This is a genomic window from Methylomarinovum tepidoasis, assembly GCF_030294985.1.
Taxonomy (GTDB): domain Bacteria; phylum Pseudomonadota; class Gammaproteobacteria; order Methylococcales; family Methylothermaceae; genus Methylohalobius; species Methylohalobius tepidoasis.
In genome coordinates, this window is the sequence record NZ_AP024718.1 from 1,502,402 (window position 1) to 1,560,072 (window position 57,671).

The window sequence follows — 57,671 nt, forward strand, 5'->3', positions numbered from 1 at the left end:
CGAGGCGGAAGAAGCCGAAGCCGCGCGACCCGTCAAGGCAGAGGAGCCCAAGGCTTCGGCCGCCGTGTCGGAGGTCCAGGCCCCCATTGCCGAACCGGCACCGTCAGAACCCGAACCTGCGCTTGCACCGCCGCTTGCCGAAGCCCCAGCCGCCGAACTGCCCTATGCCAGCCCGTCGGTGCGGCGCTTCGCCCGCAGCCTGGGCGTGGATCTGTCCCAGGTGCGCGGCAGCGGGCCCAAGGGCCGGATTCTGCGCGAGGACGTGGAAAAATACGTCAAGTCCCGCCTGCAGGGGGCGCCGGCGGCAGGAGCGGCGCCGGGAATCCCGCCGGTGCCAGAGGTGGATTTCGCCAAATTCGGGCCGGTGGAAAGACAGCCATTGTCGCGGATCAAACGCCGCAGCGGTCCCCACTTGCAGCGGGCCTGGCTCAACGCCCCCCAGGTGACTCAGCACCACGACGTGGACATCACCGAGCTGGAAAATTTCCGCCAGTCCCTCAAGCGGGAGGCGGAAAAGCGTAGCATCAAACTGACGCCGCTGGCCTTCGTTCTGCGGGCGCTGCCGGTGGTGCTGAAGGAATTCCCCCAGTTCAACGCTTCCCTGGCGCCGGACGGCGAAACCCTGATTCTCAAACGTTACTGTCACATCGGCGTCGCCGTGGCCACGCCGGACGGGCTGGTGGTGCCGGTGATCCGCGACGTGGACCGCAAGGGCGTATGGGAACTGGCCGCAGAGCTGGCCGAGGTCAGCGCCCGTGCCCGGGCCGGCAAGCTCGGGCCCAACGATCTTCAGGGAGGTTGCTTCTCCGTGTCCAGCCTCGGCGGCATCGGCGGGGGGCACTTCACCCCCATCGTCAACGTGCCGGAGGTGGCCATTCTGGGGTTGTCACGGGCGCGGATGCAGCCGGTGTGGAACGGCAGCGAATTCGAACCGCGGCTGATGCTGCCGATTTCCCTGTCTTACGACCACCGGGTGATCGACGGCGCCGAGGGGGCGCAGTTCGTGGTCCGCTTCGGCCAGTTGCTCTGCGATTTGCGCCAGTTGGTGCTGTGAGGGAGAGGGAGGAAGAAACATGACGATCGAAACCGAAGTCCTGGTCATCGGCGCCGGCCCCGGCGGTTACACGGCGGCCTTCCGCGCCGCCGACCTGGGCAGGAAAGTGACTCTGGTGGAACGCTTTCCGGTGCTGGGGGGCGTGTGCCTCAACGTCGGCTGCATTCCCTCCAAGGCCCTGCTGCACCTGGCGGAGCTGATCTATCAGGCCGGGGACGCGGCCGCCAAAGGCATCGATTTCGGCACCCCGAAGATCGACCTCGACAAGGTACGGGCCTGGAAGGAACGGGTGGTCAAGACCCTCAACACCGGCCTGGCCGGACTGGCCAAACAGCGCCAGGTCCAGGTGGTGCAGGGAGTGGCCCGATTCACCTCCCCCCACGAGGTCGAGGTGGAAGGGCCTGAAGGCAGCGAAACCGTCCGTTTCCAGAACGCCATCATCGCCGCCGGCTCCCGACCGGTGCAGCTGCCCGGCTTTCCTGACGATCCGCGGATCATGGATTCCACCGGCGCGCTGGCGCTGGAGGAGATTCCCGGTCATTTGCTGGTGGTGGGGGCAGGTGTCATCGGTCTGGAAATGGCCTGTGTCTATCATGCCCTGGGGGCGAAGATCTCGGTGGTGGAACTGGCGGACCAGATCCTACCGGGGACCGATCCGGAGCTGATCCGGCCGCTGCTGCAGACCATCACCAAGCGCTACGAGAACATCTGGCTGCGCGCTAAAGTGACTGGGGTCGAGGCCGGCGCGGACGGCCTGACGGTCCGTTTCGAGGGCGAGGGGGTGCCGGATCAGGCCCGCTTCGACCGTATCCTGGTGGCGGTGGGCCGCCGTCCCAACAGCGACCGTCTGAACCTGGCCGCTGCCGGCATCGACACCGACGAACGCGGTCTCATCCCGGTGGACGAGCAGATGCGCACCCAGGTGCCGCACATTTTCGCCATCGGCGATCTCGTGCCGGGGCCGATGCTGGCCCACAAGGCCAGCCACGAAGGCAAGATCGCCGCCGAGGTCATCGCCGGGGAGAAGGTGGCCTTCCAGGCCCTGACCATCCCGGCGGTGGCCTATACCGATCCGGAAGTGGCCTGGATGGGCAGGAGCGAGGCCGACCTGAAGGAAGCCGGCATCGAATACGACAAGGCGGTATTTCCCTGGGCCGCCAGCGGCCGCGCCCTGGCGATGGGGCGGCGCGAGGGGCTGACCAAGCTGCTGTGCGACAGGAAGACCCGCCGGATTCTGGGTGCCGGCATCACCGGGCCCCACGCCGGCGAGCTGATTTCCGAAGCCGTGCTGGCGCTGGAGATGGGGGCTGATGCCGAGGATCTGGCCCTGACCATCCATCCCCATCCGACCCTGTCGGAGACGCTGATGTTCGCCGCCGAGATGCTCGAAGGCAGCATCACCGATCTGTATCTGGGCGGAAAGAAAAAATGAACCTGGCGGAATTGTCCACGGTCGCGCTGCGCTGCCAGCATTTCGGCGAGGCCGGTCCGCCGTTGATGATCCTCCACGGCCTGTTCGGCGCCGGCCGCAATTGGTATTCCCTGGCCCGCAAGCTGGCGGATGAATGCCAGCTCCACGTCCCCGATCTGCGGGGACACGGGGAATCGCCTCAGGTGAGGCCCATCGACTATCCCCATATGGCCGCCGACGTTCTCGCCTTGCTCGATCGTGAAGGTTTGGACTCGGTCGGCCTGCTGGGTCACAGCATGGGCGGCAAGGTGGCTATGACCCTGGCGCTGCATGCGCCCGAGCGGGTGGAGCGGCTGATCGTGGTGGACATCGCCCCGGTGCAGTACAGCCACAACTTCGATCACGTCATCGCCGCCCTGCGGGCCCTGCCCCTGGAGAGAATCCACAGCCGTCGCGAGGCGGAGGCGTGGCTCAATCAGCACCTGGACAATCCGCTGGTGTGCCAGTTTCTGCTCCAGAATCTGGTAGCCGATGATCACCGCTACCGCTGGCGTATCGACCTCGATCTCATCGCCGAGGCGCTGCCGGGCATCGTCGGTTTCCCCCTCGACGACCAGGTCAGGCCGTTCGCGGGGCCGACCCTGTTCATCGCCGGCGGCCGCTCGGAATACCTCAAGCCCCAGTACCACCAGGCCATCCGCACCCTGTTCCCCAACGCCCGCATCCAGACCGTCGCCAACGCCGGTCACTGGGTCCACATCGACGAGCCCGACGCCTTCCTCGATGTGGTGCGTTGCTTCCTGCGGGGGACATGAGCCGACGCCATTAAAGCCGCGTCCCTTCCCGCCGCTAACTTCGGTGGGAATGCGGAAAGCGGCGACATGCGTATTTGGATCTGGCTCGGTTTGTTGTGGAGCGGTTGGGTGGCGGCGGAGGTGTATCAGCCGTCGCCGCTGACCGCCGGCTGGCGTCTGGAACAGGGAAAGCTGTCCTGCCGCCTGAGTCAGACGGTCGAAGATCTGGGAACGGTGGCCTTCGAGCACCGGGCCGGCAAGCCGCTGCGTTTCTGGTTGCAATTGGCGCACGAACCCCGGGTGGTGGACGCCGGCATCCAGATCCGTCCCGCGCCCTGGCAGCACCGTTACCTGCCCGGCCGGCGTTACGCCGTCGACCGCATCGAGGCGGCGGGAACTCTGGGCCGGCGCCTGGTGGTGGAAGGGCCGGTCGCCGAGCAGATGCTGGCGGCGGTGCACGCAGGTCGTTTTCCCCGCTTCGATTACCGCCGCCCCTGGGGAAACGTGCTCAGCGAGGCCCAGGTCAGCGTGTCGGCGGTGCGGTTCTGGGAACGGTATCCCGATTTCCAGGACTGCCGCGCCAAGCTGCCGCCCTACGGTCTGGATGACTTCACAGATCTGCGGTATTACTTCCGCGAGCGACAGGTCGAGCTGCCGCAGGCGGCCCGTACCCGCCTGTCCCAGCTGGCGGACCTGCTCCGACGTCTGGGCAAGGGCCAGGTGGCGGTCAGGAACGTCACCGCCGGGACCGGCAAGGCGGCTGAAAGCTGGTTCCGGAAGCGGTTTCTCCGGGTGCGGCGTTGGCTTCGGTCCCAGGGGCTGGCGGCCAATCGGATCACCGCCGGCCGGGCCCGCGGCAAGCCGGTGGTGGAGATCCGCCTGTTCGGCCCCGAGGGGCTGCGCCTGTACCACTACGGCCGCCGCCAGAGCCGGCTCACCGCCGCCCAGCGTCGCCGGCTCGATCTGCTGGCCCGCTACGTCAACGAATTCTTCCCCGGCCGGCTCGTCATCCACGGTTACAGCGACGGCGCCCGCTGGCGCAGCGAGCGCACCAATCTGGCGCTGTCGCGCCGCTGGGCCGAGCGCATCCGCGATTATCTGGCCGGACGCGGGGTGGCGCCGCAGCGGATGACGGTCAAGGCCTGGGGATCGCGCCACCGGGTCGCCAGCAACCTGACCAAAGCCGGGCAGGCCAGGAACCGGCGGGTGCGGATCGATTTCGACGAGAGGCCGTTACCGGGCGCCGGGCACTGATCCGGCTTCGAGCCAGGATCTGGCCAGGGCCAGATCTTCGGGGGTATCGATGTCCACCGCCGCCTCCGGGTGTTCCAGGATCACGAAACGGACCCGGATGCCGAGCTTCCTTTCCACCTGCCGGGCCACCTCTGCGGTGGTCAGCCGGCCCAGCAGATAACGCCCCAGTGTGACCGCCCCCAGTTCCCGGATGAGGCGCCAGGGCCGTTTGCGCTGTCGTTCCAAACGGCGCCAGAAGTGGACGAATTCCCGTCCTTTGGGGGTGAGGAAGGCGAACAGGTTGCAGGTGCAGAAGGGGCCGTCGGCGAAGCGCAGGGCGGTGCGCCGCACGCCCGGAAAGCGCCGGACCACCAGCCGATGCGGGACCAGACCGACGGCCAGATCGACGCCGCTGTCCTGGGCACGGCGGCAGAATTCCGTGAACACCGCGGAATCGGGAAAGGCCAGGTCCGAGGTGGTCAGCAGCACCGGCCGCTGGGGCGGGACGGTTTCCATGCCGCGCCAGGCGCTGAGGGAGGGGGAGGCGGCGGGCGGCAGCCAGTGCAGGGGTTTGACGCTGTTTAAAGGGTGGCGGCGCCAGATGGCTTCGGTCGGCCCGACGAGGACGATGGCCTCGATGAGCGGGCAGCCTTCCAGGGCCGCCAACACCCGCGCCAGTAACGGCTTGCCTGCCAAGGGGACCAAGCTTTTGCAGGGGACGCCGGCGGCCGCGGCGACCGGGTTGTCCCGTTCACGGTCGGCGGCGAGAACGACGGCGTGCCAGTTTGTGACGCTCACCGGGACGGGTTCCCGTTTTTCGGGGACGTCGTGAACCTGTCCCTGGGGACTTGGACACGGCCGTCCAGGCCGTGTACACCCCGAAAAACGGGAACCCGTCCCGGTGCTGTAATGCGTGGAACATTCATGCCAGCGCTTTCTGATAGATCCGGTAACGTTTGTCGATCCTGGCCCCCAGGCTTTCGATGATGCCGCGGATGCGCCGGTTGTCCTCCAGAATCCACGACAGTTCCATGAAGCGCATCCCGTGGCGAAGCACGGGCTCGCGCAGGGCGTCCACCAGTAGATAGGCGATGGCGGCGCCCATCAGGCTTTGGCGCTGGGATTTGCGGATACCCATCAGGATCACCCGGCCGCTGTCGGGTGGCTGGAATTTCCAGCGCCACAGCAGCCTGAGCCAGTTGAACGGCAGCAGGCGGCCGTCGAGCCCGGCCAGCAGCTGATTCAGATTGGGAATGGCGACGATCATTCCCACCGCCTCGCCCCGATATTCGGCGATCTGGACGAAGTCGTCGGCGACGATGTGTTTGAGCGTCCCGGCCATTTCCGCGAATTCTTCCCGGGTGAAGGGCACGAAGCCCCAGTTGTCGGACCAGGCGTCGTTGAAGATGTCGCGCAGCAGCTCGAATTCCTCCAGCAGGTGCCGGCGTCTAAGGGGGCGGACCCGGATTTCCCCGGTCGCCTTGGCCGCCAGCCGCCGGACCGGGGCGGGAAATTCGACATCGGTCTCGAGACGGTAGGCGAGCAGATCTTTGGCCTTGGCATAACCGAGGGCTTCGATCCGGTCGGCGTAATAGGGCGGGTTGTAGGGCATCATCACCATCGGCGGCCGGTCGAAGCCCTCGATCAGGAGGCCGCAGTCGTGGTTGATGGAGAGGTTGAACGGTCCCCGCACCGCCGTCATTCCCGCCTCCCGCAGCCAGGTTTCCGCCTGTCCCAGCAGGGCCTCGAACACCGCCGGATCGTCGATGGCCTCGAGCAGGCCGAAAAAGCCGGTCCGGTCGTCGTGCCGCTCCAGATAGAGCCGGTCGATCTGGGCGCTGATGCGGCCCACCGGCTCCCCATCGCGCAGCGCCAGCCAGCCCTGCCAGCGGGCGTGGCGGAAATAGGGGTTCTTCGGGGAAAGATGCTGGCGGCGTTCCAGCGCCAGGGGGGCGATCCAGTGGGGATTGCCGCGGTGGAGGCGGTGGGGGAGGCGGAGGAACCGTGTCAGATCCTTGGGATGGGTGACGGGAAGTAATCGCAGGGTGGTCACGGAGACAGGTGTTGTATCGTTGCCTTAATGAGACGGTTGATTGTTTATTAGCAACAGGCTATCCTTGAGGCCAAGTATTTCGGTGACCTTCGCGGGGTGCTCAGTGCTTTCCCCCGTGCTTGTTTCCGAATTGACGTCGATGCTATGATGTTTTTTACCCATAGGTTACCTGGCTTTCGCGTGAAAGCAACTGAAAACGACAGATAACTAAGGACACCTGCCTTCGCTGTTGTTGCGAAACGCCAACCGGTTTTTGTGAATTGAAAAAGGGGAGAGGCTCTTGGGTGCTCAAGCTACGCCTACCGAGAATACGTTGCCGCTGCGGCGGGCGGATTTTCCGACTTTAGCCGCAGCGCTGGATTACGCCGCGCAGGGGCGGACCGGCTGCAACTTCTACAACGGCCGTGGGGAGCTGTACGAGGTTCTGCCGTATTCCAAACTGCGAGAGCAATCCCTCGAGCTGGCCCGGCGTCTGGCCGGACTGGGGCTGCCGCGGGAGTCGCGCCTCGCCCTGGTGGCGGAGACCACCCCGGATTTCCTCCGCTTCTTCTTCGCCTGTCAATACGCCGGTCTGGTGCCGGTGCCGCTGCCCATCCCCTTCAGCCTCGGCAGCCACGAGGCTTATGTGCGCCAACTGCGGGCGATGTTGCAAAGCTGCCGTCCGGCGCTGGCGATGGCGCCGGTCAGTTTCATCTCCTTCCTCACCGAGGCGGCGGCAGGGCTCGATCTCGAATTTTTCGGCGCCCCGGAGGATTTCTACCGCCTGCCTTACGGCAGCGCCGAACCACAGCCGCTCGAGCCCGACGAACTGGCCTACCTCCAGTACACTTCCGGCAGCACCCGTTTCCCGCGCGGGGTTATGATCCGCCAAGCGGCGGTGATGGACAACCTGGCGGGGATCGCCCAGCACGGCGTCGATCTGCGTCCCGGGGACCGGGCGGTGTCCTGGCTGCCGTTCTACCACGACATGGGGCTGGTGGGGCTGATGCTGACGCCGGTGGCGTCCCAGGTGTCGGTCGATTACCTGGGAACCCGCGAGTTCGCCATGCGGCCGCGTCAGTGGCTGGCGCTGATGTCCAGGAACAAGGCGACGATTTCCTTCGGACCCCCGTTCGGTTACGAGCTGTGCGCCCGCCGCCTGCGTCCCGGTGAGGCGGCCAAGTTCGATCTGAGCGCCTGGCGGGTGGCCGGTGTGGGGGCGGAGATGATCCGCACCGAAACCTTACGCAATTTCGTCGAGGCATTGGCGCCGGCGGGTTTCCGCGAAGAAGCTTTCCTGCCCTGCTACGGCATGGCCGAATGCTCCCTGGCCGTCTCCTTCGCGCCGTTGACCCAGGGGATCAAGGTCGATCGGGTCGACGGCGAGCTCCTGGCCTTGGAAGGACGGGCGGTTCCGACGGAGGAGGGCGAACGGGTCAACGAATTCGTCGACTGCGGCGTGCTGCTGCCCAGTTTCGAGATGCGGATTCTCGATGCCGACGGCAACGAGGTGGGCGAGCGCCAGATCGGCACCATCCACCTGCGCGGTCCGAGCGTGATGTCCGGCTATTTCGAGGATCCGGAAACCACCGAAGCGGTGCTGTCCAAGGACGGCTGGCTCAATACCGGCGACCTCGGCTACGTGGCCGACGGCCGCTTGTACCTGACCGGGCGGGCCAAGGATCTCATCATCGTCAACGGCCGCAACATCTGGCCGCAGGATCTGGAATATCTCGCCCACCGCCAGCCCGAGGTGCGTCCTGGTGACGCCCTGGCCTTCGGGGTGCCGGATGCGGATGGCGACCGGGTCATTCTGGTAGTGCAGTGCCGCGAGACCGACGAGGCCAAACGCGCCGATCTGGTGCAGCGCATCCGCTCCCAGGTGCAGGCGGAGATCGGTGTCGACTGCGCCGTGGAGCTGGTGCCATTGCATACTTTGCCGCGGACTTCCTCCGGCAAGCTGTCGCGTTCCAAGGCCCGGGAAAATTACATCACCCAGCACGGTCTGGTCCAGTCCAAGGGGCAGCGTGCCGCCGTTCTCTGAAGCGTGACGGACCCGGCGCCTTTGATCGCGCTGACCGGTGCCAGCGGCTTCATCGGCCGCTGGATCGCCCGCCACCTGGTTGCCGCCGGGTGGCGGGTTCGCGTTTTGGTGCGGCCCGGCTCCGAGTCCAGGTTGCCTGCCGATCTTCCGCTGCTGCGGCATCGGGGCACGTTGACCGTGCCGGAGGATCTGGCGGCCTTCGTCGCCGGCACGCAGGCGGTGGTTCATTGCGCCGGGCAGGTGCGCGGCATCACGCCAGCGGATTTCGAGGCCGTCAACGTCGCCGGAACCCGCCATCTGGCCGCTGCCGCCGCCAAGGCGCAGGTGAACCGTTTCGTGCTGATTTCATCCCTGGCGGCTCGGGAGCCCCATTTGTCTCCTTATGCGGCCAGCAAGCGCGCGGGGGAGGAAGCGCTGTCGGCGTTCGGGCAGGCGTTCTCGTCTTTGGCGCTACGGCCGCCGGCGGTGTACGGGCCCGGTGACCGGGAGATGCGCCCGTTGCTGAAAGCGATGGCGCGGGGTTGGATTCCCGTCCTCAGCGACTTGAGCGCCCGTTTTTCCCTGCTCTACGTCGAGGATCTGGCCCGGGCGGTGACGGCGGCGGTGCGGAGCGACGCCGAAGGGGTGTTCGAACTGGACGATGGCCATCCCCAAGGTTACGGCTGGCATGAGGTGCGGACCATCGCCGCCGCCTACCGTCAGGGGAAGGCGCGTCTGCTGCCGGTGCCCGAAGCACTGTTGCGGACCTTGGCCGGGATCAACCTGGGTCTTGCCAGGCTGAGCGGGCGCTTGCCGATGCTGACCCCGGCCAAGGTCAACGAGTTACGCCACCTGGACTGGGTGTGCGACAATACCCGAATCTGTCAGGTCCTCGACTGGCGTCCCCAGGTGGATTTCGCCACCGGGTTGGTCCGGACCCTGGCGTCACCGGTTTGAACCAATCAACGACCAACATGCCATGAAGACCTATCAACAAGTACTCGAAGAATTGCTGCAGACCTTCCGCACTCTGGTTCCTCAGGCGACGGAGATCGACGAGGACACCGAACTGGTGGGGAGCCTCGGCCTCGATTCCATGAAGGTGATGAACCTGCTCCAGGAAGTCGAGGATCATTTCGACGTTTCGATTCCCCTGAACGTGCTCCCGGACGTGCGCACCGTCGGCGATCTGGCCCAGAAGATCCACAAGCAGCTACAGGATTGATGACTCTCCTCGACAAATTCAGGCCGCTCCAGGAGGCCCGCGACCAGCTCAAGGCCCTCGGTGCCGATCCTTTCAACGTGGTGGTGGAGAAGATCCTCTCGCCCACCGAGGCGATCGTCAACGGTCGCCAGGTAATCCTGGCCGGCACCAACAATTATCTGGGGCTGACCTTCCATCCCGAGTGCATCGAAGCGGCGGTCCGGGCGCTCCGCGAGGAAGGCTGCGGCACCACCGGTTCGCGCATGGCCAACGGCAACTACGTCGATCACCAGGCGCTGGAGCGGGAGTTCGCAGAATTTTACGGGCTTCCCTACAGCGTGGTGTTCTCCGCCGGTTACCTGGCCAACCTGGCGCTGCTCTCCACCCTGCCGGGGGCGGACGATGTCATCCTGATCGACGCCGACTGTCACGCCAGCATCTACGACGGCTGCAAGATGAGCGCCGCCGAAGTGATCCGCTTCCGCCACAACGATGTCGCCGACCTGGACAAGCGCCTGCGCCGTCTCAAGGACCGCGCCCGCTGCACCCTGGTGGTGGTGGAAGGGATCTACAGCATGTTCGGTGACCGCGCCCCCCTGCGGGAGATCGTCGAGGTCAAGGACCGTTACGGCGCCTTCCTCATGGTGGACGAGGCCCATTCCCTCGGGGTGCTGGGCGAGCAGGGCCGGGGACTGGTGGAGGCGGAAGGAGTGACCGAACGGGCCGATTTCATCGTCGGCACCTTCAGCAAGAGCCTGGGCGCCATCGGCGGCTACTGCGTCAGCTCCCACCAAGCCCTCGACACCCTGCGTTACGCCGCCCGGCCCTACATCTTCACCGCTTCCTCCTCGCCGGCCCAGATCGCCTCCACCCGGGTCGCCCTGCGCTTGCTGCGCGACGGCCGGGAACTGCGCCGGCGTCTGTGGGACAACGCCGAGCGTTTCTACAACGGCCTCAAGGCGCTGGGCTGTACCCTGGGCCCGCAGCTCAGCCCGGTGGTGCCGGTGATTCTGAGCGAGGACCGGGCCGATTCGCTGGCGGTGTGGAAGGAGCTGCTCGAACGCGGCGTGTACGTCAATCTGGTGATGCCGCCGGCCACCCCCGACCACCGCTGCCTGCTGCGCTGCAGCATGAGCGCCGCCCACACACCGGCGCAGATCGACCGTCTGCTCGACACCTTCGCCCAGGTGTTCGCCGCCCACGGCCTGTCCGCCTGATGCGCCTGCTGTTCCGTTTCCTGCGCGCCTATCCCCGTCAGAGCCTGATCGTCCTAGTCGCTCTGGTGCTGGCCGGTCTGGTGGAGGGCGTGAGCATGACCGCGCTGCTGCCGATGTTGAGTTCGGTGGTGGAAAGTGGTGGCGCGCTGGAAATGAAGACCGATGGCAAAGCGGCTTATCTGCTCAAGGCACTGGAATGGGCCGGACTGCCCCTGACCCTGGGAGTGCTGATCGTCGTCCTGGTGGTAGGCACGGTGTTGCGCAGCGGACTGGTGCTGGTGGCCAAGAAATACGTCGGTTACACCATCGCCCAGGTGGCGACGGATCTGCGTCTGCAGCTGCTCGACGCCCTGCTCAAGGCCAAGTGGAATTTCTACCTTGGATTGCCGTTGGGGACGCTGGCCAACGCCATGTCCACGGAGCCCAACCGGGCGTCGATGGCGTATTTTCACGGTACCAACATGCTGGCCGCCGCCATTCAGGCGTTCGCCTACGTGGCAGTGGCGATGACGGTTTCCTGGACGGCGACGCTGGCTTATCTGGGCGGGGCGGTGGCGGTCCTGGCCATCCTGCAGTTCTTCGTGCGCATGGCCAAAAAGGCCGGCAAACGCCAGACCCGGGTGCTCAAAGCCCTGCTGCGCCAGTTGACCGATTGCCTGCAGTCGGTCAAGCCGCTCAAGGCCATGGGCCGGGAGGAACTGGCCGACCGCGTGATCGCCACCGAAACCAGGCGCCTCAACAAGGCACTGCAGAAGGACGTGTTGAGCAAGGAAGCTTTGAAAGCGGTGCAGGGTCCGGCGTTCCTGGGGTTGGTCAGCGGCGGTTTCTACGTCGGCTACGTGCTGTGGCACATGCCGACGGCCGAGGTGATGGTGTTGCTGATCCTGCTCAGCCGGGTGCTGTCGGCCATGGGGCGGATGCAGCGCATGCACCAGAATATGGTCAGTTGTGAAAGCGCCTACTGGTCCCTGCTCGGCACCATCGAGGAGGCACGGCGTGCGGTCGAGCCGACCGGGGGCGAGCGCCGGCCGACTTTGTCCCGGGGCATCGCGCTGGAGGAGGTCCATTTCGCTTACGAGCACCGCCCGGTGCTCCAGGGCTTGTCCCTGTCCATTCCCGCCGGGGAGCTGACGGCCCTGATCGGGTTTTCCGGCGCCGGCAAGACCACGGTGGTGGATCTGGTCACCGGTCTGCTCCGTCCCCAAAGCGGGCGGATTCTCATCGACGGCGTCGATCTGCTCGAAATCGATCTCCATGCCTGGCGGCGCCTGATCGGCTACGTGCCCCAGGAGAACCTGCTGCTGCACGACACCATTCTCACCAACGTCACTTTCGGTGATCCGGGTCTCACCGCAGCCGATGCCGAGTGGGCCCTGAAGGCGGCGGGCGCCTGGGAATTCGTCAGCCGCCTGCCGGAAGGGATGCAGACGGTCGTGGGCGAGCGCGGCGCGCGGCTGTCCGGCGGCCAGCGCCAGCGCATCATGATCGCCCGCGCCCTGGCGCACCGGCCCAAACTGCTGATTCTCGACGAGGCCACCAGCGCCCTCGATCCCGAAACCCAGCGCGCCATCTGCCGCACCCTGCAGGATCTGAAGCAGGCGTACGCGCTGACCATTCTGGCCATTTCCCACCAGCCCAGCATCGTCGAAATCGCCGACCGTATCTATCAGCTGGAGAAGGGGAAGGCGCGTCTGCTGGAGGCCCCCAAGGCGGTCGCCGCCCTCGGTTAGGCGATCAGTTTCAGGCCCGGCGGCAGGGCTTCGCCGAACAGGCGCTGTTCGTCCTCCGCCGACAGCTCCGCTACCTCGCTCACCATCGCGATCCACGAAGCCGGCGCCTTGGCCTGTTTGAGCTGGGCGATGACGGCCTCGCGCAGCTGAGGGTCCACGTCGCGGCTGCGGTCGCCGCAGCGCCGCGCCAGCAGGGCGGCGGCGAACCCCAACAGCGGCCGTTTCCTAAAATCCATCGTCAGCAGTTGCCGCAGCCAGTCCTCCGCTTCCTCGCGGGGGACGCAGTTGTGGGCGCTGCCGTAGAAGGGTACCCGGCTTCCCACTCGCCCCAAAGCCCAGGCGGTCTGTTCCGGTTCCTTAGGACTCTGCAGGCGCTTGAGCAGCCAGCGGCCCAGTTCGGTCTTGGTGCTTGGGGGCAGGTGCTCCAGCACCGCCGCCAGGCGGACGATGTTTTCGTAGCTACGCTGCCGGCTCAGGGTGGCGAGCTTGCCTTTGCGGGATTTGACCGGATCGAGGTAGTCGCGGATGTCGGCATAGAGGCTCTCCTGGGCATGGGCGTCCAGACCGCCGGCGAGGCGGCGCCAGAAGGTCCACCACTCGGCCCAGTTCTGGATCACGTTGACGAACTGGAGCCCCGCGGCGTACAGGGGCCAGAGCTGATCGATGCGCCAGTCGTCCAGGGGATAACCGAAGCCGGGACGCAGGCAGAAACCGGTCAGGCCCAGCCAGGCGCGCTCGTGTTCGGCGCTGCGGCGGCGGAACCGGCGTCCTTCCAGCAGCGCATCGGCCAGTTCCCGCAGCAGGGGCATGTCCCAGCGCTGTCGCGGTCCCAGGCGCTTTTCCAGTTCCGCGCGCAGGCTTTTGACCAGCTTGGGGGAAACGTCCCGGGATTTCCTGCCGAAGACCTGGCGGATCAGTCCCAGGGCCTCGTCCAGATGGGGATGGGAGGCGTCCTGGATCTTGTGGCTGAGGGGTTGGCGGCGTAGTTCGAAGGTCAGTTGCCAGCGCTTTTCCGGATCGTCCACGGCGACGCAGTCCAGTTCCAGGGTGCCCACTTCGGTGAGGCGGGCGGCGAGGCGGACCTGGATCTCGCCCTGGTCTTCACCGGCCAGCGCCAGCACCAGCGGCGGCAGGGGGGCGAAGCGCTCGCTGTCCAGGGGCAGGACCTCGCCGGGGACAGGGGTGATGTCGTCGCTGGTGGCGACTAGGTGAAAACGCACCGGACGGCCCAGACGCAGCGCAAACCGGCGGTCCCGGAGGAGAACCTCCCGTTCCTCTTCGGCGCCACGGGGCAGCAGGCACACCCCCTGGGGCTGACCGGTTTCGTTTTCCACCACCAGAAAGTAACTGCGGGGCGAGCCGCCGCCGATTCTGGGTTGCAGCCCGCGGCGGGCCAGGCCGTAGGCGACCGCTCCGGCGGCGACGGCAAAATCCGGATGGGGATTGTCGAGCCGGCGGATGGAGGTCCGTCCCCAGCGGGAAACCACCGCCAGCAGGCGTTCGGTGATGACCGGGCTCAAAAACACCCCGCCGTTGAGCAGGATGGCGTCGGGGACCGGTTCGGCTTGCGCGTTTCCCAAAGCCTGGGCGGCGGCCCGGCGGTGGTGGCTGAGGAAGGCGGCGATGTGGCGGGTGACCGCCGGATCGGCCACATAGGGCAGGCCGAATTCCACCAAGCCGCTGCGGACCCCTTCCGGGTGATCCTGGAGCGAGACTTCGGGGAAGAAGCCGTCGAGGACGATGCGGCGCACCTCCTCGCGGGTGAAAGTGACCGCGCGGGCCGCGCCGATCAGCCTGCGACCGCCGCCGAGGATGGTGACCGTGGCGCTCTCGGGGTCACCTTCGGCCAGCAGGCGCTCCTTGGCCAGGCGGCACTGTTCCACCAGCTGGGCGAAGTCGGCCGGGGACAGTTTGTGGCCCTGGTCGAGCAGGCGTTCCTCGGCCAGATGCGCCAGCATGAGGTCGATGTTGTCGCCTCCCAGGAGCAGATGGTCGCCGATGCCGATGCGGGTCAGTTCGGGCTGACCGTCGCCGGGAGCGATGGCGATCAGGGTCAGATCGGTGGTGCCGCCGCCCAGATCCACCACCAGCAGCAGGCGGCGGTCGGCGATGGGGGACAGGTCGCCGCGGTGGCGGTGGAGCCAGTCGTAACACACCGCCTGGGGTTCCTCCAGCAGGCGGATACGGGAAAGGCCGGCCCTGCGGGCTGCCTCCACGGTCAGGGTGCGGGCGGCCTCGTCGAAGGAGGCCGGCACCGTGACGATGACTTCCTGGGTCTCCAGCGGGTGGTCGGGGAAGCGGTAATTCCAGGCGCCGCGCACGTGGGCCAGGTAACTGGCGCTGGCAGTCAGGGGCGAAACCTTGGGCACCTCCGGCGGCGAACCCCAGGGCAGGATGTCGGCCAGACGGTCGACGCCGTCGTTGCACAGCCAGCTCTTGGCGCTGGTGACCAGACGGCCGAGGGATTTGGCCCCCAGGCGGCGGGCCAGCTCGCCGATCACCGGGTGCGGCACCGGGTCGCCGATGTCCACCGGCGGCCAGGGCAGGCGGATTTCCTCCGGGTTCAGTTCACCTTCCGCCGGATGATAGCGCACCGAGGGCAGCAGGGGCCGCTCCGCCAGTTCCCCGGGGGCGATGAGCTGAGGAATGGCGAAGCGCTCCACCGGCGCCTCGGGGCCGCGGGACAGGTCGGTGTAGGCGACCAGGGTGTGGGTGGTCCCCAGGTCGATGCCGACCAGATACCGGGGCTTGGCCATGGGTTACTTTTTGAACGGCCAGAAACCGCCCTTGCGCTCCCGCTCTTCCCGTTCCTCGGCGGTTTCCTCCTGGGGCGGTGCTGCTTCGGCGGATGTCTCTGCTGCCTCTGCTTCGGCAGGCGCCTCTTCCGCCGGCGTCTCTGTCTCTTCTGCTGCGGCTTCCGCTTCGGCCGGCGGGTTTTCCTCCACCGCTTCGGCGATCACCGCCTCCGGCACCGGCGATTCCGGGGCCTGGGGCTGGGCCGGCAGTTCCTGGCCGCGGACGTCGAATTCGATCTTCCAGCGTTCGCCGGTATCCTTGGCCACCGCCTCCAGGCGCAGGGTGCCGACTTCGGTATAGGTGGCGACCAGGTTCACCGGCACCACCTCGCCGGGCTTGCGGTTTTCCGGCGGCAGGGCGATCTCGATTTCCGCCAGCTCCTGGATTTCCTCCTCGGACCACTGGTCGATCAGGGCGCCGACCGGGTCATCGCGGCGCACGGTGGAGGCGAAGAAGCGGAACCGCACCGGCTCACCCACCACCAGGCCGAATTCGTAGGGGGGCAGGGGGGCTTCGGTGCCTTCCTCCATGCCGAAGGGAGCGACGCACAGCAGCCGGATCGGCGGCGGGAAGCCGGGAACCGCCGGCATGGCGCTCTCGACGCCCACGTAGTAGGTGGCCGCGGTGCCGCCGCGGATCCTGACCCCGCCGCCCAGGCGCACGTAGCTGTAATAGGCCGCGCCACGGGCCACCGCCAGGTCCAGGTCGGCTCCTTCCAGCAGCCGGGCTTCCGGGGCGCCGTCGGTCCGCAGCCAGTGATTGACCGCCTCCAGCACCCGCTGGGCGAGCATGTCGGCCTTGAACACTCCACCGTTGAGCAGGATGGCCGAGGGATGGATGAAACGGGCCCCCTCGGGGACGCTGACGTCCTTCAATTCGTCCACCGCGCCCACCTGGCGGGTGAGGAAGTGGGCCAGATGGACGGTGATGCGGGCGTCCTGGGCGTAGGGTAGCCCCAGGGTGGTCAGGCCGGTGCGCGGCCGCGAGACCGGTTTTTCGTCGATGGAAACGATGGGAAAGAAGCCGTCGATCAGAGTGCGCTGGACTTCCTCGCGGGTCAGTTCCGTGCGCAGGGTACCGCCGATGAGCTTGGAGCCGCGGCTGGGCACTACCACCGGCATCGCCTGCAGCTCGGGGTCGGCCAGCAGCTTCTCCTTGGCCTCGCGGCAGCTATGCGTCAGGGCGTGGATCTGCCAGGGATCGAGGCGTTTGCCCTCCTGTTCCAGCTTCATCTTCACCACGTAGGCCAGGGCCAGGTCCATGTTGTCGCCGCCCAGGAGGATGTGATCGCCGACGGCCACGCGCTCCAGCTGCAGGTTGCCGTCCTCCTCGGTGACGGCGATGAGCGACAGGTCGGTGGTGCCGCCGCCCACGTCCACCACCAGGATGATGTCGCCCACGTGGACCTGCTCGCGCCACTGCCCCTCGCTGAGCTGGATCCAGCTGTACAGGGCCGCCTGGGGTTCCTCCAGTAGCACCGCCTGTTCCAGGCCGGCTTCGCGGGCGGCTTCGGCGGTCAGTTCGCGGGCGGCCGGGTCGAAGGAAGCGGGGACGGTGAGGACCAGATGTTGTTCCTCCAGGGGGGCGTCCGGGTGGAGGTAGTTCCAGGCGTCGCGCATGTGCTGGAGGTATTCCAGGGAAGCCTGATAGGGCGACACCCGCGGGATTTCCTCCGGGGCCTCGATGGGCAGGAAGGCCTCCTTGGGATTGACCCCGGCGTGGCACAGCCAGCTCTTGGCGCTCGAAACCAGGCGGATCGGGGTTTTGCTGCCCAGCTCGCGGGCGAGGACCCCGACGATGTGTTCGACGTCCTCGCGCCAGGGCAGCACCCTGTCCTCCGGCCGCAGCTCGTCCGGATGGGGCAGATACAGGAAGGAAGGCAGCTGGCGCCGTTCCTCCACCTCGCCCGGGGCGATCAGCTGGGGGATGCCCATGGGTTCGACCGGCGCCAGATCGCGGTCGCACTTTTCCAGGTCGGTCCAGGCGACCACGCTGTTGGTGGTGCCCAGGTCGATGCCGACGGCGTAGCGTTTGTCGTTCTGATCGCTCATAGCTCCACCTCCGCCGGGGCGAGGATGTCAACCCGATGGCCTTCCGACAGCTGCGGCAGCTTCACCCTGACGGCGTGCCAGCCGCGGTGGACGAGCACGCCCTGGAACGGGGGCTCGCCGACGATGTTGCCGGTGAGGCGGATCTCCGCCGGGTCGAAGCCTTTGGGAATGGTGATGCGGGTGCCTTCCTCCTCGGGGCGCACCGGCTCGATGTCGAAGTGTTCGTGGAGCACCTTGCGGCAGCCCTCGTGGACGATGCGGGCGGCCGCCCCCACGTCGGCATCGGAATAGGCGCTGATGTCCTCTTCGAGGAAATCGAGCAGGCGGGCCTCGCTCTGGAACAGTCCCAGAAGCTGCAGGGCGGCGTCCGGGGTGGGTTCGCGCAGGATGACCGGTTTGGGGGGCGGGGCCGATCTTTCCGCCTTTTTCTCCTCGCGGACCGCCGTGGGCGGCGGGGTTGGGGCGGGCGCGGGTTTTTCCACCACCTTTTCGATCACCTGGGGCTGGGCCGGGGCGGCGCTGCGACGCAGCAGCACCAGCACGGCGACGGTCAGCACCAGAACCAACAGAAACAGCGTCACGATGAACGCGATCCCCAGGATCAGATGGAGCGCGTCCAGGGTCTGGGGCAGCTGGGAAATGTCGATGTTCATGCCTCTTCAATCCTGTCGTTATGGTTGGGGAGCCTCACTGAGGCGGAATTGTATCATTCCCCCGTCTGCCGGGCTGCCCGAGCCTGGGCTTCCACCGCCATGAGATTGCGCAGCACGAAACGCGCCGCCTGGGTGCGCTTGCGTTTGAGATAGCGGCGGGTGATGCGGGGATCGACGCCCTCGGCGTCGAAGGCGGTGCGGATCGGCTGCAGGCGTTTCTCACAGCGGCGCAGCAGCGCCTGGGTTTCGTAGCGGGAGTCACCGCCCTGGTAGCGGTAATGCATCAGCTCGTCCTGAATGCAGCCGAAGTAATCCCGGCTGGCGGCCATCGCCGTCTGTTTGGTCTCCTCTTTAAGCGTGCTGGGGTTCCATCGCTTCGCCGGTTCCGCCTTCGCTTGCGCGGGCGGTTGGCTCTCGGGCGTGCCGGCGCAGGCGGCCAGCAGTGTCATCAGGGTGAACAGAACGCACCGTGTCATCGGATATACCTCCTTGCTGAGGGACGCTTGGCAGGCGTGGGGGGATGGCGCCCCGACCAGGATTCGAACCTGGGGCCTTCCCCTTAGGAGGGGGACGCTCTATCCAGCTGAGCTATCGGGGCGAAGTTGGATCGAAAATTCTAACGCTTTAGGGTGGTGGGTGCCAGTGGCAGGTTTCCTGCCCTTTCCCCGGTAGGCCGAGTTGCTATAATGCGACGAAACCATGTAGCACAGGGAGCGCCGATGGCCAAGATGACCGAACCGGGAATGTGGGTGGAAGTGCCCAGCCCCTTCTGTGGAATCGCCGCCGACGATCTGACCCTGCGGATCGGGGACGACGGCCGGGTCGAGGTGGTGGAGAACGGCGACGCCGTCACTCGGGCCGGTTTCGAGCAGCCCTTGGGGGACACCTGCCCCCGGGTCCGGGGAAAGCCGGTGGATCTGGAAACCGCCGTCGCCGAGGCGGCGGGGATTCTCGGCAAGGCCGAGGCGCCGCTGTTTGCCGGCATGGCCGCCGACGTCAACGGTATCCGTGCCGCCCTGTCCCTGGCCGACCGGCTGGGGGCGGTGGTCGATACCGTCAATGCTGAAGCCAGCCTGCGCAACCTCCTGGTGCTGCAGGATTCCGGCTGGATGACCTGTACCCTGGCGGAGGTGAAGAACCGCGCCGATTTGATCGTGGTGGTCGGCTGCGACATCGATGCCGCCTTTCCCCGCTTCTTCGAACGCCACGTGTGGCAGGATGGCATGTTCGTCACCGCCGGCGAGCGCCGGGTGACATTCCTGGGCAAGGCGCCTTCGGGTACCAGCGCCACCGCGCCGGATGGAACGCCGCCCCGGGTGCTGGCCTGTAGGGATGGCGACCTGCCTCAGGTGGTGGCGGCCTTGCGGGCCCTGGCCAAGGACGCCCCGGTGGCGGCCGAGCGCGTCGGCGGCATCCATGTCGCCGAGCTGCGGAATCTGGCCGAAGCGCTCAAGGCGGCCCGCTACGGAGTGGTGGTCTGGGCCGCCGGGGCGCTGGCCTGGGATCACGCCGAGCTGACGGTGCAGAATCTGTGCGAGCTGGTCAAGGAAATCAACCGGGCCACCCGCTGCAGCGGCCTGCCTTTGGGCGGCAAGAATGGGGATCAGACCGTCGCCCAGGTGTGCGGTTGGCAGACCGGCTTCCCGCTGCGGGTGGATTTCCGCCGCGGCACGCCCAACTACGATCCCTGGCTCAACGCCGCCGACCGGCTGCTGGCCGGCGGCGAGGCCGATGCGTTGCTGTGGCTGGCGCCCTTCGACGCCAGCCAGACGCCGCCGGCGGCCGACGTTTCTCAGGTGGTCGTCGGCCGCTGCGGCATGACCTTGGGCCGGGAGCCGGAGGTGTTCATTCCGGTGGGTTGTCCCGGCATCGACCATGCCGGCCACACTTACCGCACCGACAACGTGGTGGCGGTGCGGCTGTACCGGCTGCGGGAGACGGCATTGCCCAGCGCCGCCGAGGTGCTGCAGGCCATCGAGGCCAAGCTGCGGCGATGACGAGCCAGTTGCTCGCCACCCTGATCGCCGGCGTTTTGGTCGTCGGCATCGCCGTCGCCCTGGCGATCTACGTGATCCGCCACTACGTGGTGCGTTCGGCCACCTGGCGCAAGGCGCCGGGGCGGATCGTCGCCACCCGGTTGGATGCTGCCGAACATCCCCGCACGGGCGCCAGGCTGTTCGGCGCCCACGTCAGTTACGAATACCAGGTCGGCGGGCGCACCTATCACGGCCACCGCATCAATCCCGACTACATCTACACCAACCGCGAAGCCTTCCACCGCGAGATCTTGAAACGCTATCAGGAAGGCAAGCAGGTGACCGTCTATTACAATCCCAAAAACCCCACCGAAGCTTATCTGGAGTTGGGCATCCCCAAGGTGCTGCTGGCGTTGATGGCGCTGGCGGTGGTCTTCATGCTGACGGTGTTCGCAGTGCTGGTGGAGATGGTGGCGGAATACGCGGGAGCCGGGCAATGATCTTCAACCCAACGAACAGGGAACCGATATGCTGATCAAACTCAAGGGAGGCACCGTCTACGATCCAGCTCATGGCATCGACGGTCAGGTGCGCGACCTCTACGTCCAGGACGGCCGTATCGTCGAGCCGCCGCCCGGCGCACGGGTCGATCGGGAATACGACCTGTCCGGAAAGATCGTCATGGCAGGCGCCATCGACATGCACACCCACATCGGCGGCGGTAAGGTCAACATCGCCCGCACGATGCTACCGGAGGACCACCGTGCCGATCCCCAGTACCACACCGAGCGGCTGCGTTCCGGTTGTGGCCATGCCGCCCCCAGTACCCTGACCACCGGCTACCGCTACGCCGAGATGGGCTTTACCACCGCCTTCGAGCCGGCGGTGCTGCCGGTCAACGCTCGCCAGGCCCACATGGAGATGGGCGACATTCCCATCCTCGACAAGGGCGGTTACGCCATGCTCGGCAGCGACGATTTCCTGCTGCGGCTGCTGCGCGACGGCGCTGACCAGCAGGCCATCAACGATTACGTCGCCTGGACCCTGAACGCCACCCAGTGCATCGGCATCAAGGTGGTCAACCCCGGTGGCATCAGCGCCTTCAAGTTCAACCAGCGGGCCCTGGATCTGGACGAGCGGCACGCCTACTACGGCGTCACGCCGCGCCAGGTGCTCAAGACCCTGGCCACCGCAGTGCATGAACTGGGCGTTCCCCATCCGCTCCACGTCCACGGCTGCAACCTGGGGGTGCCGGGCAATGTGGAAACCACCCTCAAGACCATCGCCGGCATCGAGGGGTTGCCTCTGCATCTGACCCACATCCAGTTCCACAGCTACGGCACCGAGGGGGATTTCAAGTTTTCCTCCGGGGCGGCGCGGATCGCCGAGGCGGTCAACGCCAACCCCAACATCACCGTGGACGTGGGCCAGATCCTGTTCGGGCAGACGGTCACCGCCTCGGGCGACAACATGCGCCAGCACGCCAACGCCGGCCACGCCCATCCGAAGAAGTGGGTGTGCATGGACATCGAATGCGACGCCGGCTGCGGGGTGGTGCCGTTCAAGTATCGGGACCAGAACTTCGTCAACGCCCTGCAGTGGGCCATCGGCCTGGAGATCTTCCTGCTGGTGGACGACCCGTGGCGGGTGTTTCTCACCACCGACCATCCCAACGGCGCCCCCTTCACCAGCTATCCCCACCTGATCCGCCTGCTCATGGACCGGACCTTCCGCAACGAGCAGCTCTCGCGCCTGCACCCGGAGGCGCAGAAGATGACCACCCTGGCGGCCATCGAGCGCGAATACAGCCTCTACGAGATCGCCATCATGACCCGCGCCGGGGCCGCCAGGCTGGTGGGCCTGGACGACCGCGGCCATCTGGGGGCGGGAGCGGCGGCCGACATCACCGTCTATACCCCCAACGAGGACGTGGAGGCCATGTTCGCCAGGCCGGCCTACGTGTTCAAGGACGGCGAGCTGGTGGTCCGGGACGGCCAGGTGGTCGGCGTCACCTGGGGCACCACCCACACCGTCAAGCCGGATTACGATGCCGGCATCGAGAAGCAACTGGCCGATTACTTCGACCGCTACATGACCATGAAACTGGACAACTTCATCATCCGTGACGAGGAGATCGCCGAGGACGGCCGTGGCAGCATCACCGTGCATCCGTGCGGAGGGCAGGGCTGATGGTCATCAACGGCATCCACATCGACGACACCTTCGCCGAGGCCTTCCCCATGAAGGCCACCCGCGCCATCATCACCGCCCAGAACCTGGAGTGGGCCTACCACAGCGCCCGCGCCATGACGGGTTTCGCCACCTCGGTGATCGCCTGCGGCTGCGAGGCCGGCATCGAGCGCGAGCTCAGCCCGGAGGAGACGCCGGACGGCCGCCCCGGGGTTGCGGTGCTGATCTTCGCCATGGGCGGCAAGGGGCTGGCCAAACAGCTGGAAACCCGCGCCGGCCAGTGCGTGCTGACCTCGCCCACCTCGGCCCTGTTCGCCGGCATCGAGGGAGGCAAGCCCATTCCCCTGGGCAAGAACCTGCGTTTCTTCGGCGACGGTTTCCAGATGTCGAAGAAGATCGGCGGCAGGCGCTACTGGCGCATCCCGGTGATGGACGGCGAATTTTTGGCCGAGGAAACCACCGGCATGGTAGATGCGGTCGGCGGCGGCAATTTCCTGATCCTGGCCGAATCCCAGCCCCAAGCCCTGGCGGCCTGTGAGGCGGCGGTGGCGGCGATGAAAGAGATCCCCAACGTCATCATGCCGTTTCCCGGCGGGGTGGTGCGCTCCGGTTCCAAGGTCGGCTCCAAGTACAAGGCCCTCAATGCCTCCACCAACGACGCCTTTTGTCCGACCCTGAAAGGGGTGACGAACACCCAGCTGTCACCGGAGATCGAATCGGTGATGGAGATCGTCATCGACGGTCTGACCAAGGAGGACATCGACAAGGCCATGCGCGCCGGCATCGAGGCGGTGTGTCAGCTGGGGGCCGGGGCCGGCATCCGCCGCATCAGCGCCGGCAACTACGGCGGCAAGCTGGGGCCGTTCCACTTTCACCTGCGGGAGATCATGGCATGAGCGCGTTGACTTTGACCCTGAAGGCCGAACCCCGCCAGCGGGTGGACATGCGTCCACTGTCGGCGGCCAGGGAACTGACCCCGGCGGAAATCGCCGCCCTCAAGCTCTGGCTCGGAAAGCGCCGCCGGCGCGTGGACGAGCTGTTCACCCTGGAAGGCGATGACACCGCCCGCCTGGTGCTGCGCGGCGACTGCCGCAAGCTCGATTACATCGGCCGCGACGCCCGCGATCTCGACATCACCGTGGAAGGAAATGCGGGGGCCTATGCCGGCATGGGGATGCGTTCGGGCCGGCTGCACGTCAAGGGCGATGCCGATCTTTTCGCCGCCTGCGAACTGCGCGGCGGTCTGGTGCAGATCGACGGCAATGCCGGAAACTTCCTGGGCGCCGCCCTGCCCGGGGACAAACGCGGCATGCGCGGCGGCATCGTGCTGGTGAAGGGAGATGCCGGCGACCGTTGCGGTGACCAGTTGCGCCGCGGCATCATCCTGGTGGAAGGCAACGCTGGTGACTACTGCGGTTCGCGCCTGATCGCCGGCACCATCGCGGTGATGGGGCAGGTGGGGAAAAATCCCGGCTACGGCCTGCGCCGCGGCACCCTGCTGTTGTGGCGGGAACCGGCAGTCATCCCGGCCACCTACGGCGACTGCGGCACCCACACCCTGGGATTCCTGCCGCTGTGGTTCGCCGGCCTGCGCCATCTCGACAGCCGCTTCGCCGATCCAGCCAACGCCTTCAACCGGGTCCACCGCTACGGGGGGGATCTGGCCTCGGTGGGACGGGGAGAGATTCTGGTCCGTGCCGCTTAGAATAACGATACCAGGGGAGGAAAACACATGTTCGAACTGTTAGTCGCTTTGACCGTATTGTTTGTGGCCTACACGCTGTACATCTTCATCAGCGTGGCCATCAAGGGCTGTCCCCACGAGGAAGGACCTGAAACCGCTGCCCCGCCACCGCCGCAGGCTCCGGTGTCGCCTGAAGCGCCGAAGCCGGCCGCCGAGGCCGCGCCCGCCACGGCCGAACCCGAACCCAGCGACGAGGAAGTCGCCCAGCTCAAGCAGTTCAAAAATCCGGAAACCGGCGAACTGGCCGCCGTGCCCACCAACTACCGCTTCGCCAAGCGCTGGATCAAGGAAGCCCTGGTCAAGGAGGGCCTGCTCGACCGCATCTACCGCAACAACGAATTGCAGGATCCGGAAACCGCCGCCAGGGTCAAGGAAGCGTTGGAACGCTTCAAGCGGCTGCGCAAGTACTGGGCCTGAAGCTCACCAATACCGTCCGGCCCCGATGAAATGCCGCCACCAGTAGCGGTTAAGCCGGGTGGTTCGGACGCGCTTGCCGCGCGAAGGGGCGTGGACGAAATTGCCGTCGCCCACGTGCCAGCCCTTGCGCGCGGGACGGAAGAACAGCAGGTCTCCCGGTTGCAGTGCCCCGGCCGGGATCTTGCGGGCGTGGCGCCATTGTTGCCTGGCGGCGCGGGGAACGTCAAGGCCGAAGCGGCGGTGGGTGAATTGGACTAGGCCGCTGCAATCGAAGCCGCTGGGATCGTTGCCGCCGTAACGGTAAGGCACGCCCTGATACCGCAGCGCGATGGCGGCGATCCTCGCTCCCAGATGCGTGGCCGAAGCGGCGGGTCGGGAAGGATGAGCCGCGCATCCGCCCAGCACCGAGGCCAGAATCCCCAGTCCCATGAGATGTGCTTGAATCCGTTGGCGCATGGCGGGTATGCTTTGCCGTTTCCATCGACAACCATAACAGGGATATCGCAATGAGTGAACTGGCGCGCGTCATCGAGGACGCCTTCGAAAAGCGGACCGAACTGAGCCCCCAAAGCGCCCCGGCGGAAATCCGCGAGGCGGTGGAGGCGGCTCTGTGCCTGCTCGATTCCGGTCAGGCGCGGGTGGCGGAGAAAAAGGACGGCCAGTGGGTGGTGAACCAGTGGCTCAAGAAGGCGGTGCTGCTGTCGTTCCGCCTCAATGACAACCGCATGATGGATGGGGCGCCGACCAATTTCTACGACAAGGTGGAGCTGAAGTATGCCGGCTACCGCCCCGAGGACTTCCGCCGCGACGGGGTGCGGGTGGTGCCTTTCGCCAACGTCCGCCGCGGGGCCTACGTGGCGCCGGGCGCGGTGCTGATGCCGTCCTACGTCAACATCGGCGCTTACGTGGATTCCGGCACCATGGTGGACACCTGGGCCACGGTGGGTTCCTGTGCCCAGATCGGCAAGAACGTGCATCTGTCCGGCGGCGTTGGTATCGGCGGGGTGCTGGAGCCGCTGCAAGCCAATCCCACCATCATCGAGGACAATTGCTTCATCGGCGCCCGCTCCGAGATCGTCGAGGGGGTGATCGTCGAGGAAGGTTCGGTGATCTCCATGGGGGTCTACATCGGCCAGTCCACCAAGATCTACAACCGCCAAACCGGCGAAATCAGCTACGGCCGCGTGCCTGCCGGCTCGGTGGTGGTGCCCGGCAGCCTGCCGGCCAAGGACGGCAGCCACAGCCTCTACTGCGCCGTCATCATCAAACAGGTGGACGAGCGTACCCGCAGCAAGGTGGGGATCAACGAGCTGCTTAGGGACTGACCGTGAGCGAAACCCTGGAGCTGGCCAAGGCCCTGATCGCTAAGCCCTCAGTGACGCCGGAGGACGCCGGCTGCATGGAGCTGATCGTGGAGAAGCTGGAGCCTTCGGGTTTCGAGGCGGAATTCCTCGACTTCGGCGACACCCGCAATCTGTGGCTGCGCCGCGGCAGCGCCCGGCCGCTGTTCGTGTTTCTCGGTCACACCGACGTGGTGCCGCCCGGCGACCCGGCCGCCTGGATCTTTCCGCCCTTCGAGCCCCACGTCCACGAGGGCAAGCTCTACGGCCGCGGCGCCGCCGACATGAAGGGGGCGGTGGCGGCCTTCACCGTCGCCTGCCGCCGTTTCGTGGAGAAGCACCCGGATCACGCCGGTTCCATCGCCGTGCTGCTGACTTCCGACGAGGAAGGACTCGCCGTCGACGGCGTGGCGAAGGTGGTGGAGGTGCTCCAGGCCCGCGACGAAACCATCGACTGGTGCCTGGTGGGGGAGCCGTCGAGCGAGACGAAGCTGGGTGACGTGGTCAAGGTCGGACGCCGCGGCTCCCTCACCGGCATGTTGCGGGTCTTCGGCGTTCAGGGGCACGTGGCCTATCCCCACAAGGCCAGAAATCCCATCCACCAGTTCGCCCCGGCCTTGAACCACCTGGTCAACGAAGTCTGGGACGAGGGCAACGACCACTTTCCCTCCACCACTTTTCAAATCGCCAATATCGAGGCTGGCACCGGGGCCGAGAACGTCATCCCCGGCCATCTCGACGTCCAGTTCAACTTCCGCTTCTCCACCGAGCTGACCGCCGAGGCCATCCAGCGCCGGGTGGCCGAGATCCTCGACCACTACGGTCTCGACTACGAACTGGACTGGCGCCTGTCCGGCAACCCCTTCCTGACCGCCAGTGACGAGATCATCGGCGCGGTGCAGCAGGCCCTCAGGGAGGTGCTGGGACGGGAGGCCGAACTGTCCACCGCCGGCGGCACCTCCGATGGCCGTTTCATCGCCCCCACCGGCGCCCAGGTGCTGGAGCTGGGACCTATCAACGCCACCATCCACCAGGTCAACGAGCACGTGGCGGTGGCCGATCTCGACGCCCTGACCGAGGTGTACGAGCAGGTGCTGGGGAATCTGTTGCTGCGAGGGTGAAAAACCATGCAAAGCCACGAAGTCGACTACCGCATCGTCGGTGAGGACCTGCAGCTGGTGGAGATCGTTCTCGATCCCGGCGAGACCGTGGTGGCCGAGGCGGGGATGATGCTCTACCTGGAGGAGGACATCGCCTTCGAGACCCGCCTCGGTGACGGCTCCGAGGCCGGGGTCATGGGCAAGCTGTGGTCTCTGGGAAAGCGCATGCTCACCGGCGAGTCCGTGTTCCTGACCCATTTCACCAACGAAGGACAGCGCCCGCGCACCGTCGCCTTCGCCGCTCCCTATCCCGGCTCCATCATTCCTGTCGATCTGGCCCAATTGGGTGGGGAGATCACCTGCCAGAAGGACGCCTTCCTCGCCGCCGCCAAGGGGACGAAGATCGACGTGGTGTTTCAGAAGCGCCTGGGCACCGGCTTCTTCGGCGGCGAGGGCTTCATCCTCGAGCGCCTGGAGGGGGACGGCATGGCCTTCCTCCACGCCGGCGGCAAGGTGGTGAAGAAGGATTTGGTAGGGGAGACGATCCGGATCGATACCGGCTGCCTGGTGGCCTTCGGGCCGGGGATCGACTACGGCATCGGCCTGGCCGGCGGGCTCAGGAGCATGTTCTTCGGCGGCGAGGGATTGTTTCTGGCCACGCTTTCGGGCACCGGCAGCGTGTGGATTCAGAGCCTGCCGTTCTCGCGCCTGGCCGAGCGGGTCATCGACGCCGCCGTCGGAATGGGCCGGCTGCGCCTCGGGGACGAAGGCTAGCCAAAAAAAATGCCCGCCGGGAAGGGCGGGCCAAGGCATGGGAGCAATACCCATGAGGAGGATCCTAAAAAGGAGGTAAGTGATGAACACTTGTTTCCATAGACCGTACAAATAGAGATTTGTTCCCATCATTGTTTCTTTTTCGTTGTGATTGCGGTGGCGCTATCGAGCCTGGCGTAGAATCGGCCTTTTCCTCTCCTTCGAGGTCAGCGCCCTGTACCTGCCCCTTCCCCACGCCGAGGGTGCCACCTGCCCGGCCGAGCTGCAGCGCAAACTGCAAGCCAAAGGGCCCGATTACGGTCCCCGTATCCGCCACCGCCGGGATAGCCGGCTGCTGCGCGCCTCTCTGAACGGCCGCGCCGGCAGCGAGGGGCTGCAGGAGGACTACGCCTTTCTCGGCGAGGGTCTGCTGGCTCTTTACGATATGACCACCGATCCGCTCTGGCTCGACCGCGCCCGGGTGCTGGCCCGCCTCCAGCGTCGCGCCCCCCAGTCCGAATACGAAGCCCGTCTGCGTCGGCTGGCCGCCGCCCCAGGAGCTGCGGTCCGCCGCGCAGCCCCGTCGGCTTCTTCGGGCTGCTGTTGGCCCTGCGCGAGTTCGAACAGGGCGAGGTGGGACCGGTGTGGTGGGCCGCTCGCGCCCAAGTCCGTGTCAGCGGCTTTTTGTGGGGAGGGGAATGCGTGGTCTGGTTCAGGATCGCCGACGGCTGGTACCTCAACGGTCCGGAAGTGGGCCAAGACCTCCTTCCCACCCGCCTGGCCCTGGACTTGCCTACTCGCGGCTGGCGCCTCGGGCCGATCGCTTATCCCCACCCCATCGCTTATCCCCGCCCCAAAGTGTCAGAATTTTTTACAGCCGCCGGCCGTTGCCCGTGTGTCAGGCCCGGGTCGAGCTGCGTTTCCCGATCGAAACCGTCGGTCGGGGCCCTGTGCCCTTGAAGCTACAGCTGCAGGCGTGTGCCGAAAGACTTGGTGTTACAGATACCACCGTCATGAGTGTCGATATTTTTTACAGTCTCTGGGCCTTGTGTCTCAAAAAACCATAAATTTCTTGTATATGGTATTGATTTTATAAAAAATAATTTTATCTGGCGCAGATTTTGCGAATATTTAAGGTGCAAGTTGATCTGTTTAAAAGGTAGGAGGTCATAGATGAAAACAAGATGGCACCACTTGGCATTGATGGTGGGACTGATGTGGGGTAGTGCGGCTTCGGCCACGCTTGTAAATGGCGATTTTTCTTCAGGATTCACTGGTTGGTCCGGGCAGGAAGATTACATCACGGATTTCGATGCGGCAGATATGGATGCATCCACATCGCCGGATCCTTTCACCATCGTCAACGAGGCGGGTTTTACAAACGCAGCCAAACTAAGTACTCATTATGATCAAACTGGCACTGGTTGGGCTTTATCGCTGTATCAACAATTCACCATGCCCACGCTCTCTGCATCAGGCAGTACTTTGTGGCTGGATTTCGACTACAGCGTCTCGCTTGACGATGTGGCGGGGGGTGATAATTGGTACGCCCAGTTGACTGATAAATCCGGATCGGGACTGCCCCCGTTGGACCTGGATGTGTCTCCAGGGCCTTTCGATGTGACGGCGTTTGCAGGTAAAGCGGTTGAAATCCTCTTCGCGCTGGAGAATATTGCTGGTGGCGATGACACGCTCTTGATCGACAACGTTACGATAACCGAAAGACTGGCGGCCGTGCCTGAACCAAGCATTCTTGGATTGTTGGGGCTGGGCATGCTGCTGCTGCGGCGTAAAACTTTCTGACAGATTGGGAGGAGAACGATGACAAACAGAAAAACATCGTGGAACCGGAGCGCCATTGCCGGCCTTTTCAGTTTCTTCCTTGCGCTTGTCTTTAGTCATGGAGCTATTGCGGCGGGTGCCATTGCAGGGGAATGGCAACCTGCCGCAGGGGTGACTGTGGAGAAAGGCAGCCGTTTCTACGATACTGGAGAGCGGGTTTACTACACGATCAACACCCTTACCAACACGTCGGGTAAAGCGATCACCGGCCCGCTTCGTTTGCTGGTGACGAGTGCCTCCCACACGGTGACCAACGATGATGGGGAGGAGAATGGGCAGCCATATTTCGATGTACTTGTTGCGGAAGAAGTCCTTGAGCCCGGTGCTCAGCGCCAAGTGACCATCAAGTTCCAGCCACGTCGGGCGCGTTTCGCTTACGAGGTGGAGGCGCAGGTATTCGTGGCGCCTGCCGACAGCGACGGAGATGGTATTCCTGATGGGGAAGATCTGTGTCCCAATGACCCCCAGAACGCTTGTTTCAGCGTCAGTGGTGAGGTCTATGGTGGTGGCGCCGCTCTGACCGGTGCCAGTGTGGTCATCGGGCTCAATTCGGTTCAGGTCGCCACGGATGCGGCAGGTCGCTTCACGGCAACAGGTGTGAGCGTGAACGAATTGGCTACCGATGGTCTCAATCGGTTCTTTCCCGTCCGTGTATCGGCATCTGGATATTCCAGCGGCTATGCCAAGGCGGTTCTGGTCCCTGGAACTACGAATTACGAAGTAATCGTGCGCCTTGATCCTGTCTCCGATCAGATCACGGAAGACGATGATGTTTCTCAAGGCGTTCCCATTCAGGAAGATGGGCAAACCGTCGGTTCGCTCAAGATCCCGACCGACGCTCTGCCGGTCGGTGTGACCAAGGTGACGGGGACGGTGACTTATCTCGATCCGGAGACTGAGCTGGATGCCGCACCGGGCGGTGATCTGCTTGCGTTGCCGCCAGGTTCCGACCCCAATGCTGCGCCAGTGCCATTGGAAAGCTTCGGTATGATGGAATTTGATTTGCGTGACCAGGATGGTAATCCTATCCATCAGTTGGGAGGCACCGCCGAGGTTTGCATGAAGGCAACTTCAGGGTTGCAGGTCGGTGATACCGTGCCATTGTGGTATTACGATGAGAGTCGTGGATTATGGATAGAAGAAGGACAGGGAACGGTGGAAGACCGCAACGGTCAGCTGATGATCTGTGGTCAGGTCAGCCATTTTACCTGGTGGAACTACGATCAACCGGTCGATACCCATTCCTGCTTCAAATATAAATTCGTGGATGAAAACAGTGGCGCTGATCTGGACTTTATGGATTGGTATGCTGAAGGCGTAACTTACAATGGAACCTCGCCAGAACGGGCTTGTAACCGTGATGCCGACGATCCTGAAACCGGTGGCGACACCATTTCTTCCCTCACGGTCAAGAAAAGCAGTGCGACTCAGACCGAGCAAATCCGGGTATACACCTACCTCTCGGGAGTCAAGTATTACTTGGTGCGTGATGGTGATGGGACTTACAGCCTGAGCCAGAATATAGCCGATGCGGCCGTGTTCGACGATCCTCAAGATCAGGGCAGCTGCCTGACCAATCAGAATGTGGAGAACTGTCGTTATCTGGATTATCAGGATGTAGGCGCCGACGGTGTTTTGCCTCTGTCTTCCGATATCAACTATCCGCCGGTGATTACGGATTTCTTCATTGACAATCAGTCCCTGCTGATCGGTCAATCCACTGATGTGCATGTCACCGTGACAGATCCGGAAGATGTCGATCCCGTGACGGTAGAATGGAGTTACAACTGCTGGGATGGAACCGGCGGCAGTTTGGTTCCAAATTCCGATAGTGGTCCCTCACCGAGCACTTTCACCGCTACCTTCACGTCGCCGAGCACTGTATCGGGATATGGTTTGTGGTGCCAGATCACGGTAACGGCCAGCGATGCAGCTGGCAACACCAGCACTGCAGAAAACTGGGTCACCGTCCATCCGAGTCAATACTGGATCATCATTGACGGAACGCTTTACGGCACGGATGGAAATCCCATGCCCAACGCTCCGATGACATTCTATGGCTGCAGTGAATCGCAGTGGCTGTCAACGGATGACAACGGTGCTTACCACATTGAAGCGGACATGACGGATTGTTTCACCGGCTACTATGGGGAGGGATTCGCTTATGGTGAAGTTACAATCGAGGTTCCCTATGAGCATGAGGCTCAATCCTGGAGCAGGAGTGAACATCTGTACCCAGATATATATTCTGGCTGTTCCGAATTGTCAGATGGGATTCATTGCCAGCACGATATTCATTTGCCGGTTGTCTGGGGTGCATTGCAAGGTGCTTTGCTTGGTTCCTATGATTCCATTGACCTGTGGCGCTATAGCTATGATGGTGACTATTTTGGTTATGATTGGACCCAGATTTCCATCCCTGAAGGCTCCGGCTCATATGGGCCGGTATCCGTTCCCCTCGGAGAGATTTCTATGATGGGGTATGAAACTGGGACAGGCAGCGGCTACTGGCTCTATACGGTAATGCCCAGCACGGACGGCGCCCGGCAGGATTTCGGTCCTGCAGGTAGTGCCTCGGTGGTGGTAACGGTCTTTGATGGTGATGGGAATCCACTTGCGAATGTAGGGGTCAGTCTCTGGAGTGATAATGGAAACAGCTCAAGTGCAACCACGGACGGCAATGGCCAGGTGACTTTTACAGGGATTCCTCTGGGGCTGGTTTATGTCTCTTCAGATTCCCCTTATTATTCAGGTGGGGCCTTGATCACTGAAAATAACGAAACGGTTTATATCGACCTTGGCGGTTCCGATACTTGCCAGGTGACGGGTACCGCCTATGGCTGGGACGGACAACCTGTGGCAGGTGTTGAGGTGGATTTGTGGAATGAGTGGACGACTGGCGAATTTAACAGCCTGGTTGTGACCACTGATCCCATGGGAGGCTTCTCGTTTGACGGAATTTACCCGGGTTGGATAGGCTGGAGTGATTACTATGGTTATTATTATGCTTTGGCAATGCCGATCAGTCATTGCCGTCCTGAATCAGGCAGTCCCCGGGTCATCCGTTTTGACCGGCCGCCGTTGCCCGAGGTGATGTTCATGGATTAAATAAACTTTCGCAGAGGAGGGGGCACCCCCCCCTCCTCATGCTCTACATTGATGAGGGTAATGACCAATGAAAAAAAGGATACTGAGCTTCCTGATCTTGTCTTTAAGTGGTAGTGTGACGGCCTTTGAACAAAACCAGCCTCCTGCCGAGAGGGATCTGGTGCGACAGAAAATGTTGGAAGTGCGTAAGCGACAAGAGGTTGTCCGTGCCCGGTATCGGGCCGAACAGGTGGCAAGAAAACTCAAGAAAGAGGTGGATCGTAAAGCAGCGATGAGGCGTGGTGAAACGCTTGGTAAGTGAATATTTAATCTGACAAGAAACCCGGCCTTCAATGGCCGGGTTTTTCCTGGGCGGCATTTAATTTGGCAATATCCAACCGCAGACGGAGTAGTGAGGCGGCTCCTTGGCGCAAGATCATCCGTCCAGAAGTGTGATGGACCAGAATGTTTGCCGGGGTTCCGATCAACCCCAGCCGTTTTGCCTCTTCAGCATCCTGCTCGACCTTGGTACGGAAACGACCTTCTGAAACACAGGAGGATAGGTCGTCAAATGATATGCCTGCGGCCTTTGCAGCCTGGCGAATGGCGGCCTGCCGGTCCTGCTTTCCCCGCTTGGGTTGTAGAAACAGCTTTTCGGAAAAAATCCAAAAGCTCTCGTTGCCTGCCAAGTAAGCTGCGCATTCAGCGGCTTCTGCTTCCATTTTTGCGTTTGGATTGTGGAAATCTGCCGGCATATGGCGAAAAACCCAATTTATCGTGCCCCGGGAATCGTGCACCAGTTTTTTTAGGGTTGGATGTATTTTTCGGCAATAGGGGCATTCAAAGTCAGAGAATTCGATCACGCTGACCGGGGCATTTGGGTTTCCATAAATATGGTCGCGTTTTGGGTCAATGGGGCGTAAATGTTTTTTCAGGCGCTCAATTTGAGCTTTCTGTCTTTCCATCTTATTTTGTATTCTCGCCAGTGCCCGGCGCTTTTCCTGTGCGCGAATTTCCTCGCGAATCACTTGCCGCAGTCGAGGATCTGATAGCAGTTCCGTGATAATTTCGTGTTTAAATTGGTCGAGTGACTGAAGAGGTTCAGCTGCGAGCAACGGGGCTGAGCAAAGAAGTGCTATGGCAAGTGGTGGATTTGCGCGCATGGAAGGCTCTCCTGACTTTGCGTTATAATATACATATCTTTACGGAATTATATACTGCTTTTTAAGGCTCCCGGTCACTTTTTCTGCCTCCTCTAGGGCACCCCACCACCCTCGAAGCCGCCGGATTTGGGCACGATCGTCCGTCTCGTAGCTGGCTTTGGCGGCTGGCTGGGACGCAAGAACGATCCCCCGCCCGGCCCCAAAGCCTTGTGGCAGGGCATGACCAAACTGAGCGCCTACGTGGAGGCCGTGACTGCCATCCAGACGGCCGAGATCAAGTTCCCGCAGAAAAAACGGATAAGACATTGATTTCTATGAGTTGCAGGAGATGTGGGTAATAGGGTGCCTCTAGGGAGGTGCTGTGATGGAGATCAATGTCAGGCCGGGATGGGGTATTCATGAAAAACAGCATACGGATGATTTGGCCCGAAGGCAATTTCTTCCAATCTCTTATAATGAGTCATCTCATTTGGATTTCCCGCTATGAGTGAAAAAACACTGTTCCCCAGGATCGGCTTCGTCAGCCTCGGCTGCCCCAAGGCGCTGGTGGACAGCGAGCGCATCCTCACCCGCCTGCGGGCGGAAGGGTATGAGATTTCCCCCGCCTACGATCAGGCCGATCTGGTGGTGGTCAACACTTGCGGTTTCATCGAGGAGGCGGTGGCCGAGTCTCTGGAGGCCATCGGCGAGGCTCTGGACGAGCATGGCCGGGTGATCGTCACCGGCTGCCTGGGGGAGCGGGCCGACAGGATCCGGAAACGCTTTCCCGGCGTGCTGGAGGTGACCGGGGCCCACGACTACGAGGGGGTGATGGACGCGGTCCACCGTCACCTGCCGCCGGCCCACGACCCCTTCACCAGCCTGGTGCCGCCGGAGGGGATCCGGCTGACCCCGCGCCACTACGCCTACCTGAAGATCGCCGAGGGCTGCAACCACAAATGCACCTTCTGCATCATCCCCTCCCTGCGCGGGCCCTTGGTCAGCCGCCCGGTCGGCGAGGTGCTGGCCGAGGCCGAGCGGCTGGTGCTGGCAGGGGTGCGCGAGCTGTTGGTCATTTCCCAGGACACCAGCGCCTACGGCGCCGATCTCAAGTACCGGGAGGACGATTGGCGCGGCCGCCGCTTCCGGACCCGCTTGACCGATCTGGCCCGGGGGCTGGGGGAGCTGGGAGTGTGGGTGCGGCTCCACTACGTCTACCCTTATCCCCACGTGGACGAGGTGATTCCCCTGATGGCCGAGGGAAGGATCCTGCCCTATCTGGACGTGCCGCTGCAGCACGCCAGCCCCCGGATTCTCAAATTGATGAAGCGCCCGGCCGATGCCGAGGACACGCTGCGGCGGATCGAGTTCTGGCGGCGGGTGTGTCCCGATCTGGTGCTGCGCAGCACCTTCATCGTCGGCTTTCCGGGGGAGACCGACGCCGAGTTCGAACAGCTGCTGGATTTCCTGCGAGAGGCCCGGCTCGATCGGGTGGGGGCGTTCAAGTATTCCCCGGTGGAAGGGGCGGCGGCCAACGCACTGCCCGATCCGGTGCCGGAGGAAGTCAAGGAGAAACGGCTGGCTGAGCTGATGGCGCTGCAGGCGGAGATCAGCGCCGACAAGCTGGCCGCGCGGGTCGGCAGGGTGGAGACGGTGCTGGTGGACGAGGTCGGCGAAGAAGGCGCCATCGCCAGAAGCTATGGCGACGCTCCGGAAATCGACGGGGTGGTGGTGATCGAGGACGGCCAGGAGCTGCGCCCCGGCCAGTTCGCCAAGGTGGAGATCACCGCTTCCGGCGATCACGATCTGTGGGCGTGGCCGGCGGTTCAAGGAGAGGATCGGTAGATATCCTTACGGTGTTCCACCCGAATTATCTGCACGTGGTGACCAGCCTAGTGTGGATTGCCGTCGCCGGGTCCGCCAACAAGAAACGCCAGGGAAAGCCCCCGGGCGTCAAAAACCATGTGATATAGTTTCCCCGCTAAGGCGCAGACAAAGGACGATCCGAACATGCCAATCAGACCCACCGGCTACCGGCCCGCAGCCGGAATTCTCCTGCTGGCCCTGCTGCTCATCGGCGGGTGCTCCACGCTCGGGGAACAGGGTGGGACCGGCGAAGCGTTCTTGCTGCCCCCGATCACCGAACAGCCTACCGGTGAACATCATCCCGGGAAGTTCGTCTGGCATGACCTGCTCACGACGGACGAGGTGGCGGCCCAGACCTTTTATGGTGAGCTCCTTGGCTGGTCCTTCCGCAATCGCGGCGAATACATCCAGATTTACAACGGCGACCGGCTGATCGGCGGCATCGTTGCCATTCGCCCCGGGACCGGCAAGGCCCGGCCGGTGCCTAGCCAGTGGCTCGCCTTCATGTCGGTGGAGGATGTGGACCGCGCTGCCGAAACGGTGCAGGCCAACGGCGGAACGCTCATCAATGGTCCCATGTCACTCGGCGAACGTGGGCGCGCCGTGCTCATCGGCGATCCTGCGGGCGCCCAATTACTGCTGCTCCATGCCACTGGCGGCGATCCGATGGACCGCGAACCCGGCATCGGCGACTGGCTGTGGAACGAGGTCTGGACGCTGGAGCCCGGTCCCTTGGTGAGTTTCTACACGGAAGTGGGGCAGTACGAAGGGGCACTGCAGGGAGACGACTACGTGGTGCTCATCGACGAAGGGCGATGGCGTGCCGGAATTCGCTCCATCAGGCAGAAGGCCTATGCCGGCCGCTGGGTGCCCGTGGTGAGAGTGAAGGATCCCGCCAGCCTGCTCGACAAGGTCCGCAAGCTCGGCGGTCGCGTGCTGCTGGTCCCCGGCGAAGAGGGCGCCAGCGAGGATACCGCGCTCATCGCCGACAACGGCGGCGCCATGCTCATCCTGCAGCGCTGGGTCTTCCCGTCAGGCAAGGAGGTGCACTGATCATGAAAAAGCCTCTCAGAGGACTGCTGGCCTTCCCCGCGGCGGGCATCGCCTTGCTTCTCAGCGGCTGCACCTCGGATGGCATCGGTTACACCAGCGTCGGCGTCTGGTACGGCTACCCCTATTACGGTTCCGGCTGGGACTACTATCCTTATCCCTGCTGCTGGGACGACGACGATCACCACCATCATCCCGACCGGCCCAAGCCCGTCACGCCCATTCAACCGGCAAACCCCAGGCCGCTTCCGGGGCGCCCCATCACCACGCCCGGCGCCCCATCACGCCCCAAGCCACCCAGCAACATCGGTCGGCCAAGGCCGCGACCCTCGATACAGCCCATGCGGGCGCCACGTGCCATGCCCCGGCGCGGCGGTGGAAGGCGCCGCTGATCCGTACCTGAACGCGGTCATCGAATCCAAGGCCGGGCCTGTTTGATGGCCAGATGGCCGCGGCTGCCGTCGTCGGTTTCGGTGATCTTGAACTCGATCTCGATGGCGAAATCGTCTTCGCCGCCGTAGCGCTTTTTGAAGTGGTGGTGGATGAGGGTCAGGTAATGACGCAACTGTGCGATCTCTTCCCGGCGCAGCACCGTTTCCGAGACCGGCTGGCCATAGACTTCGGTGACGTTGCTGTGACGCAGGTACAGAGTTTCCCAGGTGTCGGTGCTTTCCGCTCCCGGCAACCGGACCAGCAGGAACTCGTCCGGAACAGGAAAGACCGTCTCGCCGCCGATTTCCAGGGGTTTGGGGTTGGTGACCGAGATTTCCCCGTACTGGGCGTTGACGGTGAAGCCGGGCCAGCCGGCATTGTAGAGATTCGCGCTTACGGCCACCCCGTTGGCCTGCTCGTCGCCGTAGTTGGGATGGATCAGCACTCCCATGTAGGTATGCAGGTGATCGACGCGCCAGAACGCCCGTTCCTCGAACGCCCCATCGTTCCATAGGCTGGCCCAGACTTTCTTGACGCTCTCGATCAGCGCCCCCTCGTCGGCCTTGTGGGTGGTCGAACGATAGAGGCCAGCGCCGTTGAAGCCGGGAAGATCTTCGTTATTGGTGCTGGAACGGCAGCGCAGCGACTGGTGGAAAGGCGGTCCGCCGGGTTCCCAGAAACGGCGGACGGCTTCGATGGCGGCGATCAGATCGTCCGGCGCCTCGCCTTTTTTGATCCGTTTGCGCAGGGTTTTGAGCTGGGCGCTGCGGTATTCCGGATCATCCTGGAACCGGGCGTCGGCCAGGAGCGCCCGGACCTGATCGTAAAAGGAAGGTCCGTGTTCTCCCGGCGGACACAGGGTGGTTTGCGCCTTACCGCAGCGGGGCAGGGCCATGAAGCGGTCGTAGAGGGAAAAGGGGAGGACATAGCCGTCGGGGGCTACTCCTTCCGGGAGGATCTTCCCCAGCTCGGCGACGTTGGCGGCCTTGACCCCGAAGGCGCGCCAGTCGGAAAAGCCGATGTCCGTCAGCGGCAGCGGTTCGGTGACGCTTAGATCGTATTCCGGCACCTGAACCTGAGTGGGCCGCAGACCGTCGAGCCAGTTCTGTGCTTCCGCCTCGCTGGCCGATTCCAGACGGATGCCGTCGGCGTCGGCGTGAAGATGCACCCATTGGCCGATGAGAGGGGCGATGTCAGGACGGGTGGCGGCGTTTCGAAGATAGACGTTGGGCCGCCGGTCCTGTTTGGCCCGCAGGTTGATGTGGGACAGGGTGGTCTGGGGCGTTTCGGTGATGATGCCGGCCACCCGTTTCAGGTCGTTGGGGACGTAGGTGAAGATGGCGACGTCACGGGCCGAGGGAAGCGGGTCGCCCGGCCGGACCAGCCGCAGACGGCCATAGCTGTCGCCGGGGTTGAGGACGGCGCTGTCGGTGTCTGCGAAAAGCTCGGTGGAGAACATCAGCGGAATGCCGTCGCCGGCGAGTGCGTCGCCGTGTTCGCGGGCCAGGGTTTCCTGGGTGACGCCCAGGGGATGATAGATCAACCGGTCGGCGGCGAACGGCATGGCCTGCTGGAGCAGACGGAAGGCCGCACGGATACCGGAAACCGGCACCGGGTCGGTGGGCCAGAACTCCAGCGCGTAGCGGTCGTTCTGAGGGTAGTGGACCACGGAGCCGACCAGATTGCGCCGCCCCTGGCTGAAGTAGCTGACGGCGTTGAAGCGGGCGATCGCTTCGTCCCGTGCCAGCTCGGGATACCACCCCAGCGCATCATGGACGAAATCGAAGTGGAGCGAGTAGCGGCGGCTGTTCTGGAAGTGGAGCAGGGGGTGGCCGGTGTCGATGTCGGTGATGACGAACTTGACCTCTTCGGCGCCGCCGATTCCGGCGCTGGCCGCCAACTGGGAGAAATCCTCCGGGTTCCGTAGCCGTAGCCGGCCTTCGGTTTCCGCCAGGTATCGGTAACCGGGATCGCCGTTTTCCGGGTAAGCCTCGGTCACCAGGAACTGAATCCCGCCAAGGCCCGGAACCTGCGTCAGACGTACTTGAAAACGGGGGGCGCCAGGGCGTTCGGCGAGTGTCACCGGCAGTTGGAGCGTCCCGGTGGCGGCATCGTAAACGGGGCCGTCTTCGGGGGTCTGGTCACAGACGGACAGTTCGGTGAGCGCGAATTGCCAGCGGTCTTCGGCAAGGCGCTCTAGGGTGACGTTGCAATAGGCGGTTTGTCCGGCGATGACGCCGGGCACGGTCAGGGTGGCATCGCTGTCGTGGTAGTCAGCCGGTGCGGCGGCATGGGGAGAAGGACAGGAAAGTGCGGCCATCGCCAGGATGGCTGCCGGTCGGATGTTCATCTTACGGTTTCCAGCTGGAAAGTCAGGGAAGGCGTATCGGGGATCTGGCGCAGATCGACGGTGAAAGTGTCCAGGTGGCCGTCGGGGAAGCGCACACGGACCGACGGGATGTGCAGGCGGCCGCTGTCCGGCAGGTAGCGGGCCGGGTGAGCCGGCGCTTCCGTGGGCGTCAGTTCCTGCAACCGGAACTGCCATCCGGGCCCCTGGGGATCGCGGGCCAGGATCGCCCGGTACCAGCCCCGGCCGGCTTCCCAGATGCCCACGCCGTCGAGCATCAGGCGTCCGTCGTCGAAGTCGAAGCGGGCGGAAGGCGGAAGTGCCGTGGAACCGGTGCGGAAGACGGCGCCTTCAGCGTTATCCCCCAGACGCCTGCCGGGGGCGCCGATCCACAGGTGCTTTCCGGCCACCGCCAGGCTGGCGCCGAACCGGTCGTAGGCCCGTCCTTGCGCCAGTTCCAGGGGGGCATCCTGCCATGCTTCGGCAACCTGGCTGAAGCGATGGACCACCCCCGTGCGGAAACGTTTGCCGGTTTCCCGAGGCGCGCCGACCAGCAATCGTTCTCCTTGCCAGGCCAGAGCCGCGCCGAACCGGCCGTCTTCGCCTGGACGGTCTGAGGCCAGAATGGTCTGAGGTTGCCATCGGGATCCGTCATAACCGTAGAGATAGACGACCCCGGTGGCCAGGGTGTCGCCCACGTCCTTGCCGGGAGAGCCGACGGCCAGTTTGCCGTCCCGCAACGCCAGCGCCGCACCGTAATCTTGGAGGCATTCCGCGTCCCCCGGCGCCAGGGTCGCCGCTGGTGTAGTGGCGCCGGCGGCCAGTTCGGAAAGGCGATACAGATACACCACCCCCACATCCTCGCCACAGAAAGGGGCGTCCCCCTTGGCGATGGCGAAGGCATGGGTGGAAAGGTCTCCGGCAGGGACGATGCGGCCCTGAAACGGGGTCACGTCCCGGGCCGGCGCGCCCACGGCAAGCCCGTCTCCGGCCAGCGCCAGGGAAGCGCCATAGTCCGCCTGGAATTCTCCCTGGGGATCGGTCAGACGCTGGATCAGGGTGCAGTTCTCCCGGCAACGGTACAGGAAGACCGCACCACCGGCGTCGGCTCCCGGTGCTCCTACCGCGAGCCACTCTCCAGCCGCCGCCAGCGCCGCTCCAAAGCGGTCTCCGCTCCCGGCATCCGGAGATTGCAGGGTTTCCTGATGCTGCCACCGGCCCGTCTGGTCGCGCCGGTAGCGATGTACCCGGCCACCGTTTTCCCCGTCCGGGGCGGCGACCGCCAAACCGGCCGCGGATAGAGCGACCTGTTCGCCGAAACCGGGGGCATCGGCGCGCAAGACGGCCGCCTCGCCCCACAGGCCGGGGCGGGGATAGTCCCGTTCGTAGACGATCACCCGCCCCGAAGCGGCCACGGCGGCGCTGTCTTCCGTCAAGGCCAGGATTTGGCCGAAACGGCGGTTGTCGCCGGGGTCGGTGGGCAGCAGCCGTTGGTTACGATCTAGTTCCCCGGAACTTGCAGCGCCGCTCAAAGCGAGCGGCAGCAGGACGATCAGGCGATAGCGGTGCAAGCTCAGGCTCCGCCGTTATCGGTGGGCGTGTCTTCGCCGGGATGGTGGCTGCCGTGAGGCATTTGTTTCATCTTCATTCTTCGAGTGTTGTGGAAAACTTACCGAGTAATAAGGCAAATTACACGCCACGGAAAAACATCAGGAAATCCAGCTACTTGCAAAGGTGCGACGTGCTCTTATGCGGCATATGCCGCATATTTGCGGCATATGCCGCATTTTATGTTCCCGCGCATCCACCGGCACGATCTGCAATCTGTTTGAATTCAATGGGTAAGCAATATTGGACCGGATTTTGCTAAATGCAGGAGACCAGGTCGTAGCCGCTTTATCGGCCATCCATCGCAAAGCAAACCTTGAATGAGGGGGAACATGAAAAAACGATATGTGTGGCTTCTGCTCGGGCTCGGATTCGGCCCGGCACAGGCCAAGGTCAACTGGATCGACAAACCGGTGGAGCATCCGGCGATCCCCTTGCTGGACGAGAACGGGAAGCATGTGCTCGAAAGCGGCATGCCCTACAGCCCAAGAAAGAGCTGCGCTGGATCCGGTTGTCACGATTACGACAAGATCACCTCCGCCTACCACTTCGAAATGGGGCGGGACGAGGCGCGCGACGATTTCGGCAAGTTCAGTCCTTTCCTGGGGGCCAAATCCCTGGTCAGCCCCGGTTGGTTCGGGGGCTTCAACTGCATGGGGGGCAGCATCCCCACCTTCCTGGCCAACAAGAGCAACGGTTATAAGGAAATGATCCGGGACTACGGGGCGGCCGGTTTCATCGGTTGTTCCAGTTGCCATGCCGGTGGCGGTTTCGGCGAGAAGGACCGGGAAGGCATCCGCTATACCGATCGCGATCCGGCTACGATTCCCTTGTGGGATGGCGACTACTACAACCGCGGCACCGACGAGAACAACCAGAAGACCGACAAAAGCGTGGTGGCCAAGTGGGACTGGCACAAGAGCGGCCTTCTGGAGGCCGATTGCATGTGGTGCCACATGAGTCCCGACGAGGTGAAACTGCCTGACGAGCGCATGTCCCTGAGCCGTGGCATCATTGGCGCCTACCGCAACGCCCGGCGCGAGTTCATCAGCGGCGGCTGGTTTCGCTACGCTGCCAACACCGCCTGGGAATTCGTTCCCACTGTCGACGGCAAGCAGCTCCTGACCATCGAGCGGGATTGGAGCGAGGACGGAAAAAGCTACGAGCTCAAAACCGGAGAGGACGGCAATCCGGTGATTCACTGGAATCCGGAAGCCTTCGACGAGAACGGCCGTATCCACGTCAAGATGCTGCGCTTCCCGGAGAGCGACAACTGCATGTCCTGTCACGTAACTAGCAACTCCCGCCGCGGTTTCTACGGTTATGGCGACAACGCCCGCATGGAGCTGGGCGAGGACGGCACCCTGGTGGAGGATTACCAGGACGACGTCCACAAGGACAAGGACCTGGGCGAGTACTGGCACGGCGAATCGCGCATCATGGACAACTGCAATGTCTGCCACAGCCGCGCCTACCTCAAGACCCGCCATGAGAACGTGAATCTGGACCAGGATCACAATTTCATGAAGGGCAACTCGGATATGGACATCCGCAACGACCTGGACTTCTCCGCCGACCTTCGCACCTGCGAATACTGTCACGTGGAGGGCAGGAACCCGCGCGGCGAGCCGGCGGTGATTCCGTCCGGTCAGGACAGCCTGCTGGCGGCCCACCTGGAGCGCTGGAAGAACAGCGGCTACATGACCGGCTACAGTCAGCAAAGCCTGAACCGGGTGGTGCAGACCCACTTCAACGTCCTCAATTGCCAGACCTGCCACATCACCGGCAAAAAGGGACGGGGTGGCAGGCCGTTGCAGATCATGTACCGCTACCGGGACGATGTGGACGGCAAGCGCAAGATCGTCCCCTACAACCCGCGCCTGCGCTATCTGTGGATCGACACCACCACCGGGTGGGCGTTGACCCGCTACGAGCGCGGCCTGGTCACCAAACAGCAAGTGGATGAGAACGGCGAACCGATCAAGGACGGCCGCAACTTCGTTTTCGATATCGTCGATCCGGAGACCGGCGAGAAGCTGCCGGGTACGGTGTTGGGGCGCGTCTCCCATGGCAGCCTGCGGATTGGAGATCCGACGGACGCCGACGGTTACCGCTCTCTCAAGCGCGCCTATGACAAGCTGATGCAGATGCGTCACGGGCCACAATTGAACGGCCGCAACCCGGATGTGAAATTGGTGTGGTTGGAATCCAACGAGTACATCATCTCCCACAACGTCCGTCCGGCGGCCGATTCGGTTCCCTGCGGCGACTGCCACGCCCGGAAACAGGACGGTTCCTACAGCTCGCTGCTGAAGGAAGACGGCATCCTGGGATCGGGAAACAGCAAGTATGTGGCCACGCTGCCGGATCCGAAGCTGGTGGAAGAAGGCGTGGTGGTGCTGGGAATGCCCTACATGCGCATCGACGGCGACGGCGCCATTTATGAAAACGAAAAGGACATTCTGTTCACTACCCTGGCGAATCCGTTCATGACCGTCAACGACGCGCCGGAAAGCCGCTTCTTCGGTGGTTTCCTGCGGAAGATGCCGTTGAAGCGGGTGACGGGGTTGAGCGGCCTGCCGCCGGAAACGGTCAGACAGTACGGTCAGCGCTATGGCGAAGACACGCCGCTGTATGCCCTGGTGCCTCGTTATGGCAAGGACACCCTGCGCAAGACCATCGTCGCCCTGCCGGTCAACACCGTGACCGACGCTTTGGCGCCGAAGTGGCGCGCCGAGCTGTTGCTGTTCCCGCGTTCGGCCCAGCTCACCGACCTGCTGCACAGCCGCGGCTTCGGTGACCTGGCCTCCGATGTGATCCACGTCAGCATGCTGGACGATCACAAGCGGGCCATAACCGATCTGTTCGGCAACCGGTTGATCGTGAAGCTGCCTTACCGCGGCAGGGCCGGAAACGTCAACGGCATCGAGGTGCTGATGTCGGTGGACGGCCGGGAAATCCACCGCATCGATCCGCAGGACATCGTCGACTTCGTGCCGGCGACCCAGGCGAGTGGAGAACGGCTGCCAGGCTCCCAGGTATCCAACCCGGACCTGGATGTGGAGGATGGCTACGTGATCTTCCTGGCCGACCAGCCCGGCTTCTTTGCAGTGGTCGATCGTTGAGAGAAGGGGGGAAGAAAACCTTCTGCTTCCCCCCGGTTGAACGCCCTTGTTCAGAACTGCCTTGATTTCAGGGGCCCCCACGCGGGGTCCCTCCTTTTGCGGAGGAGAAAAATGCTGAAAACACTTTGGTTCAAAACGGTTCCCTGGCTGGCCGGCGTTGGAATCGCCGGCGGCCAGGCGGGGCTGGCGACCCGCTGTACGGTTCCCCAGCAGGGCCTCTGCTCCGGCTGCGGCAGTTGCGCGGTGGTGGCAGCTTCCCTGGTGACCTGGGCGGTGATGGCCAAGAAACGCCGCGGCGGGGATTTTTACACCGTGACCACGGAAGAAAGCCGCTGAAGTTGCGATGCGCCGCCTTCTGGTCCTGGTCGGGATGTTTCTTTGTGGCGGCGCCGGGGCGGCGGGTCTGAGCGCCATGCTGGAAAGCAAGTTTCAGGTGGACAACCGTTTCAACACCAGCCCACGGATCCTGGGAGAGATATGGGGCGATGCGGAGCTGCTCGAGCCAGGCCGCTGGCGTGCCCACGCCTCCTGGGCCGGCCGCCTTTCCAGCCTCAGCGACGACAGCGGCGGCCGCCTGTATCAGGCCTTCTGGGAAGGATTGTGGCCCAGATTCCAGGGGGCATTGCGGCTGGGGCGGTTCCAGCGCGCCGATCTGGCCGGGTTTTACCTGTTGGACGGCGGTCAGTTGGATTATCGGTTAAAGGGGTGGCAGGTTCAGTGGTACGGCGGCCGGCCGCTGCGCCTCGATCACGTGCGCAGCATCGAAGGCGATTCGGTATTCGGCGTCACCCTGGAGCGCGACGAAGCAAAAGACCGCTGCTGGCGGGGATTCTGTTGGCGGGGTTACCGGACGGTGTTCGCTTATCAGGCGTTCCGCAATCACCGGTTGTCCCGCCGTCTCCAGGGCACCGCTTCGGTACGGGGAAACCGGGGAGAACGGCAGGCTTGGGAAGCGGCCCTGAGCGCCACCTACCGTTTCGACCGTCGCCGCTTCGAGGATGTCTGGTTCAACGGCTTCATCGACCTGACGCCGGCCTTGCGCTTTCGCACCAATTACGAGTACTACCGGCCCCGCTCGCCGTTTCCCACCTTTCGAGAACGCTTCGTCAGCGCCTACGCCCTGGGAGAGCAGAGTTTGTTCCGCGCCGAACTGCACCACCGCCCCCGGCCGTCCCTTCATTATTACCTGGGGGGACAGCGGGCCACCAAGGCGGACGGTTTCGACGGTTACGGCCTGATCGGCGGGGGGGATTACCGCTGGCGCGACACCGTTTTCGCGCTGCGTTACGATTTTCTGGAAATCGGTTACGACCGCGCCCACAGCGGCTACGGCCAGATCCGCCATGCCTTCAGCTCCCGTTTGGAAGCGTGGATCAACGGCGCCGTCCGGCGGGAGGAGAAATGGCTTTACGGCGTCAACTGGGTTCGGGGCGGGGAGGCCGGTTTCCGTTACCACATCGGCAGCGGTTGGACGGTGCAAACCAGCCTGTCCTACATCGCTAACAGCCGGCGCCGCGACGATTACGTCGGCGCGGTGCGGGTGATCTACTACCTCGACCGTTTTCAGCCCAAGGGGAAGCCATGCGTCTGGTCCTGTTGATGCTGTTGCTGTGCTGGTTGGGCGGGCAGGCCGCCGAAACCGCCAGGGAAAAGCGCTGGTGGGAGAAGCGGGAGGCGCGCAAGCCGGACATCTACTTTCCCCACAACGTCCACATGGCGGTCATGAAGCAGGAAGGGGACATGTGCATGCTGTGTCATTCGTTCCAGAAGACCGACGAGAAGGATCTCAAGCTGCTGAAAGACCTGAGCGCGGTGGTCAACGAACCCCTCAAGGCGGTGTGTCACGACTGCCACGTGGTGGAACGGCGGGCGCCGTGGCGCTGCGAGCTGTGTCATCCCGACAAGACCAGGATCTGGCCGGCCGATCACAATTTCGGCTATGTCCAGCATCACGCCACCGCCGCCCGGCGCGACGAGAACGCCTGCCGCGAGTGCCATTTGGAGCTGTCCTTCTGCACCGACTGCCATTTCCGCCGCGAGATCTCCGGTACCGGTTACCACCCCCTCGGCTACCTCACCCTGCACGGCATGGAGGCACGCACCATGCCCGCCAACTGCGGCCGCTGCCACAACAATTTCTACTGTGACAATTGCCACCGGAGGCGGCGATGAGATTCGGGTGGCTGGTGATCATGCTGCTATTGGCCGCAGGCGTGGCGGCGGCCAAGGGACGGGATGTCTCTTTGGCGCGCAATCAAGTGCTCCTGACCGAACGCCATGAAGGCTGGGGCAAATCCCGCTGTCAGGCCTGCCACGTGCTGTCGCTGATTCATAAAAACGCCCCGCATATCCGCGGCATCGTGCGGAACAAGGGGTTTGACACCTGCACGGGTTGCCACGGTGACAACGGCGCCGCCGCCAAGCGTCCCTGCCTGGTGTGTCACAATGATCGTGATCTGCCGTTGTCCCCGCTTCAAACCGGCGCCCATACCCACGATTTCGACCGCCTTGCCGACCGCCCCTTGACCGATCAGGACTGTCTGGTCTGTCATCAGGCGGCCGATATGGACGGGGTGTGGGAACGGAACGTGGATCTGACGCGGATTCCCGACGCCACCGGCCTGGCCGATCCCTACCGCCACGAATCCGAGTTCTGCCTGCGCTGCCACAACCGCGACCATCAGCAGCCCGGTTTCGCGCTGCGCGCTTTCGATTACCGCGATCCCTTGATCGCCATCGAGGAAGACTGGCGCCATATCGACACCCACGGCTACCCCAGGGGCAGCGGCCAGCGCACCTACGCCGGCCTGCGCCCCCCTTACCGCTATCCGGCGGTGCTCGCCTGCACCGAGTGTCACGCCATGCACGGCACCGAAAATCCCAAGCTGATCATCGACGACAGCCGCAAAGGCGCTTTCCTGCTCCCATTCCGCGATGCGGGGATTCCGGTGCGGGTGTTCAGCGACATCGGCGATTATTCCCAGTTGTGCGTGTTGTGCCACCAGATGGAAACGCCGGTGGAAGACGCCCTGATCGATACCGGCAACGGCTTGTATGGCGTGCATCAGGTCGGCGCCAACTGCACCTTGTGTCACACCCACGGACGTGCGGCCCAGGTGGGATTATGAGACGGTTTCTCTGGGGGCTTGCGCTGATGGTGGCTTCCGTGGCGGCGGAAAAGCCCAAGGTGCCGCCGTTGCATCATCTGGTGGATATCCGTGTGCCGGATTCCATGCAGGTCGATCCTGCGCTGCCGCTTCCCGCCGACCGCAAGCTCACCTGTCCGGTATGCCACGGCATCAAGGACATCGACAAAAAGGATTTCGACAAGGTGGACAAGGACGATCCCAATTTTCTCCGCGGCGGTCCCTACCGGGATCTGACCCGGTTCTGTTTCCGCTGCCACGATCAGGAAAGCCACCAGCGCCCCAACATCCACGCCATGCTGGACGACAAAGGCGGGATCAGGAAGGACCACTGTCTCTATTGCCACGAGAAGGCGCCTGAACGCGACCGCCGCTACCGCCTGGAGGAGGTCAAGCTGCGGGCGCCGCCGGACAAGCTGTGCTGGGGGTGCCATCTCAAGACGCCCCACCTCAACGCCCTCGAGCATCAGGTGAAACCTTCGAAAAAGGTGAAAAAACAGCGGAAAACGTTCCTCCGTGATCATCCGGAGGCGATCCTGCCTTTGACCAGCGACGGGCGGGTGACCTGCATCACCTGTCATACCCCCCATCCGCCGGGGGTGATCCGCAAGGATCTGCCGGCGGCCCATCAGGTGGCCGGCGCCAAGGTGGAGAAAGGGCCGGTTTACGGCGACAGCCCGTGGGAAAAGACCCTCGCCGAGGACAAGGGGGCGCGGCTCGCCGAGCTGAGCCGCAAATACGGGCGGCCGCTGACGTTCCGTTATCGCCAGATTCGGAAGGAGGCCCTGTTGCGCCTGCCCGCCAAGGACGGGCAGCTGTGCGGGGCCTGCCACGTGTTCGATCAATGAGGAGGTCGTGATGAGAACCTTATCCGTCTGGCGCCGCTGGCAGGCGGTGCCGAAAATGCAGAAATTCCGTTATGGCGTCATCGCCGCATCCTGTCTCGCTTTCCTTGGGCCGCTGGCGTTTCTGCCCCAACTGGTGGGCAACAAGGACCTGTGCGGGGTGCTGTGCATGCGCCGCTTCTATCTCTATTTTCCCGGCATGAGCTTCGAGGATCTGTGGATGCACGTGTCGGTGGCCTGGATCGGGGTCATCGCCTTCTTCACCATCATCACCGTGACCTTTTTCTTCGGCCGCATCTGGTGTTCCTTCCTCTGTCCTGTGGGCGGCTTCAGCGAGCTGGTCAGCCGCGCCTTGGGGGAACGCTGGAAGATCGATTATCGCTTTCTGCCGCAGGTGCCGATCCGCTACGGTTATCTGGCCGCCTACCTGGTGCTGTTGCCCATGGCGGGGGTGAGCGCCTGCACCCTGTGCAACTTCGTCACCGTGCCCCGCTTCGTCTCGGCCCTCACGGGAGGGGCCGCCGGGCTGGCTTTCATCTTCTCCACCATCGGCCTGGCGAATCTGGCCATGTTGCTGCTGTTGGGTTTCTTTTCCGAGAAGGGACGGGCCTATTGCCAGCTCATGTGTCCCATCGGCGCTATCGACGCCTTGGTCAACCGCCTGGGAGCCAAGTTGCGCATGACCTACCACATCCGGGTCGAGCGCAGCCGCTGCACCGGTTGCAACGAGTGCGCCAAGGCCTGCATGTGCGGGGCCATCAAGATGGTGGACCGCATCGCCACCGTGGACCAGACTTCCTGCATGTCCTGTCACGACTGCGTCGATCATTGCGAATGGCACGCCATCGAATGGACGCCGGGACCGCGCCAGAAGACGCCCAAGCGGGTCAAGCAGGGGATTCAGATCTTCCCCGAGCCCCAGTGGCAAGCTTTCGCTCCCAAAAGCTCCGTGGGAACGGTGGACTGGAGCCGTCTGGTCAATGGCCTGATCATCACCTTTTTGTTGTCTTTCATCGCCATCACTTCATGGTCCAACTGGTTCTGATCTTCACCGCCCTGTGGGCCGCCGGCGCGGCGGCCCTGGAGCGCCATGCCGACCCGGACGGCTGTCTGAGCTGTCACAGCCTGCCAGGGTTGGAATATTTCGATGACCAGGGGGTGCGGCGCACCGCCACCATCCTGAAGGAAGCCTATTACGGCTCCCTGCACGGCAGCGTCCCTTGTCGCGACTGTCACCGTAAGATCCGCGACTATCCCCACGATCCCAAGAACGGCTATGTGGATTGCTCGGCCAGCTGCCACGTGGAGGAGCCTTCGGAGGGCAAGCGCTTCAGTCACAAGGACATCGTGGAGGAATTCAAAAAATCGGTCCACGGCATGGGCAAGAAGGCCGGCTGGACCAAGGATTTTCATGGCGGCAACCGCCTCGAGGAAGTCGAAAACCAACAAAATCCTTCCTGCCGCTATTGCCATTACAACGAGCCTTACATCCCTCCCCACCGCCTGGCCCAGTTCATGGAGGCGTTCGGCCACGTGGACACGGAATGCGGCAGTTGTCATCAGGGGGAGGTCTGGCGCGATCAGTTCGGCGGCCACATCCTGCGCCGCCTCATCGGCAACCACTATTCCAAGAACGACGCCAACGCCCTGTGCGTCTGTTGCCACGGCGACCACAAGAAGATGAAGGCGGCGAAGATCCGCGATCTGGAAACCGGCGAGATGAAACCGGCCGCGCCGCGTTTCGTCTTCGCCGTGGACAGCTACGCCAAGTTCCTGCATGCCCGCCTGCTGGAAGTGGGGGTGGAGGACGGCGCGTCCTGCATCGACTGCCATGCGCCGGAAGACGAGGGCTTCCGCCACGGCATCCTGTCCCACCGCGATCCCAAGGCCAGCACCCATCCGGACCATCTGGCCGACACCTGCGGCCAGTCCGGTTGCCACGGCGACTACGCCAAAAATCCCCTGAACCGCGGCTTTCTGCTCACCGACATGCACGATATGGCCTGGGTGCCGCTGGATCGGATCCGGAAGGCCGGCTTCGATCTCGAGGTGGTGAAGGATTCTCCCTGGTGGACGGTGGTCTGGATTTTGGGGCCGCTGGCGGCGCTGTTCCTGGTGGGCCAGGCGCTGTGGTGGCTGTGGGAGAACAGGGACGAGGCGGTGCCGATCCTCGGCGGGGGGAAATTCCGCACCATCATGCTGGAGATGCCCGCGCCCCCCGCCTGGTGGCGGCGTTTGTTGGGATCCGAGGAGGAAGCCGCCTCCCTGGAACCGGGCGGGGATCTCGATGACCATCTGGTCATCCTCTACGGCTCCCAGACCGGCAACGCCGAAGGGGTGGCCGAACAGCTGTTCCATTTGGCCGAACGCTGGCAGCTGCCGGTCCGGCTCATCGACATGGCCGAGCTGGAGCCGAAGGAACTGGCGCGTTTTCAGTATCTGTTCGTCCTCACCAGCACCCAGGGGGAAGGGGAACCGCCCCTCAATGCCCAGAACCTGCACCGTTATCTGAAGGAACTTTCCGAAAAAAGCCACGAAAAGCCGCTGTTGCCGCACCTGCACTATGCGGTCTTCGGCCTCGGCGACAGCAGCTATACCTACTTCTGCCAGTGCGGCAAGGATTTCGACGCCTTCCTGGAAAAGCTGGGCGGCGAACGGGTGCTGCCGCGGGTGGACGCCGACGTGGATTACGAGGAGCCTGCGGCCGAATGGCTGGCCAAGGTGATCGAGATCTACCGTAAGCTGAGCGGCCACGAAGGGGTCGAGCCGCCGCCAGAGAAAGCCCCGGCGGAGAGTGGTTATGGCAAGCAGCGCCCCTATCCGGCGCCGGTATTGGTCAACCGCAACCTCAACGGCCCTGGTTCGGCCAAGGAAACCCGCCATATCGAATTCTCCCTGGAAGGCAGCGGGCTGAGCTACGAACCGGGGGACGTGCTGGGGGTGTATCCCACCAACCCGCCGGCCTACGTGGAGGACCTGCTCCGGGTGTTGGGGTGGAGCGGCTATGAGGAAGTGGAGCTGTCGGGGGAGCGTCTGAGCCTTAGGGAGGCTTTCTTCAGCCGTTTGGACATCACCTCTCTGACCCGGCCGCTGCTGGAGAAATACGCCGAGGCCAGCGGCGCCGAACTTCAGCCCCTGTTGGCCGACGCCAAGGCGCTGGAGGACTATCTCTGGGGGCGGCAGTTGATCGATCTGGTGGAGGACTATCCGCCGAAGCTGGATCCCCAGGCCTTCGTCGCCCTGCTGCGCAAGCTGCCGCCACGGCTGTATTCCATTTCCTCCAGCCCCCGCATGCATCCCGGCCAGGTCCATCTGACCGTGGGCGTGGTGCGTTACCACAGCCACGGCCGCGACCGCGAAGGGATCTGTTCCAATTACCTGGCCCGGCGCCGGCCGGGGGAGACGGCGCTGGCGTTCGTCCAGGTCAACGACCATTTCCGCCTGCCCCAAGACGGCAGCGCCGATGTCATCATGGTGGGATCGGGAACCGGTATCGCCCCGTTCCGCGCCTTCCTGGAGGAGCGGGAGGCCAGCGGCGCTGCGGGCCGCAATTGGCTGTTCTTCGGCGATCAGCATCAGGCCACCGATTTCCTCTATGCCGAGGAGTTGGAAGACAAGCGCAAGCGGGGTGTGCTCACCCGCCTGTCGCTGGCCTTCTCCCGCGATCAGGAGCGGCGCATTTACGTCCAGCACCGGATGCAGGAGGAGGCGGTCGAGCTGTACGCCTGGCTGGAAGGCGGTGCCTACTTCTATGTCTGTGGCGATGCCTCGCGGATGGCCAAGGACGTCCACTGCACCCTGGTGGAGATCCTCATGGGCCAGGGAGGGCTGAGCGAGGAAAAGGCCGAGGCGTATCTCAAAACGATGGAACAGGAAGGCAGGTATCAGCGGGATGTCTATTAAGCGTTGGATCGGCTTCGTTGTCCTGGGATTGGCCTGGGGCGCAGCCCAGGCGCAGCCCGACTATATCCAGGCGGTGGAACAGGCCCGCCCCGATCCGGAAACCCTGGCCAAGGCGCGGGAAAAGGTGAAAAAGCACAAGGCTCTGAAGATCCGCGACGATATCGATGCCAAGCTGCCGCATTTTCACCGCCGTACGGAAAAGAAGGTGACGCAAGGAGAGACCTTTTGCCAGATCTGCCATCTGCCGTTGCCCCATCAAAAGTCGGTGCGCACCCGCGCCTTCCTGAACATGCACAGCCGCTTCGTCGCCTGCGCCACCTGCCACTACCGGCCCCAAGGCAAGGCGCTGGACTACCTTTGGCTCGACTACCGCAGCGGCAGGGCGGTGGCGGGGGAAGGACGGCTGCGTACCGGCACCGACACCCCCGCCAGCCAGCCCCTCGACGGTTGGGTGAAGATCGCCCCCTTCGTGGAGAATGAGCCGGTGGTGCCGCTGCCGCAGGATCCGTGGGCGGAGGCGACCGCCCGTCGCTGGCGGGAGAGCGGTCTGGAACAGCGGGCCGAGCTTCAGGCCCGGTTGCATCTGCCGCTGGAAGAGCAGGGGCCCAAGTGCAGCGACTGTCATCAGGAGGAACGGCCGTTGCTGGACCTGGAGCGCCTGGGCGTTTCCAGAGAACAGGCCCGTCTGGTCTATCGCCACATGATTCCGCAGTTCTTCGGCCGCTATCGGGACCAAGATCAGAAGATCCGCATCATCGACATCACCCAGTGATGAGAACCATCCTGCTGTTGCTCCTGTGGTTGCCTCTCGCCCCGGCCCTGGCCGCGCCGTGGCCGCAGGTAACGAAACGCGCCGTGGTCGGCCGTCTGCCGCAACCGGCGGCGGTGGCGGCATCTTCCCGGGCGTTGGCGGCCCTGGATGCGGAAGGACGGCTGTGGCGCTGGCCCGTCGGAGGCGGCGGCAAACCCGCGGTAAAGGAATACGGCTTCGACCGCCCTTTGGGGCTGGCGCCTTTGGAAGGCGGCTGGCTGGTGGCCGACACCGGCCACGGACGCCTGGTCTGGGTGGGTGGCGACGGGGCGGTAAAGCGGCAGTGGCCGTTGACGCTGCCTTGCCTGGAGGCGGAAACCCCCTGCACGCCCAAGACGCCCCGGCCGGTTTCGGTGGCGGCGGTCGCCAACGAACTGGTCTGGAGCGACCGCAATCATTTGTTGTGCCGCATCGACCGGGACGTCGGCGCGCTGCAGGGTTGTGTCGGCGGTTACGGGCGCATGGAAGGGCAGTTCCAGTATCCCTTTCAGATCGCCGTCGATGAGAGCGGTTTCCTGTTGGTGGCCGACGTGCTGGGAGGACGGGTGCAGATGTTCGACCGCAAGGGACGGTATTTCGCCCAGTTCGGCCGCTTCGGCATCGCGGAAGGGGAACTGTACCGCCCCAACGGCGTCGCCCTCGATCCACAGCACGGGCTGGCTTTCGTCAGCGACGCCTATTTCGGCGCCATCGCCGTGTTCCATCAGGGAGAGCCGCTGGGGCGGCTGGAAGACGCCAGCGGCCGCCCTGTCATCCTCGATACCCCCAGCAATCTGTTTTACCGCGATGGAAAACTCTACGCCGCCGAAACCGGCGCCGACCGGATCGTCGTTCTCGATTTGGCCTTTAGCGAACGGGAACCGCCCGCCTTTTCCGCCTCCGGTCTTTCCGTGTCGCAGAAGGATTGCCTGCTGTGCCATCTGGAGTTCGCCAAAGAGGCGCCGTTGGAAATCAGAGGGCCTGACGAGCTGGGGCAGTTGCCGGTGGCCCGGTTCCGGATGTGCTACAGCTGCCATCATGGCCCGGTGGTGGATTCCCGTATGATCATTCGCGCCGGGGCCCAGCACCCGACCCTCTACGATCCCGAATTGAAGCGGAAGAAACGCCCCTGGCCGCGGGAGGACGAGCTGCCGGACGTGTTCCCGATCACCGAGGAACACCAGCTCACCTGCACCAGTTGCCATACGCCCCATACCGCCGAGATCGAAGGGACGACTCTGTATCCCGATCACAAAAACCCCTGGTTGCGGGTTCCCAACCCCGAGGGGCGGTTGTGCGAACGCTGTCACGAATCCAAGGCCAAGGGGGCGCGCGATCCCGACGATTCCCATCACGGCGTCAATCATCCCCTGGGAATCAGGTTGCGGCCATCGCCTTACAAAGGCGCGCCGGGGTATCCTGCCGATCCGGGTTTGACCCACGGCCTGCCCGACAGCTTGCGGAAGGCCGGCGGCATGCTGGGCCCGGACGACACTCTGGCATGCCAGAGTTGCCATCAGATCCACGGTGGCGTCAGCGACGATCTGTTGTTGCTCGACGATGACCGGGGGCAGCTCTGCCGCCAGTGCCATAGACGCCAGTTCAGCCGTAGTAAAAGGGAAGCCCGTCGCAAAGGGGTCCATCCCGTCAACGTCAAGCCGGAGGAAAAGATCCTTCGCGGCGGCAAACGGGTTCGTTTCGTCACCTGCGGCAGCTGCCACCCGGTCCACGACGGCAAGCCGCAAACGCCGATGCTGCTGAAACCCGCCGAATCCCTATGCCAGGACTGCCACCCGCGCCAGCACGCCAAGGACAAGGACGACGCCCGCCGGAAGGGAGTGCACCCGGTCAATGTGACGCTGGAGGAACCGGTCACCATCGCCGGACAGCGTTGGAAAAAAGTCGGTTGCCTGACCTGTCATGCGGTTCACCGGGGTCGTCCCAATACCCCTGCGCTGGTGGAGGATCATCACGACGGCCGGTTGTGCCGCCACTGCCATGAAGACAATAGCCCGGTGCTGGGCAGCGATCACGATCTTCGCATCACCGCCAAGGACAGCCGCAACCACTTCGACGAAACCCCGGCCCAGGCCGGCCTGTGCGGCGCTTGCCACACCTTGCACCGGGGCAAGGGCAAGTGGCCTTATCTTTATGCGGCCAAGATCGTCGGCCATCCGCAAAAGCCCGCTGAGGACGGCGATAGCACGCCATTTCGGCGCGACCAGCTATGCCTCAACTGCCATCAGGATCATCCCCAGGCGGTGGCTAAGGATAAGGTGGTGAAGTTTTTCAGCCATCCCCACAAGGACATCGTGCTGCGATCCGAGCCCGACAGGATACCGCTGCTCGATGCCAGGGAGCAGGACAGCGAAACCGGTGCCATCGGCTGTACCACTTGCCACGATCCTCACGTCTGGACCCCCAGGCACCGTCAGGCGAAGCGCCCGCCGCTGGCGGCCAACCGCAAGAACCTGGAGGGCGACCCCCACTCCAGCTTTCTGCGCCAGCTGCAGCCGCAGAAGACCTTCTGCCTGGGATGCCACGGTCTGGAAGTGCGGGAAAAGTACAAGTACTTCCACGACGATTTCGTCCGCGGGGTGGTCGATTATCTGCGATAATCCCGGCTATCTGACTCCTGCGGGAAGGAGGCGAGCGATGGGAATGCGATGGTTGGTTGGGTTCTGGTTCCTGTGGCTGCAGGTTGCGGCGGCCACGTCGGTGCGGGAGGCCGGTCTGGACGAGATGCTGCGCAACTCGGAGCTGGTGTTCCGGGGGCAGGTGAGCGGCAGCGAAATCCGGGATGACGGCCCAAGACCCTATACCCGCGTCACCTTCCGGGTCGAGGCGATCATCAAGGGCGATTACGACGGCGATACCTTGAGCCTGGATTTTGCCGGTGCCCCTGCCCGCGGCCTGCGGGTGGATGAGATGCGCTATCCCCAGCCGGGGGAGCGGGGCATCTATTTCGTCGAATCCCTCCGGCGCCGCCAGGCCAATCCCCTCTACGGCTGGTCCCAGGGGCATTTCAGGATCGTGGTGCGGAACGGCCGCGCCGTGGTGGTCGGCGGCGACGGCAAGCCGGTGGTGGCGGTGACCGGGTCGCCCAAGGGAGAGAATGGCGCCAGGTGGGCTTTGAGCCGGGGGGTTCCCAAAGGGGTGCGCACCGAAAGCCGGGCCTGGGACAGGGGGCTGACGCCGGTACAGTTCGAAGACCTATTGCGTCAGCGCCTGGAGGCGCTGCAGCCATGAGGCTGTTTTGCTTCCTTGTCCTGTACGGCGTTGCCGCCACCAGCTTCGCCTATCAATTCATGGGCGGGCGCTGGCCGCAGCCTGAGACCACCATACGGTTCGATCTGGTGGATACCCAGGGACGGGATCGCGCCCCCAGTGGCACGCGCTGGAACGACGGCTTCCGGGAGGCCATGGAACGGTGGAATCGCAGCACCGGTTTTACGTTCCATGCCGATGAAGGGACGGCGCCGGATCCGTGCCGCAGCGACGGTCAAAGCGGAGCCGGTTTCCGGGTGGATGATTGCGGTTTCGTCTTCGGCCGCACCACCCTGGCGATCACCTATACCCAGACCCGTGCGGGCCTGATCGAGGAAGCCGATATCGTTTTCAACGGCACCCTGGACTGGGACATCTATTCGGGCCCCCTGCGCCGCCGTGAGGATTTCGTCCGGGTCGCCACCCACGAGCTGGGTCATGTTCTGGGGCTGGATCACGAGGACAGCGGGGTCCCCTCAATCATGACCTCGCTGGTGAGCGATCTGGAATTCCCCCAGAAAGACGACATGGACGGCGTGGCCGTTTTGTACGACGTCCCCAGTCCGCAGCCCGAGGCATGCCGCCGGCAGGTCGCGATCCTTTTGAATCAGCCTGTGGAAGGCCGCTTCGAGCCGTCAGATTGTCAGCGGCGCTTTCTCGCCGACTCACCCTTCGACAGCGACGACAGCTTCGTGGATCTGTACCGCTTCCAGCTGCCGGTGACGGCGCTGGTGGTGGTGCAGCTGGCGTCTGACACGGCAGATTCTTATCTCGAACTGTACGACCGCGAGCGTCAGAAGCTGATCGCTTGGGATGATGACAGCGGCACAGGTCTCGATGCCATGCTTTATGCTCGCTTGGAACCGGGGGAGTACCTGATCCAGGCCAATACCGCCTTGTCCTGGGCGCAAACCGGCGACTACCGGTTGCAGGTGCGTGTGAATCTGGACCAGCCGTCGGCGGCCCGGTTGACGGACGATTGGAATATCGTCATCGACGCGGTGGAGGTCGACGGCGGGTTGCTTCACGGTGAGCTGTTGTCCTATGTCAATCCGCTCGATCCGGAGGGGCTCTACTGGCGCCTGGGAAACATCGCCGCCGGTGGCGCATCGGGCCGCGGCGGCGTGGTGTATTTCCCGGGGAGCAGAAACGTGATTTTCAATCCCATAGACGCCTTAGGGCGGCATTACGATGCCGTGCTGCGGCCTTATGTCAATCCTGCAGATCCCACAGGCTGGTACTGGCGGCTGGAGTCGGCCTGGCCGCGCTAGCGTCAGCTCAAGCTGATGCGGATGGCGGCGGCGATGGCCAACGGCGCCAGGGTCGAGGCCAGTGCCAGCAGGGCGGCGAGGAAATACAGCTGCCCTGAGATCGGCAGGCCGGCGGCGGCGGCGCCGACGGCCCCGGTGGCGAAAATCAGCACCGGAATGTAGAGGGGCAGCACCAGCAAGGTCAGCAGCACGCCGCCGCGGCGCAGTCCCACCGTCAGGGCGGTGCCGACGG

At 64.1% G+C, this 57,671-nt stretch carries 47 protein-coding genes, 1 tRNA gene and 1 pseudogene (2 of these 49 running past the window's edge); 37 read left to right on the top strand and 12 right to left on the bottom strand.

The genetic code is table 11. The annotated features are described in order from the left end of the window. The 4 genes from aceF to MIN45_RS07615 all read left to right on the top strand — a co-directional run. A protein-coding gene (gene aceF / locus MIN45_RS07600) for a dihydrolipoyllysine-residue acetyltransferase (RefSeq protein WP_286291361.1) crosses the window boundary here: on the top strand, positions 1-1,054 show its 3' portion. 239 nt of this gene lie to the left of the window's left edge; 1,054 of the gene's 1,293 nt are visible here — the last part of the coding sequence; its start codon lies beyond the left edge, outside the window; it ends in the stop codon at positions 1,052-1,054. Positions 1,055-1,073: 19 nt separating this feature from the next. After that, positions 1,074-2,486 carry a dihydrolipoyl dehydrogenase gene (lpdA, locus tag MIN45_RS07605; protein WP_286291362.1) on the top strand — a complete coding sequence of 471 codons (1,413 nt, stop codon included), beginning with the start codon at positions 1,074-1,076 and terminating at the stop codon, positions 2,484-2,486. Further along, positions 2,483-3,280, top strand: coding sequence for an alpha/beta fold hydrolase (locus MIN45_RS07610; RefSeq protein ID WP_286291363.1), 798 nt, complete (start codon positions 2,483-2,485; stop codon positions 3,278-3,280). The genes lpdA and MIN45_RS07610 overlap by 4 nt, the downstream gene beginning before the upstream one ends. A 66-nt stretch (positions 3,281-3,346) precedes the next feature. Continuing rightward, a complete protein-coding gene (locus MIN45_RS07615; RefSeq protein ID WP_286291364.1) occupies positions 3,347-4,513 on the top strand; it encodes an OmpA family protein in 1,167 nt (388 codons plus the stop codon). On the opposite strand, the gene MIN45_RS07620 is transcribed toward MIN45_RS07615, so the two are convergent. Then, the gene (locus MIN45_RS07620) at positions 4,493-5,290 is read right to left on the bottom strand and encodes an NTP transferase domain-containing protein (RefSeq protein WP_286291365.1); all 798 of its coding nucleotides are present in this window, start codon (positions 5,288-5,290) and stop codon (positions 4,493-4,495) included. The two genes, MIN45_RS07615 and MIN45_RS07620, sit on opposite strands and share 21 nt — an antisense overlap. A gap of 124 nt (positions 5,291-5,414) precedes the next feature. Continuing rightward, a complete protein-coding gene (locus MIN45_RS07625; RefSeq protein ID WP_286291366.1) occupies positions 5,415-6,545 on the bottom strand; it encodes a DEAD/DEAH box helicase in 1,131 nt (376 codons plus the stop codon). A gap of 280 nt (positions 6,546-6,825) precedes the next feature. On the opposite strand from MIN45_RS07625, the gene MIN45_RS07630 reads away from it, so the two are divergent. The 5 genes from MIN45_RS07630 to MIN45_RS07650 are packed head-to-tail and all read left to right on the top strand — an operon-like array spanning position 6,826 to position 12,698. Beyond that, positions 6,826-8,568 carry a fatty acyl-AMP ligase gene (locus MIN45_RS07630; RefSeq protein ID WP_286291367.1) on the top strand — a complete coding sequence of 581 codons (1,743 nt, stop codon included), beginning with the start codon at positions 6,826-6,828 and terminating at the stop codon, positions 8,566-8,568. Between the two features lie 21 nt (positions 8,569-8,589). Further along, positions 8,590-9,504 (top strand): NAD-dependent epimerase/dehydratase family protein, encoded by a 915-nt coding sequence (locus tag MIN45_RS07635; RefSeq protein WP_286291368.1) that lies wholly within the window; start codon positions 8,590-8,592, stop codon positions 9,502-9,504. 22 nt (positions 9,505-9,526) lie between these two features. Then, on the top strand, positions 9,527-9,772 hold the full coding sequence (locus tag MIN45_RS07640; RefSeq protein ID WP_286291369.1) for an acyl carrier protein: 246 nt from the start codon (positions 9,527-9,529) through the stop codon (positions 9,770-9,772). Beyond that, positions 9,772-10,968, top strand: a complete 1,197-nt coding sequence (gene spt / locus MIN45_RS07645; RefSeq protein WP_286291370.1) for a serine palmitoyltransferase — start codon at positions 9,772-9,774, stop codon at positions 10,966-10,968. Before MIN45_RS07640 ends, spt begins: the two co-directional genes overlap by 1 nt. Further along, the gene (locus MIN45_RS07650) at positions 10,968-12,698 is read left to right on the top strand and encodes an ABC transporter ATP-binding protein (RefSeq protein WP_286291371.1); all 1,731 of its coding nucleotides are present in this window, start codon (positions 10,968-10,970) and stop codon (positions 12,696-12,698) included. The genes spt and MIN45_RS07650 overlap by 1 nt, the downstream gene beginning before the upstream one ends. Here the strand turns inward: MIN45_RS07650 and MIN45_RS07655 are convergent. The 5 genes from MIN45_RS07655 to MIN45_RS07675 form a co-directional block, all read right to left on the bottom strand. Next, entirely contained in the window at positions 12,695-15,454 is a 2,760-nt protein-coding gene (locus MIN45_RS07655; RefSeq protein WP_286291372.1) for an Hsp70 family protein, read from the bottom strand. The two genes, MIN45_RS07650 and MIN45_RS07655, sit on opposite strands and share 4 nt — an antisense overlap. Before the next feature lie 3 nt (positions 15,455-15,457). Then, entirely contained in the window at positions 15,458-17,545 is a 2,088-nt protein-coding gene (locus MIN45_RS07660; protein ID WP_286291373.1) for an Hsp70 family protein, read from the bottom strand. Beyond that, positions 17,542-18,198 carry a DUF2760 domain-containing protein gene (locus MIN45_RS07665; protein WP_286291374.1) on the bottom strand — a complete coding sequence of 219 codons (657 nt, stop codon included), beginning with the start codon at positions 18,196-18,198 and terminating at the stop codon, positions 17,542-17,544. The genes MIN45_RS07660 and MIN45_RS07665 overlap by 4 nt, the downstream gene beginning before the upstream one ends. A 53-nt stretch (positions 18,199-18,251) precedes the next feature. Further along, positions 18,252-18,674, bottom strand: a complete 423-nt coding sequence (locus MIN45_RS07670) for a hypothetical protein (RefSeq protein WP_286291375.1) — start codon at positions 18,672-18,674, stop codon at positions 18,252-18,254. Between the two features lie 45 nt (positions 18,675-18,719). Further along, positions 18,720-18,796, bottom strand: a tRNA-Arg gene (locus MIN45_RS07675). 121 nt (positions 18,797-18,917) lie between these two features. Here MIN45_RS07675 and MIN45_RS07680 point away from each other — a divergent pair. From MIN45_RS07680 to MIN45_RS07705, 6 genes are read left to right on the top strand one after another with little or no spacing between them, the layout of a single operon-like run. Further along, positions 18,918-20,195 carry a formylmethanofuran dehydrogenase subunit B gene (locus tag MIN45_RS07680; RefSeq protein WP_337250340.1) on the top strand — a complete coding sequence of 426 codons (1,278 nt, stop codon included), beginning with the start codon at positions 18,918-18,920 and terminating at the stop codon, positions 20,193-20,195. Beyond that, entirely contained in the window at positions 20,192-20,674 is a 483-nt protein-coding gene (locus MIN45_RS07685; RefSeq protein WP_286291376.1) for a DUF3592 domain-containing protein, read from the top strand. Before MIN45_RS07680 ends, MIN45_RS07685 begins: the two co-directional genes overlap by 4 nt. Before the next feature lie 28 nt (positions 20,675-20,702). Beyond that, on the top strand, positions 20,703-22,364 hold the full coding sequence (locus MIN45_RS07690; RefSeq protein WP_286291377.1) for a formylmethanofuran dehydrogenase subunit A: 1,662 nt from the start codon (positions 20,703-20,705) through the stop codon (positions 22,362-22,364). Continuing rightward, positions 22,364-23,260, top strand: coding sequence for a formylmethanofuran--tetrahydromethanopterin N-formyltransferase (gene fhcD / locus MIN45_RS07695; protein ID WP_286291378.1), 897 nt, complete (start codon positions 22,364-22,366; stop codon positions 23,258-23,260). The genes MIN45_RS07690 and fhcD overlap by 1 nt, the downstream gene beginning before the upstream one ends. Next, entirely contained in the window at positions 23,257-24,069 is an 813-nt protein-coding gene (locus MIN45_RS07700; protein WP_286291379.1) for a formylmethanofuran dehydrogenase subunit C, read from the top strand. The genes fhcD and MIN45_RS07700 overlap by 4 nt, the downstream gene beginning before the upstream one ends. A 27-nt stretch (positions 24,070-24,096) precedes the next feature. After that, on the top strand, positions 24,097-24,525 hold the full coding sequence (locus tag MIN45_RS07705; protein ID WP_286291380.1) for a hypothetical protein: 429 nt from the start codon (positions 24,097-24,099) through the stop codon (positions 24,523-24,525). Between the two features lie 3 nt (positions 24,526-24,528). On the opposite strand, the gene MIN45_RS07710 is transcribed toward MIN45_RS07705, so the two are convergent. Continuing rightward, entirely contained in the window at positions 24,529-24,981 is a 453-nt protein-coding gene (locus MIN45_RS07710) for a C40 family peptidase (protein WP_286291381.1), read from the bottom strand. Between the two features lie 50 nt (positions 24,982-25,031). Here MIN45_RS07710 and dapD point away from each other — a divergent pair, with 50 nt between their 5' ends. The 6 genes from dapD to MIN45_RS07740 all read left to right on the top strand — a co-directional run bounded on the left by dapD (position 25,032) and on the right by MIN45_RS07740 (position 32,969). Continuing rightward, complete coding sequence (gene dapD, locus MIN45_RS07715) at positions 25,032-25,850, top strand: 2,3,4,5-tetrahydropyridine-2,6-dicarboxylate N-succinyltransferase (protein WP_286291382.1); 819 nt, start codon at positions 25,032-25,034, stop codon at positions 25,848-25,850. 2 nt (positions 25,851-25,852) lie between these two features. After that, positions 25,853-26,986, top strand: a complete 1,134-nt coding sequence (gene dapE / locus MIN45_RS07720) for a succinyl-diaminopimelate desuccinylase (protein WP_286291383.1) — start codon at positions 25,853-25,855, stop codon at positions 26,984-26,986. Between the two features lie 6 nt (positions 26,987-26,992). Further along, positions 26,993-27,739, top strand: coding sequence for a TIGR00266 family protein (locus tag MIN45_RS07725; protein WP_286291384.1), 747 nt, complete (start codon positions 26,993-26,995; stop codon positions 27,737-27,739). 1,152 nt (positions 27,740-28,891) lie between these two features. After that, positions 28,892-29,521, top strand: a complete 630-nt coding sequence (locus tag MIN45_RS07730; RefSeq protein WP_286291385.1) for a PEP-CTERM sorting domain-containing protein — start codon at positions 28,892-28,894, stop codon at positions 29,519-29,521. Positions 29,522-29,539: 18 nt separating this feature from the next. Next, positions 29,540-32,668 carry a hypothetical protein gene (locus MIN45_RS07735; RefSeq protein WP_286291386.1) on the top strand — a complete coding sequence of 1,043 codons (3,129 nt, stop codon included), beginning with the start codon at positions 29,540-29,542 and terminating at the stop codon, positions 32,666-32,668. A gap of 67 nt (positions 32,669-32,735) precedes the next feature. Further along, positions 32,736-32,969, top strand: a complete 234-nt coding sequence (locus MIN45_RS07740; protein WP_286291387.1) for a hypothetical protein — start codon at positions 32,736-32,738, stop codon at positions 32,967-32,969. A 28-nt stretch (positions 32,970-32,997) separates the two neighbouring features. Here the strand turns inward: MIN45_RS07740 and MIN45_RS07745 are convergent, their stop codons facing one another. Then, positions 32,998-33,810: a DsbA family protein gene (locus MIN45_RS07745; RefSeq protein WP_286291388.1), complete on the bottom strand. Its 813-nt coding sequence runs from the start codon at positions 33,808-33,810 to the stop codon at positions 32,998-33,000. Positions 33,811-33,924: 114 nt separating this feature from the next. On the opposite strand from MIN45_RS07745, the pseudogene MIN45_RS07750 reads away from it, so the two are divergent. The 4 genes and pseudogenes from MIN45_RS07750 to MIN45_RS07765 all read left to right on the top strand — a co-directional run. After that, positions 33,925-34,119 (top strand): annotated as a pseudogene (locus MIN45_RS07750) (IS4 family transposase); the annotation flags it as partial. A 174-nt stretch (positions 34,120-34,293) separates the two neighbouring features. Beyond that, positions 34,294-35,634, top strand: coding sequence for a 30S ribosomal protein S12 methylthiotransferase RimO (gene rimO, locus MIN45_RS07755; RefSeq protein WP_286291389.1), 1,341 nt, complete (start codon positions 34,294-34,296; stop codon positions 35,632-35,634). Between the two features lie 165 nt (positions 35,635-35,799). After that, complete coding sequence (locus MIN45_RS07760) at positions 35,800-36,708, top strand: VOC family protein (protein ID WP_286291390.1); 909 nt, start codon at positions 35,800-35,802, stop codon at positions 36,706-36,708. Positions 36,709-36,710: 2 nt separating this feature from the next. After that, positions 36,711-37,097: a hypothetical protein gene (locus tag MIN45_RS07765; protein ID WP_286291391.1), complete on the top strand. Its 387-nt coding sequence runs from the start codon at positions 36,711-36,713 to the stop codon at positions 37,095-37,097. 17 nt (positions 37,098-37,114) lie between these two features. On the opposite strand, the gene MIN45_RS07770 is transcribed toward MIN45_RS07765, so the two are convergent. Further along, positions 37,115-39,487: a PEP/pyruvate-binding domain-containing protein gene (locus MIN45_RS07770; protein WP_286291392.1), complete on the bottom strand. Its 2,373-nt coding sequence runs from the start codon at positions 39,485-39,487 to the stop codon at positions 37,115-37,117. Continuing rightward, positions 39,484-41,055, bottom strand: coding sequence for a hypothetical protein (locus tag MIN45_RS07775; protein ID WP_286291393.1), 1,572 nt, complete (start codon positions 41,053-41,055; stop codon positions 39,484-39,486). The genes MIN45_RS07770 and MIN45_RS07775 overlap by 4 nt, the downstream gene beginning before the upstream one ends. 369 nt (positions 41,056-41,424) lie before the next feature. On the opposite strand from MIN45_RS07775, the gene MIN45_RS07780 reads away from it, so the two are divergent. The 12 genes from MIN45_RS07780 to MIN45_RS07835 all read left to right on the top strand — a co-directional run bounded on the left by MIN45_RS07780 (position 41,425) and on the right by MIN45_RS07835 (position 57,439). Beyond that, the gene (locus MIN45_RS07780) at positions 41,425-44,217 is read left to right on the top strand and encodes a cytochrome C (protein WP_286291394.1); all 2,793 of its coding nucleotides are present in this window, start codon (positions 41,425-41,427) and stop codon (positions 44,215-44,217) included. 111 nt (positions 44,218-44,328) lie between these two features. Then, the gene (locus tag MIN45_RS07785; protein ID WP_286291395.1) at positions 44,329-44,553 is read left to right on the top strand and encodes a hypothetical protein; all 225 of its coding nucleotides are present in this window, start codon (positions 44,329-44,331) and stop codon (positions 44,551-44,553) included. 7 nt (positions 44,554-44,560) lie between these two features. Continuing rightward, positions 44,561-45,817: a hypothetical protein gene (locus MIN45_RS07790; RefSeq protein ID WP_286291396.1), complete on the top strand. Its 1,257-nt coding sequence runs from the start codon at positions 44,561-44,563 to the stop codon at positions 45,815-45,817. Further along, positions 45,799-46,389: a hypothetical protein gene (locus tag MIN45_RS07795; RefSeq protein ID WP_286291397.1), complete on the top strand. Its 591-nt coding sequence runs from the start codon at positions 45,799-45,801 to the stop codon at positions 46,387-46,389. Before MIN45_RS07790 ends, MIN45_RS07795 begins: the two co-directional genes overlap by 19 nt. Beyond that, positions 46,386-47,345, top strand: a complete 960-nt coding sequence (locus MIN45_RS07800) for a cytochrome c3 family protein (protein ID WP_286291398.1) — start codon at positions 46,386-46,388, stop codon at positions 47,343-47,345. The genes MIN45_RS07795 and MIN45_RS07800 overlap by 4 nt, the downstream gene beginning before the upstream one ends. Further along, the gene (locus tag MIN45_RS07805) at positions 47,342-48,211 is read left to right on the top strand and encodes a hypothetical protein (protein ID WP_286291399.1); all 870 of its coding nucleotides are present in this window, start codon (positions 47,342-47,344) and stop codon (positions 48,209-48,211) included. Before MIN45_RS07800 ends, MIN45_RS07805 begins: the two co-directional genes overlap by 4 nt. 10 nt (positions 48,212-48,221) lie before the next feature. Next, on the top strand, positions 48,222-49,253 hold the full coding sequence (locus tag MIN45_RS07810; protein ID WP_286291400.1) for a 4Fe-4S binding protein: 1,032 nt from the start codon (positions 48,222-48,224) through the stop codon (positions 49,251-49,253). Continuing rightward, entirely contained in the window at positions 49,235-52,111 is a 2,877-nt protein-coding gene (locus MIN45_RS07815) for a diflavin oxidoreductase (RefSeq protein ID WP_286291401.1), read from the top strand. The genes MIN45_RS07810 and MIN45_RS07815 overlap by 19 nt, the downstream gene beginning before the upstream one ends. Next, positions 52,101-52,883, top strand: coding sequence for a hypothetical protein (locus MIN45_RS07820; RefSeq protein WP_286291403.1), 783 nt, complete (start codon positions 52,101-52,103; stop codon positions 52,881-52,883). Before MIN45_RS07815 ends, MIN45_RS07820 begins: the two co-directional genes overlap by 11 nt. Continuing rightward, positions 52,883-55,519 (top strand): NHL repeat-containing protein, encoded by a 2,637-nt coding sequence (locus tag MIN45_RS07825; protein ID WP_286291405.1) that lies wholly within the window; start codon positions 52,883-52,885, stop codon positions 55,517-55,519. Before MIN45_RS07820 ends, MIN45_RS07825 begins: the two co-directional genes overlap by 1 nt. Before the next feature lie 43 nt (positions 55,520-55,562). Continuing rightward, a complete protein-coding gene (locus MIN45_RS07830) occupies positions 55,563-56,150 on the top strand; it encodes an adenine nucleotide alpha hydrolase family protein (protein ID WP_286291407.1) in 588 nt (195 codons plus the stop codon). Continuing rightward, complete coding sequence (locus MIN45_RS07835) at positions 56,147-57,439, top strand: matrixin family metalloprotease (RefSeq protein WP_286291408.1); 1,293 nt, start codon at positions 56,147-56,149, stop codon at positions 57,437-57,439. Before MIN45_RS07830 ends, MIN45_RS07835 begins: the two co-directional genes overlap by 4 nt. Before the next feature lie 2 nt (positions 57,440-57,441). Here the strand turns inward: MIN45_RS07835 and ccmB are convergent, their stop codons facing one another. Then, positions 57,442-57,671, bottom strand: partial view of a heme exporter protein CcmB gene (ccmB, locus tag MIN45_RS07840; RefSeq protein ID WP_286291409.1) — the 3' portion only. It continues 451 nt past the right edge of the window; only the last 230 of its 681 coding nucleotides appear in the window; the start codon falls outside the window, past its right edge — the gene reads right to left on this strand; the stop codon is at positions 57,442-57,444.

Coding starts and splice junctions, on each gene's coding strand:
- lpdA (WP_286291362.1), top strand. CDS start 1,074: ATGACGATCGAAACCGAAGTCCTGGTCATCGGCGCCGGCCCCGGCGGT.
- MIN45_RS07610 (WP_286291363.1), top strand. CDS start 2,483: ATGAACCTGGCGGAATTGTCCACGGTCGCGCTGCGCTGCCAGCATTTC.
- MIN45_RS07615 (WP_286291364.1), top strand. CDS start 3,347: ATGCGTATTTGGATCTGGCTCGGTTTGTTGTGGAGCGGTTGGGTGGCG.
- MIN45_RS07640 (WP_286291369.1), top strand. CDS start 9,527: ATGAAGACCTATCAACAAGTACTCGAAGAATTGCTGCAGACCTTCCGC.
- spt (WP_286291370.1), top strand. CDS start 9,772: ATGACTCTCCTCGACAAATTCAGGCCGCTCCAGGAGGCCCGCGACCAG.
- MIN45_RS07650 (WP_286291371.1), top strand. CDS start 10,968: ATGCGCCTGCTGTTCCGTTTCCTGCGCGCCTATCCCCGTCAGAGCCTG.
- MIN45_RS07655 (WP_286291372.1), bottom strand. CDS start 15,454: ATGGCCAAGCCCCGGTATCTGGTCGGCATCGACCTGGGGACCACCCAC.
- MIN45_RS07660 (WP_286291373.1), bottom strand. CDS start 17,545: ATGAGCGATCAGAACGACAAACGCTACGCCGTCGGCATCGACCTGGGC.
- MIN45_RS07665 (WP_286291374.1), bottom strand. CDS start 18,198: ATGAACATCGACATTTCCCAGCTGCCCCAGACCCTGGACGCGCTCCAT.
- MIN45_RS07670 (WP_286291375.1), bottom strand. CDS start 18,674: ATGACACGGTGCGTTCTGTTCACCCTGATGACACTGCTGGCCGCCTGC.
- MIN45_RS07680 (WP_337250340.1), top strand. CDS start 18,918: ATGGCCAAGATGACCGAACCGGGAATGTGGGTGGAAGTGCCCAGCCCC.
- MIN45_RS07685 (WP_286291376.1), top strand. CDS start 20,192: ATGACGAGCCAGTTGCTCGCCACCCTGATCGCCGGCGTTTTGGTCGTC.
- MIN45_RS07690 (WP_286291377.1), top strand. CDS start 20,703: ATGCTGATCAAACTCAAGGGAGGCACCGTCTACGATCCAGCTCATGGC.
- fhcD (WP_286291378.1), top strand. CDS start 22,364: ATGGTCATCAACGGCATCCACATCGACGACACCTTCGCCGAGGCCTTC.
- MIN45_RS07700 (WP_286291379.1), top strand. CDS start 23,257: ATGAGCGCGTTGACTTTGACCCTGAAGGCCGAACCCCGCCAGCGGGTG.
- MIN45_RS07705 (WP_286291380.1), top strand. CDS start 24,097: ATGTTCGAACTGTTAGTCGCTTTGACCGTATTGTTTGTGGCCTACACG.
- MIN45_RS07710 (WP_286291381.1), bottom strand. CDS start 24,981: ATGCGCCAACGGATTCAAGCACATCTCATGGGACTGGGGATTCTGGCC.
- dapD (WP_286291382.1), top strand. CDS start 25,032: ATGAGTGAACTGGCGCGCGTCATCGAGGACGCCTTCGAAAAGCGGACC.
- MIN45_RS07725 (WP_286291384.1), top strand. CDS start 26,993: ATGCAAAGCCACGAAGTCGACTACCGCATCGTCGGTGAGGACCTGCAG.
- MIN45_RS07730 (WP_286291385.1), top strand. CDS start 28,892: ATGAAAACAAGATGGCACCACTTGGCATTGATGGTGGGACTGATGTGG.
- MIN45_RS07735 (WP_286291386.1), top strand. CDS start 29,540: ATGACAAACAGAAAAACATCGTGGAACCGGAGCGCCATTGCCGGCCTT.
- MIN45_RS07740 (WP_286291387.1), top strand. CDS start 32,736: ATGAAAAAAAGGATACTGAGCTTCCTGATCTTGTCTTTAAGTGGTAGT.
- MIN45_RS07745 (WP_286291388.1), bottom strand. CDS start 33,810: ATGCGCGCAAATCCACCACTTGCCATAGCACTTCTTTGCTCAGCCCCG.
- rimO (WP_286291389.1), top strand. CDS start 34,294: ATGAGTGAAAAAACACTGTTCCCCAGGATCGGCTTCGTCAGCCTCGGC.
- MIN45_RS07760 (WP_286291390.1), top strand. CDS start 35,800: ATGCCAATCAGACCCACCGGCTACCGGCCCGCAGCCGGAATTCTCCTG.
- MIN45_RS07765 (WP_286291391.1), top strand. CDS start 36,711: ATGAAAAAGCCTCTCAGAGGACTGCTGGCCTTCCCCGCGGCGGGCATC.
- MIN45_RS07770 (WP_286291392.1), bottom strand. CDS start 39,487: ATGAACATCCGACCGGCAGCCATCCTGGCGATGGCCGCACTTTCCTGT.
- MIN45_RS07780 (WP_286291394.1), top strand. CDS start 41,425: ATGAAAAAACGATATGTGTGGCTTCTGCTCGGGCTCGGATTCGGCCCG.
- MIN45_RS07785 (WP_286291395.1), top strand. CDS start 44,329: ATGCTGAAAACACTTTGGTTCAAAACGGTTCCCTGGCTGGCCGGCGTT.
- MIN45_RS07790 (WP_286291396.1), top strand. CDS start 44,561: ATGCGCCGCCTTCTGGTCCTGGTCGGGATGTTTCTTTGTGGCGGCGCC.
- MIN45_RS07795 (WP_286291397.1), top strand. CDS start 45,799: ATGCGTCTGGTCCTGTTGATGCTGTTGCTGTGCTGGTTGGGCGGGCAG.
- MIN45_RS07800 (WP_286291398.1), top strand. CDS start 46,386: ATGAGATTCGGGTGGCTGGTGATCATGCTGCTATTGGCCGCAGGCGTG.
- MIN45_RS07805 (WP_286291399.1), top strand. CDS start 47,342: ATGAGACGGTTTCTCTGGGGGCTTGCGCTGATGGTGGCTTCCGTGGCG.
- MIN45_RS07810 (WP_286291400.1), top strand. CDS start 48,222: ATGAGAACCTTATCCGTCTGGCGCCGCTGGCAGGCGGTGCCGAAAATG.
- MIN45_RS07815 (WP_286291401.1), top strand. CDS start 49,235: ATGGTCCAACTGGTTCTGATCTTCACCGCCCTGTGGGCCGCCGGCGCG.
- MIN45_RS07820 (WP_286291403.1), top strand. CDS start 52,101: ATGTCTATTAAGCGTTGGATCGGCTTCGTTGTCCTGGGATTGGCCTGG.
- MIN45_RS07825 (WP_286291405.1), top strand. CDS start 52,883: ATGAGAACCATCCTGCTGTTGCTCCTGTGGTTGCCTCTCGCCCCGGCC.
- MIN45_RS07830 (WP_286291407.1), top strand. CDS start 55,563: ATGCGATGGTTGGTTGGGTTCTGGTTCCTGTGGCTGCAGGTTGCGGCG.
- MIN45_RS07835 (WP_286291408.1), top strand. CDS start 56,147: ATGAGGCTGTTTTGCTTCCTTGTCCTGTACGGCGTTGCCGCCACCAGC.